This window comes from Mycobacterium asiaticum (genome assembly GCF_001668675.1).
Taxonomy (GTDB): Bacteria; Actinomycetota; Actinomycetes; order Mycobacteriales; family Mycobacteriaceae; genus Mycobacterium; species Mycobacterium asiaticum_D.
The window spans coordinates 1-56433 of sequence record NZ_LZKQ01000127.1 but is presented as its reverse complement, the minus strand read 5'-3'; the positions used below and the strand labels follow the sequence as shown (position 1 = coordinate 56433).

Below are 56433 nucleotides of genomic sequence, written 5' to 3'. Positions count from 1 at the left end.
GTCAGAAAGTCGTTGGCCGTCGCGGTGATGTCTTCGACGGGTCGGCCGAACCACATTCCTTCGAAGGTAATGTCCGTGCTCTCCCACAACGACCAATCCGCGCGTTCCTGAAGTGTGAACCGGTCGATGGTGCGGCTCATGCCGGAGAGCGCGAGCGGCAACACACCCGACAAGTTACCGGGATTCAGTCCGCTGGCGTGAATGGTGCTGTTGCCCTTCTGGCAGGCGGCAAGGAGTCGCTCACGGTCGGCATTGGGAAGACGTTGCGGGTGAAAAAGGAACGAGACGGTGGCAACGTTCTTTCCGCTCGCCAGCAGCGCGCAGACGTCGTCGAGATTGCTGAACGACGGTGCATACAGCACCAGGTCGGCGTCCAGGGCAAGTATGTGCGCAACATCTGTCGTCGCGGTCACTCCGATCGGCTCGCGGCCTACCAAGGTTCCGATGTCAACACCGTGCTTATCGTCCGAATAGACGCGGGCGCCGACCAATTCGATGTCGGGACGATGGTCGAGGATCGTGGTGACCATCTCGGTTCCCACCGCGCCAGTCGCCCACTGGATCACCCGAAGTCGGGGCTCATCAGCCATTGGGATAACGTTAGTTCTCGCCAACTGAAATCGCTATTCTCCGTGAAATCCGGTGTTTCTTTCCTCGGTTCAGTGTCGGGGCGCAAGGTGGACGATGTCGCTCACGACCGTGGGGTTGGCACGCGAGATGGCGATCAACGAGAGCATTGTGTTGGCTACATCGTCGAGCGCAGACATTCGGGAAGGAATTTGGCCTTCCTGTAGCCAGGCCCGATACAGGTCTGCTAGGAGATCACGATCAGCGCCGCGCAGGATCTCGGTGTCTTCTGTGGGACCCACGCTGACGCGAATAACGGCAAGATCTGGGTGCTCGGCTCGCCACGAGCGCAGGATCTCATCAAGTGCGGCCTTGCTCGCGTGGTAAGCCGCCACACCGGCGCGCGGGCGTCCCACATCATGGCTTGACGCGACGAGCGCGACCGCGTTCTCGGCCAGGTGCGGCAGCACGGCGCGCAGCACGTGCGATGCGCCGACGGCGTTGACGGCGTAGGTGTGCATCCAGGTTGCTACGTCGGTGTCTTCGATCAAGGAGAACGGAACGGCGGCACTGGTGAACACGACCGCATCGAGTTCACCGAAAGCCGTGGCCACCTCCCGAACGACGGATTCGATTGCGCGCGGGTCGGATACATCGAGCTCATGTGCGGACCCGTCGAGTTGCTCGGCCAGTGCCGACAGCAGGTCCACTCGCCGAGCGGCGAGGGCGACTCTGGCGCCCCTCGCATGCGCTGCCTCGGCTAATGCCCGCCCAATGCCGGAGGATGCCCCGACGATGAGCATCTTTGTGTCTGCAATGTTCGAATGCCGGTCGGCCATTACCTGGTTTTCCTATCTGCCGCAGTCGTCGATTGCACGGTATCGCGCCGAAGGTTCAGCCGCGGCATTGCGACCCACATTCCGTGATGTGAGAACATCTATTCTCGGAGTGCAGGGAGGCGATGTGTTCCATTTCAACGACCAGATTCTGGTCACCGGTGCTGTCGCGCTCTTTGGATGCACCCCGGCGGGCCGTTGGGCAACGCGGGCCGGTAATCAAACATGACGGAGACCGTCAAGCCCGGCACGGATTCCGAACTCGCGACAGCCGCCAGCCCGGGTAGATCTCCGTGGCCGGCCAGAGTGGGCTGGGGGATTTTCGCCGTCGCGTATCTGCTGTTCGCGTTCATTACCGTCGCGGCAATCGAATCCGGCAATCGTGGCGATGTCCGCACCGCCAATCCGAGCCCAGGCCCAGCGCCGTACCCGCCGTTCCTGGGCTATGACAACTGGCCGCTGGTTATCGCGTTCAGCTCCATCCCAATGGCGATCGGTTTGGTCGCGGCGTTGGTATGGCTTTCGGTACGCCGGCGCAAAGTTCATTGGGCGGTCGTGATCGCTTTCGCCGGCCTGATCACCGGTGCGCTTGATCCGCTCGCCAACTGGGCGACATTCGCGATTTTCGATCCACGCATGTTGCATTTTCCGTTTTCCTGGCCATATGTGAACATCTCGCCGAATCTCGAGCCGGCGTTGGCATTCCTCGGTGGTTACGCGGCCTACTATCTGCTCAACGGCTTGGGCATATTGCAACTGCACGACCGCTTGGTCGCCCCGGTCTTTCGCTATTCGAGTTGGCTTGCCAGGCATCGGCTCGTAGCAGTTTTCATGGGCGCCTTTCTTGTCGCCATACCGATCAACGGACTGGTCCAGTTCACCTGGATGAGGTTCGGTATCTTCTTCTACACCGAAGCCGTCGGTCCCGTGTTGCGGGTCGGGCACATACATTTCCCGCTCATCATGGCGGTGTACGACTCGGTGATCTTCGCGATGGTCGCGGTGATGTGCGTCCGTGATGAAGAGGGCGATCTGGTGCTCATCAACCGGATTGCCCACCGGCTTCCGGCTCGCCGGGGGCGGAGCAAGGTGACGCTGACCCGCCAATTGCTGATCTCGGTTTCGCTGGGCCTGGTGTCCTTTGCTGCGCCGTTGGCTGTCCTGGCAGGGTTGCGCACTGCGGGCCTGTCGCGGCCGGCCTACGACCAGAATCCCTATCCCGATGTCAAGGTGTACGACCCGTACGGTCATCTCGAGCAGGCTGGTAAGCCGGGGCCGTTCTACCGGTGAGTGAGAGGTAGCACTAAGCCTGCGCGACCCCCACATCCACCGAAATCGCGGTCGCTGTGACGTATTTGGATTGGTCGGACGCCAACCATGCGACCGCGTCTGCGACATCTTCCGGCATGGTGACCACGTTGGGTAGAAGTTGTTTACCGAAACCGAATTGGAGGTGCGGATACGACTCCGCAGCCTGCTGCATAGCGTCGATCATCCGGCCCGTCCCCATCGGTGTCGCAACAGAACCCGGGTGAAGGCTGTTGACGCGGATGTTGTAGCGGCCCAGCTCGGCAGCGAACGAGCGGGTGAGCCCGGTGATCGCGTGCTTGCTCGCGGTGTACGCCACCATGAAGGGCTCCCATTTCACGCCCGCCGCCGAGCCGATGAGAATGATCGATCCGCCGCGTTCACCCGCGATGATGTGCTTGGCGCCGGCCATGATGGTGTTCCACGTGCCGACCAGATTGATGTCGACGGTGTCCTGAAAAGCGCGGTGGGACACCTGGTCCCAGGGCGCGGGGCAACAAATGCCAGCGTTGGCGACGATCACGTCTAGCCGTCCGAGTTCGGCGACCCCTTGTTCGACAGCCGCGCAGAGACCGTCGTGGTCGCGGGTATCGACGATCGCCGTGACGGCACGCCGACCGTTCGCGGTGACCAAACCCGCAGTCTCTGCCAGATCTTCGGGAGTGGCCGAATCATAAGGAACACTCGGCGGCAGCGGACCTGCGATATCGACGAGGATGATGTCGGCACCCTCGGCGCTCAATCTCACGGCGTGAGCCCGGCCCTGGCCGCGGGCGGCCCCGGTTATGAGTGCAACTTTGCCGGTCATACTTGACACAGGCGTACGCTACACCATCCAACCAAGGGCGAGAATGAGCCCTTTCGTTATATGAGAATATGCGTTTTACCAGTGGTAGCGTCTTTGTGTGTGGGCGTTCTTGACGGGCAAACCGCGTTCATCCTCGGAGCGTCCGCCGGCATTGCTCAGGCGAGCGCACGGCTACTGGCGGCGGACGGGGCGTCGCTCTACCTGCTCGGCCGATCAATGCGGCGACTGGAGGCGACGCGAGACAGCATCTTGGCTGTGGCTCCGGATGCCGAAATCGTGGTTCAGAAGGGCGATCCGGAGGACGAAGGGACCGTCGCAGCTGCTGCACAGGCGGCTTATGACGTCCATCAACGGCTCAATATCGTGGTGGGGACTGTCGCCGCCGGAGGCACCGGTCCACTAATTGAACAGGACCTTGCCACATTCACCGATTTCGTCATGGGAAATCTGCGATCGAACTTTCTGGCTCTGCGCTACTCTGCGCCGCTGATGAACAACGGAGGCGCCATCGTATTCATCTCGTCGACATCCGCGAAGATTCCGATGGAGGGCTTGGGTCATTACTCAGCGGGCAAGGCGGCACTCGAGATGTTCATCCGGGTGGCAGCGTCTGAACTCGGCTCGCGCGGCATCCGCGTCAACGCGGTCCGCCCGGGACTCACCGCAGCAGCGACCACTCAGGGCTACATCCACTTGGAGGAATTGACAAGTAGCTTCTTGGAACGGGTGCCGCTGGGCCGGCTGGGCGTATCGGACGACATCGCTCCCGGAGTGCGGTATTTGGCCGGCCCCGAATCAAGCTGGGTCACCGGGCAGAGCTTCGCGATCGACGGGGGCAACGAGGTCCGGGGCGCTCCGCGTGGTCCGATGTTTACCGTTTAGTCGAACGCAATCGCGTTGCGGGGGGCGGTGATCGGCAAGTCGAGCGATGTGGCGATGCCTGGCGCCGCATCCACCACATAAGGAATGGCATTCACGACCCGCATCGCCGTCGCCTCCATCGCATTGTCATTGGCCGACGCAGGCGTGTCATCGGTACCGAGGCGCAGGTCGCACGCAATGTGCGGAGTTCCCTCAATGACGATGCGGTAGGTCCCATTCGGTGCCGACGCCCACTCCGGCGCAAGATCTGGAGCCATGCGGTTGATGTGTTCGATGGTGATCACTGGGTGGCCGTTGACGACTCCGGTGGTCTCGGCCCGCACTGCTCCGCAGGTACCCGCCGGAATCAGTCCGCAGGCAACGTGCAGGTCGCGCGGTGTCATCACACGTTCATAGCTTTCGGTGACCTTCTCGAGCTCAACACCCAGTGCCCGTGCAACGAGCCCGATAGGCGGTCCCCATGCGAACTGCTGCGCGCCTTCCAATTCAAGCAGCGGTGTGAAATCGAGGGGACGGCCGAATCCCATCGCTTCGAACATCAGGTACTCGTTCGGATAGGCCGAGTAGTCGAAGATCTCCTGAGCGCGTACCGAGCGAATGGTGTTGGACAACGTCGACAGCAGCACGGCGAATTGGTCACCTGCGAAGCCCGGCTCGATGCCTGAGGTGTAAATGGTGACGTCGCCGGCCAGTGCCGCAGCACGGACCTGGTCGGCGAGAGGAGGGATCCATCTGTCGGGGAACATCATTCCCGGTGTATTGGTCGTGACTACGTTGATGCCGGCTGCCAGTAATCGGACATAATCACCAACCGCGGCCGCGTCCATCTCGGGACTGGCCGCGGCGTACACCACACAGTCGGGCTTGAGCGCGATGATGTCGTTCAGATCGGCGGTGGTCGTCACGCCAATGGGGCCGAGCCCGACAATCTCCCCGACATCCCGGCCCGTCTTCTCGGCGCTGTGCACCCACACGCCGATGAGTTTCAGGTGCCGGCGCCGGACTATTGCACGCACCGCGAGGCTGCCCACACCGCCGGTGGAAACCACCGCCACTCGCAGCACTTTGTCCTCCATCGTGTTCGCTCCTCCTAGCGTTGTGCCAACAGTCGACTCAGTAGTTGTGCCAGTTCTGACTTCTTGACCTTCCCGCTCGCCGTGAATGGAAGATCCTGCTTCGCCGTGACCCAGATGAACTTCGGCACCTTGTAGGCGGACAGCCGAGCGCGCAATTGCGATCGCAGCGCTTCCCCGTCAAGCGAAGCCCCGCCCCGTGGCACCACCGCCGCGGCGACGACCGTTGCATGGGCAGCGTCCTCGGTACCGACGACGTATGCCTCCAGCACGCCATCGCAATCAGCCAGTGCGAGTTCGACTTCGCCGGGTGTGACGTTGGTGCCGCCCCCGGTTTTGATCAGCTCACCTAGCCGGCCGGTGAATGTTATCCAGCCGTCGTCGTGGCGTACGCCGCAATCGCCTGTGCGGTAGTAACCGTCAGGAGTGAAAACTTCTTCGCGTTCCCGCTTGTGCAGACGCTGCATCAACGAGAAACCTCGAACCCAGATCTCACCCGGCGTGCCGCTAGGCACCCGCTGTCCGGTAATGGGATCAACGAGGATATGGCTGAGTCCCTCAACGGAGAACCCGCCGGTTTGCGCCCGTTCGGGTGGTTGCGGTGGGTACGGATCCACACCAATGTGATTGCCGCACAACTCGCTCATGCCCAGCGCGTTGGGGCCCTGCGGGCGCCGCTCGGGCGGAACCATTGCGGGCATGCTGGTGCGGCGTACCGATGTCAGGTCGCGCCGGGCGAATTCGGGGTGTTCGGCGAGTGTCTTGCCTTGCTGCGGCCAACCCAGCGTGATGGTCGCGCGATAGCCCTCGATGAGTTGCAGGGCCTCGGTTGCGTCGAATGCCGGTTGGGTAACGAGGGTCGCGCCGTGGTGAATGACCGCATGCAGGCCTGTGATCAAGCCGCCCACCCAAAAAAACGGCATGGCGGTGAACATCACGTCCTCGCGGGTGACGTCGTATGTAAAAGTGAGGTTGTAGGTATGGCGTACCAACGCTCCGTGGGTGTGCACCGGAGCTTTCGGATCCCCGGTACTGCCCGAGGTGTAGATGATTGCCACCTCGTCAGCCGGTGTCACACATGATTCGACCTCGAGAAGGAATCTCGCTTCGCTATCCGACGGTGTGCCGCCTGTCGCCAGTGTCGTCGTCCATGCCCGGTCGGACGGTCCCCACACGGCGACGGTGCGCAGGTAAGGAGCTTGGGACACCGCGATACGGCCCGGGCGGTGCTGACCGGCCAATCCCGGCAGTGCCTCTTCGAGCCTGGACAGGAAGTCGTGGTTGCGGAACTTCGACCACGCAAGGACGGCTCGCAGGTCGGCATGCCGGACCGTCCAGGCCAACTCGGGCGCTTGGTGAAAGGTGTTGAGCGGCACGGCGACCGCGCCGATGCGGGTGACAGCAAACCAGACCAGCGCCCAGTCGACGCTGTTGGGCATCAGGATTCCGATGTGGTCACCCTTACCGATGCCTTCGTTCAGCAGCGCGGTCGCCAGTCTGGCGGACCGCCGGTCGAGATCGGTATAGGTCAATTCCTGCCCGCCCGCGATGAGGAAAGGTAAGTCCCCGAAGCGTGCCGCGCTGGACCTCACCAACTCGGGAATGGTGGGCACCATCTGCGGGAAGGGCATACGCGCAGGATAGTAGCCTTGTCCCAATACGAGAACTCCGGTTCTCGCTCTGCGACGCCGGGCTACACTGATCCCGGTGTCGACCCAATCAGGCAATCCCGCGGCCGTCGACCGAGTCGACCGGGTCGAGTCAAGCCTGGCTATCAGTCAGCTGCCCAGCCGATACGCGATGGCTTTGGACGCACGTGATCTGGATGCCTTGGTGGCGTTATTTGTCGATGACGTCGAGGCGGGCGCGCAAGGACGAGGCAGGGATGCGCTCAAACGCTGGTACGACGGCATCCTGAGGCGTTTCTATCGCAGCATCCACCTCGTCTGCGGTCACCAATTCGCTTTCGACAGTGCCGATCGCGCCACCGGATCAGTCTACTGCCGAGCCGAACACGAGGACGGCGACGGATGGTATGTCATCACGATGCGCTACGACGATGTCTACGAACGGCGCGACGAGCAGTGGTGTTTCGTCAGGCGGCGAGAGCATCCCTGGTATTCGGTCGACGTCACCGAGCGCCCTGGGCCAGAGTTCATCCGGTGGCCGGCCGATGTTCAGCTGCGCGCGGCTATGCCCGACCGGATGCCGACTTGGCGTGCGTTCTGGGCCGCCGGAGACCCCGCCCAGCCTCAGCGGCTATCACGGCGGCCCTGAGTGGTAACCCGATACGATCAACGTAGAATTGCCATTCTCATTAGTGGAGGTCGACATTTCCGGCGACAAAGTACTCAGCGGGGTCCGGGTCTTGGAAGTTGCCGCTTGGACCTTCGTGCCCTCGGCCGGTGCGGTGCTGGCGGAGTGGGGCGCCGAGGTCATCAAGGTGGAGCCACGCACCGGCGGTGATCCACAACGTGGTCTGGTGACCATGGGCATCGTGGATGCGGGCACGCGTGCGGTGAACTACATGATCGAAATCCCCAACCGGGGCAAGAAATCCATTGGCGTCGACCTGGGTACGCCGGGCGGTCAGGAGGTCATCCGGCGCCTCGCCGCAACCTGCGACGTGTTTCTGACCAGCTATCTGCCCAGCCGCCGCAAGAAGCTGGGCATCGATGTCGACGACATCCGGGCTGCCAACCCCGACATCGTCTACGTGCGCGGTTCGGGGCACGGTCCGAAGGGGCCCGATGCCGACACGCCCGGCTATGACGGCGTCTCGTACTGGGCGCGTGGTGGTATCGCGACCGTCCTGACCGAGGACGCCGAGGATCTGGTGCGCTCGCGTCCCGCCTTCGGTGATCTGCTGGGAGGGATGACGATCGCCGGCGGGATCGCCGCCGCGTTGTACAGGAAGGCGACCACTGGTCGAGGATCGATCGTTGACGTCTCTCTTCTCGGCCTGGCTGCCTGGAACCTCAGCCCCGATGTCGCGGTGAGCCAGCTGCACGGGGGCAGCTCGATCCCGAAGTTCGGCCACGCCGATGCGCCGAACCCGCTCGTTGGCACCTATCGCACCAGTGACGGCCGCTGCGTGCAGTTGATGATGCTGCAACTCGACAAGTTCTATCCAGAGGCAATGCGTGCCATCGGCCTGCCCGAGTTGATCGACGACCCCAGATTCGCCGATCCCGCTTCGCGATTCGCGAACCGCGGTGAGCTCATTTCGCTGATGGACGAGGCCTTTGCGCGTCATACTCTTGCCGAGTGGCGTACGCGACTGGCTGACCTGTCCGGCGCCTGGGGTGTCGTCCAGACGCCGGGGGAGCTGTGCCGGGACCCCGCGGTGACCGCCAACGGTTACATTGCGCACACAACCACAATGAGCGGCGCGCCCTTTTCCCTGCCATGCAACCCGGTCCAGTTCGACGAACAGTCCGTCGTCGCTCCCGGCGCGCCCGAACACGGCCAGCACACCGAGGAGGTGTTGATGGAGGCCGGCTTGGATTGGGACACCATCGTGAACTACAAAGAGTCCGGAGCAATCCTGTGAGCGCGCCGAGGCCGACGACCGTTTCCGATGAACGCCTGGTGTTCGATCCTTTTTCTGATGACTTCTTCAACGGAGCGTTCGAAACCTATCGGCGCCTCCGGGATGAAGCACCCGTGTACTACAACGACAAATGGGATTTCTGGGCCCTGACGCGGTACGACGACGTGGCGCCGGCCACCAAGGATCACCAAACCTATTCCTCTGCCAAGGGCGCCACGCTCGACATGGTCAAGGCCCATGACAACGCGATCCCGGTACCGAAGGTGATCATCTCGATGGACCCGCCGGAGCATCAGAAGATGCGCAGGCTGGTGAGCAACGTTTTCACGCCCCGTGCCATCGCTGCGCTGGAAGACATGGTGCGGGAGAAGGTTTACGAACGCATCGAGGCGATCGATCCCCGTTCCTTCGACGTGGTGGCCGAGTTCTCGGCGCTGTTCCCGAACGAGGTCATCACCACGATGCTCGGCGTGCCCAAACAGGACCGCGAGCAGATACGCCTCTGGCTGGATCTCCTGCTCGAACGACGCCCCGGTGAAATCGCCATTCCAGCAACGGGTTACGAGGCATCGGTGCAGACCGGTATCTACTATTACAACCTCGTTCAGCAACGTCGCGCCGCACCGCAGGACGATATGATCAGTCGGCTCATCGAGACCGAGATCGAACGCGATGGTCACATTGAGAAGCTCACGGATGTGGATATCACCGGCTTTGCCACCATGCTCGGCGGAGCTGGGGCCGAAACGGTGACCAAGCTGGTGGGCAACGCCATGGTCGCGTTCGCCGACTTTCCCGACCAGTGGCAGAAGTTGCGAGCGGACCGCAGCAGGATTCCCGCGGCAATCGAGGAGTTGCTGCGCTACGAGGCGCCCTCTCAGTACCAAATCCGAACCGCCACGCGCGATGTAACGTTGCACGACACCACGATCCCGGAAGGTGCCGCCGTGCTACTGGTCACCGGTTCAGCAACGCGTGACGAGCGGATGTTTCCCGATCCCGACCGGCTGGACATCGACCGTGACCGAAGAATGGGGTTCAATCTGGCGTTCGGTTACGGAGTGCACAGCTGTCTGGGTGCCGCGCTGGCGCGAATGGAAAGCCGCATCGCACTGGAGGCGTTGCTGGATCTGGTCCCTGACTACGAAGTCGACCGCAGCGGTTTGCGACGCGTCGCGATGTCGAACGTGTGTGGTTGGGCGAACGTGCCGATTCGCAGGCGGGGCTGACTCGGATGAATCAGCCGCTCACGGGCTTGCGCGTGGTAGAGATAGCCACCGAGATCGCCGGTCCGTACTGCACGAAACTGCTCGTCGACCTCGGTGCCGATGTGTGCAAAATCGAACCGGCGCCAGGCGACCCGCTGCGACAGTGGGGACCGTTCCCATCCGGCACGCCGGATCCCGAACGCAGCGGGCTCTTCGAGTACCTCAATGCCGGCAAGCGCGGGTGCACCGTGGATGCCGCATTGCAGAGCGAGGCCGCCGCGGTTCGGGAGATCATCGCGGGGGCGGACATGCTGGTCGAGAACCTGCCGCCGAATGCACCCGCGCGGGCAAGCTTCGGCCTGGACCGGAACTCGTTGCTGCGCAGCAACCCGGGCTTGGTTGTGGTCCGAATCTCGAACTTCGGGCAGGACGGCCCGCTACGGGACCGGGAGATGACTTCGCTGACCCTGCAGGCCGCGTCCGGCTGGGTCAACGTCCGTGAGCCGGACCGGCCGCCCGTGCAGGCAGGTGCCCGGATCCCGGAATACATCGCCGGAGCATATGCGGCACTCGGCGGATTGACGGCGTTGCGGACCGCCGCCGCGACCCAGCGCCGCATGGTCGAGGTCGATGTCTCGATGTTCGAGTCACTGCTGTCGACGCTGCCATATCCCATGCTGATGGCCGCCCGGTTGAAAAGCCTTGGCCTGCCGACCAATTCCAAGGCGGCACCGATGCTGGGCATCGTGCGTGCCGCTGATGGCTGGATCGGGATCAACTGCCTCACCGGACAGCATTGGCTCGACGTGTGCGCAATGGTCGGCTTGCCGGAGTTCGGTGAGCTGCAGCTCGCGATCATGCTCGGGGGCCCCGAGCGCGACGAATTCTTCGCCAAAGCCCAACCGTTTTTCGATGCGATGACGGTCGCGGATCTGGTGGAGCTCAGCCAGGCAATGCGGATCCCCGCGGCGCCGGTCTCCGCGGGAGACACCATCATGGCGTGTCCGCAGTACGCGGAGCGGGGATTTTTCGTCGAGGCGGGTGGTGAAACGTGGCGATTCGCCCGTCCGGGACCGGCGTTCCGCCTATCCAAAACGCCTGTCGCGCCGCCGCTTCCAGCGCCCGCCCGGACGCTGGGCAAGCCGCAGGATTGGCCGCAGCGCGATGTCCGGCCGGAACCTGCCGACGATGCCCGCGATTCCCTGCCGTTCGCGGGTCTGAAAGTCTTCGACCTGAGCACGTTCTGGGCGGGCGCGTACTTGACGTGCTACCTGGGTGCCTTCGGGGCGGATGTGGTCAAGGTCGAGTCCATCCAGCGCCCGGACGGACACCGCTTTTCGGGCGCGCTGTTGCGCCAAGGGGATGACTGGTACGAGCGGGGGCCGCTCTGGCAGGGCACCAACCTGAACAAGCGTGATATCACTCTGGATCTTGCCTCGGCCACCGGCCGCGAATTGGCACTGCGCCTTGCGGCCGAAGCTGATGTGGTGGTGGAGAACTTCTCGCCGCGAGTGGTCGAGCAGTTCGGCCTGGATTACGAATCCCTCACTCAGGTGAATCCGGACGTGATCATGGTGCGCATGCCCGGTTTCGGATTGGCCGGGCCGTGGCGCGATTACGTGGGCTGGGCGCTGAACATCGAACAGGTGTCCGGCATGTCGGCCGCCACCGGCTATCCGGACGGCCCGCCGTGCAATCTGCAGGGCCCCGCGGATCCCATCGCGGGTGTGCACGCGGCGGTCGCGCTGCTCGCCGCGCTCGAGCACCGGAAGCGTACCGGCGAAGGCCAGCTCATCGAGGTCGCGCAGGTGGAAACCGGCGCGGCGGTGACGGCTGAGCCGGTTATCGAGTACTCGCTGACCGGGAAGGTCCGCCCGCGCGAGGGGAATCGGCACCGCAGCTACGCCCAGGGTGTCTATCCGACCAGCATCGAGGACGAGTGGGTCGCCGTGTCGGTACGCGACGACGCCGACTGGCACGCGGTCCTGGATGCCATGGGACAGGATGCGCTGCAGAACGACCCGCGCTTCGCCACGCCAACGGCGCGGCTGAGTAACCACGACGCGTTTGACGAGACGGTCGCCCAGTGGACCCGAACGCAACGCCCTGACGAGTTGGAAGCGGCGCTCGTGCGGCGAGGCGTGCCGGCGGCACGACTGCTCACGTCTGGCCGCATGTACGACGTCGATCAGCTCGAAGCGCGCGGTTATTACCAGGACCTGGAGCATCCGATAACCGGGCAACATCGCTTCCCGGGCTGGCCTTTTCGAATCTCGCCGGGTACCGGTGGACATCACCGCTCGGCGGCGCCAACCCTCGGCCAGCACAACGCGCAGGTCTTGGCGGCGCTGGGCCTTTCCGCTGAACAGATTGAGGCGTTGCGCCGGCAACAGGTGATCGGTGAGCGCGTACTGAACGCCTAACTCACCATCGCGGCGATGGTGTCGACGACACAGGCCGGGCGGTCGGAGCCTTCCACCTCGACGGTGACCCGCACGGTGGCGCGGCCGCCCTTGTCATTGCGCTCCACCTTGAGCAGCTCCGCGCCTGCCCTGATGCGCGAGTCGACCGGCACGGGAGCCGGAAACCGTAGCTTGTCGGATCCGTAGTTCACCTGCATCGACAGTCCCGACACACGATAGATCTGTTGCACCAGAACCGGAACCAACGACAGGGTCAGGTAGCCGTGCGCGATCGTCTTGCCGTAGGGCCCGGTTGCCGCCTTCTCCGGATCGACATGGATCCATTGGCGGTCACCGGTCGCTTCGGCGAACAGATCGATCTCCTGTTGGGTGACTCGACGCCAGTCGCTGTAGCCCAGGTGTTCGCCGACGTGCGCTTCGAAGGCGTCGATCCCGTCGTAAACCTTCGCAACGCCCAAGCTCATACCGAGACCTTCAGCCCCAGCTGCTCAATCGCGTTGCCCCCCATGATCTTCGCCTTGACCGACTCGGACAGGCCGTCGAGCCTGTCCACGAAGCTCAGCGGGTCACCGATGCCCTCCGGATGCGGGAAGTCGGAACCGAACATCACGTGGTCCTCGCCCATGATGTCGATGATTCCCTTGAGGTCGTCTTCCAGGAATGGGTGGATGTAGATGTTGCGCTTGAACACCTCGACGGGATGCTCGTCGAACTCTTTGGGCATGATTCGGTAGGCGGTGTTGAGCTGATCGAGCAGATTGCGCACCCAGCCGCTGCCGTTCTCGACGCACAGGATCTTCAAGTCCGGGAACCGCGTGAGCGCGCCATGGCAGATCATCGCGGCCAGGGTGTCCTCGATCGCCCGATGCCCCATCACCACCTCACGCAGCGCGCTGGGCTTGAAGGACAGGTACTCGTCGCCGCCCTCCCACTCCATCAGGTGCTTTTGGTAGCCGCTGTCGGAGGCATGCATGGTCACGGGCAGACCTGCGTTGACGACCTCCTCCCAGAACGGATCGAACTCGGGCAGGCCCATCGAACGTGAACCGCCGAAGCGACTCGGTACCGGTGCGGGGCGGACCAGGAAAGTCTTCATGCCGCGTTCCAGACCCCAATGGAATTCCCGGATCGCCTCGTCCACCAGCGGCAGGCAGATGACCGGGGTGGCGAAGATCCGGTCGTGGTAATTGAACGTCCAGTGCTCGTGCATCCACTCGTTGAGGGCATGGATGATGGCGTGGGTCAGGATGACATCGTCGGTGGTGCGCTCCTCGATAAGACTGGCGAGCGTGGGATACATGACGCACTGGTCGATGCCCAACTCGTCCATCAGTTCGAGCCGGGGTGCCGGAAACTGGTAGGCAGGAATGACATCCATTGCCTCACCGATGAATTCGCGGAAGGTGAGGCCTTCCGGATTGTTGCCCAGGAAGTAATCCTCGGCGCTGCCGGGCCTGGCGACCCGCGCGAACGTCGGGTTGGGGATCATGTGGCTGATGTGATCCTTGACGACGAGCTTGGGACGCCCGTTGAGCTCGACATAGCCGACCTTGCCGCGGTGCTCCCTCGGCAGATATTTGGTGAGCGCGTCCGTGGTCTCGTACATGTGGTTGTCGATGTCGAAAACCGGGTACGGCAGGGAACGGGCAGGCATGGCACTTCCTCCGGGCAGCGAATATAGCTATTTACGCTTAGTGGAAACCAACGTTATCATTTGCGGTTCCAAGCGTCGATCACGGCATCCGTGGTGGTGACGGTAGCCAGCAGTGCCAGACTGTTGTCGATGATCGACTCCGCGTATTCCCGCGGATACCCGCTGACCGCGTCCCGTGGCAGCACGAATTGATACCCGCGATTGACCGCATCCATCACCAGGTTCGGGATCGCGATGTTGACGGAAACCCCAACGCCAACAATGGTCTTGATATTCAAATTACGCAGTACCGAGTCGAGGTCGGTGCCGCACATGGGTCCGACACCGTGCGTGCGGGTGAGGACCAGGTCGCTGGGCTCGGGACCCAGCTCCGGCAGCAGTGACGCGCCCGGGCTGCCCGGGGTGAGGTCCACCGTGAACGATTTGCCGGCCGCGAACAGCCGGGCATTGGTGTTGGACCCTCGGCCGTCGGCGCGCCGCTGAACGAGGCAGTGCACAACCGTCACCTGTACCGACCTCGCGGCGGCAAGTAGCTTGGCGATATTCGGAATGGCCTCGCGTTGCGCTTCTTCCGCGAGTAGCGGCAGACCGGCTTGGGGGCCGACAACACCGCCCTGACATTCCTGTGTCACGAGCGCGGTGGTGGCAGGATCGAGAAGTTCTTGCAGGCTCGGTTGGGGCATGAGAATTGACGTTATCGTGTCGCGATGAACTCTTTGGCGAAGCCCTGCGCCCGTTCAATGACCTCGGCGCGGTCCGCTCCCGGCGGCGCGATGGTCAGCCAGGTGACCCCGGCCCGGGCCAGTCTGTCAATGGTGTCATGGCGTTCGTCGCTCGACTTGCTGTCGTCGAGCAGATTTCCTGCCGAGAAGCAGATGTCCAGCGGGGCGGTGCGGCCGATCTCGGCCGCATACTCCCGGGCCCAGCCGATCGCAGCGTCCAGCTCTTCGATGGTTGAGATCTCCGCGGTCCGGGAGGCCGTGGCGTAGCCGAACGTGTTGAATGGAGCCCACCCTTGCGCGCGTGAAACGGCACGCCGGATGGCCGGCTTGCTGTTTCCGCCCACCCATACCGGCGGAAGCGTTTGTGGTAGCGGGCGCAACCGGACACCGCGGGCGGCGAATGACGTGCCCTGGTAAGCGATGTCCTCGCCGGTGAGGACCTTGCCCAGCACATCCAGCGCCTCGTCGAGCAGAGCGCCACGATTGTCGAAATCGACACCCAATGCCCGGAATTCAGGCTTCAGGTAGCCCGCGGCGGTGCCCAGGATGAGGCGCCCACCGGACAGCACGGCAAGGCTTTGAATCGACTTCGCGCCCAGGAAGGGGTTGCGGTACGCCGCGATGTAGACGTTCGTCAGCAGCTTGACGTCGGTGGTGGCGGCGGCGGCGAAAGCCAGCGCGACGAACGGGTCCAGGGCGTGATGCCCACCGTGATCCAGCCACTTCGCGTCCGGCGCCGGATGGTCGGTGACATGGACCGCGGCGAATCCGCTTGCCTCGGCCGCCTTGGCGATGTCGGTGATGGCCTCCGCGCAAACGAACTCATCCACTGCCTCGACGCGCTGGGTGGGCAATTCGAGGGAGTACGAGATGGTCACGTGAGTCCTTTCAGGAGAGGAGCGATGCCAGTCGTTGCGCGTGGTGATCCGGTGTCCCGAAGATCAGCTGACTGGCCTTGGCGCGGCGTATGTACAGATGGGCATCGTGTTCCCAGGTGAAGCCGATGCCGCCGTGGATTCGCATGTTGTCCAGGCTGACCTGTAAGAACGCCTCGGAACACACCATCTTCGCTACCGACGCCGCGGTCGCCAGTTCGTCGGTGCCGACCACTTCCGCGGCGTGCATCGCCGCCGAGCGAGCGCCTTCGACCAGCACCAGCATGTCCGCGCACCGGTGCTTGACGGCTTGAAAGCTGCCGATGGCCCGGCCGAACTGAATGCGTTGTTTGGCGTAGTCGACGGCCATGTCCAGGCACCGTTGTGCAGCACCGACTTGTTCGGCGGCCAATGCGACGACGGCTTGATTCGCGGTGCGCCCCAGAAACCCTGCGGCATCGCCGTCGGTTCCGATCAACTCGGCTGGGACGCCGTCGAATTCCAGCCGGGCGACCTTGCGGGTTCGGTCGAGCGTGTTAAGTCTGCTGCGGCGCAGGCCATCCGGCCGGCCCTGCACGGCGAACAGTGAGATACCGGCCGCGGTTTGCGCGGCCACCAGGATGACCTGGGCCGTGTGACCGTCGAGCACGAGCGGTGCCTGGCCGTGAATACGGTGTACGGCGCCGTCACGGTGGGCCCGCAGCGTGACGGCGGCCGGATCCCACGCATCGAGCCGGTCGTTGAGGACCAGCGTGGCAGTGCTTGAACCGTCCAGGAACCGCGGTACGAACCGCTCAATCGCATGCTGATCACCACTGCCCAGGACCGCCTGGGTTGCCAGCGCGATCGTGGCGAAGAAGGGTGAGCACAGCAACGCTGCCCCCATCTCTTCCAGTACCACCGCCAGTTCCGTCATTCCGGCACCAGCGCCGCCCCATTTCTCGGGAACCGCGATGCCCGTCAAGCCGAGCTCGCCGGCGATTTGTCGCCAAGCTGTCTCGTCGAACCCGCTGTCTGTTTCCATCAGCCTGCGCACGGTCTCGCTGGACGACGTCGCGGACAAATAGTCCCGCACGACGCGGCGGAGGTCGTCGACCTCGGTTGCCGGCACAGATGACCTCCTGCCCACCGATCACGTTGTCTTCCAGTGGCGTTGCAGAAGCACGTGCTCCGGGGCAGCTCGTTCAGAACAGGCCCGGGATAAGCGTTGCCGGACCAGGATAGTATGTTTTCTGAAAATAGAGAATAATCATTCTCGGTAGAAGGGGCGGCGGAGTGACGAAACTCGACTACGGGATCTTTGACTGCGACACTCACTGCTACGAGACACGCGACGCGTTCACCCGCTACCTGCCCAAGAAATTTCACGACCGCGCCATCGCACCCGTCGTCGCCGCCGACGGAAAAGAAGTCATCCTTGCCGGCCACCGGATTGCGACGTTCAACAGCGAGGCCGGACTGGGCTTCGACCTCGCGTATCGACCGGGCTCGCTCAAGGAAATGCTCAAGCAGATGGGATCGGGCAACCCGGACGAGACCTACGAGCCGCAGCCGATGCAGCCCGAGTACCTGCAGCGCGAGCCGAGGCTCGACGTAATGGCCCACCAGAACGTCGAACGCGCGGTGATTTTCCCGGCCGGCATGGCACTGGCCGCCGAGCACTACGTTGACGACACGGAAGCTCTGTACGCCAACCTGCGCTCGTTCAATCGATGGTTCGATGAGACATGGGGGTTCAACTACCAGGACCGTCTCTACGCCACCGCTTTGCTGTCGCTGCGTGACCTCGAGTCGGCCATCAAAGAGACCGAAGCGATCATCGAGCAGGGCGCGCGCCTGGTGCTGCTGCCGACCGGGCCCGCTTACGGGCGTTCCCCGGGCGACCCGTATTTCGACCCGATCTACGCCCGGCTGCAGGAAGCCGGCTGCACCTTGACCTTCCACATCCAGCCGTACTGGTACTTCGACGCCATCTCGCCCGCCTGGGGGCACAACCCCGATCCCGCCGCGTGGCACATGTCGGCCTGGCAGTGGATGAACATCTACGGGCAACGTCCAATCGAGGACACCCTGTCCGCGCTCATCTTCGACAACCTTTTCGGGCGCTTTCCCGGCCTGAACGTTCTGGTCGCCGAGCACGGCGCGGAATGGGTGCCCCAGTTCGTCGTCCACATGGACAAGAGCCGGGGAATGGGACGCAATGGGCCGTGGATCGGCGGCAAGCTCACCGAGCGCCCGTCGCAGATCTTCCGCCGCCACGTCGGTGTGGTTCCCTACCCCGAGGACGACATTCCGGCCATCGTCGGCCGGCTGGGCTACGACGAATGCCTGCTGATGGGTTCGGACTACCCGCACGCCGAGGGACTGGCCGAACCAGCCGACTTCGTCAAACTGCTCGACCCGCTCGACGACGCCGCCAAGAAGCGGATCATGCGCGACAACGCCGACCAACTGCTCAGTCGGGGCTGAGCCGCGGAATGGACCCTGCGGACTCGGCCGACATCGACCTCGACCTACTACGGGCGTCGGCACGGGACTACCTGTCCGAACGAGGCGAAAAGGATTCCGTCGACGACCTGGCCGCGCTGGACTGGACCGGGCTGCTCGTCGACGAGACGATGGGTGGTGCGGGCTGGCGCCCGGTCGAATCGTGCGTCGTCGCCGAGGAACTCGGCCGAGCCCAGGACCGGTCAGCGTGGCTGGGGACCGTCGTGGCCGCCGCGGCGGTCGCCTCGGCGCCGGATGAGATCAGACGGCGCTGGCTACCCGCCCTGCTCACCGGTGCTGCCGCAGCGGGACTCGTGACCGACGAGACCGCACTGGTCGTGCGACCGGAGGCGCTGGACTTGATAATCACGTTGAGCACCAAGGGAATTGAGCTGATCGACGCGAGGGCGACGCGCAGTCATCCCGACCCTGCTCTCCTTGACGTCTGCCGCCCGGTCGAGCGCGTCGACATCACCGGGGCGGCGACGGTGCCGATCGGATCACCCGAGCGAGCCGACCAGCTGATGGCCGTCGCGCAGCTACTGGTGGCGGCCGACTCGGTCGGCGCTGTTTCCATGACCCTCGCCCGGCTGGTCTGCTATCTGAAGGAGCGCAAAGCCTTCGGCGCGCCCATCGCAAGTTTTCAGGCAATACAACACCGCCTGGTGGAACGGTTCGTGTTCGAAGTCAAGGCCCGCGCTGTGGTCATGAAGGCCGCGCGTGCCCTGGCCGCCGGGGACGACCGGGGCACCGTGTTGGCGACCGTAGCCCACGCCTTCGTTGCCGCGGAGGCGACCGCGGCCGTGGACGAGTGCATGCAACTATCCGGCGGGATCGGTTTCACGTGGGAGTACCCCCTACATCACGAACTGCGACGGGTCTTCACCAATGGCCACCTGATCGGCACGGCCCGCACAAGCCGGGTGCGGCTCGCCGAGGTGTTGGGCTGGTGAGCGATTTCGCCGGCCGGCCCAGCGCGGAAGAGCTGGCGGCCTTCAGGAATCGGGTCAGGACACACATCGCCAAGCACGCGCCACCCTTCGAAGCGCGCGAAGGGAATCGGGCACCGGAGAATGCCGAGCAGGAGGCTCACCTGCGCACCTGGTTCGCCGGGCTGTTCGACGCGGGCTTCGTCGGCGCGGACTGGCCCGTCGAGCATGGCGGCCGCCCGGATCACCATCCCCTGCACGACCGCATCGTCAGTGAGGAGATCCTGCGAGCCCGTGCGCCGCGCCCGGTCGAGCAGGTGAATCTCGCCGCTCATGTATTGCTGCACTTCGGCTCCCAGGAACAGCAGCGCACGCTGCTGCCGAAGATCAGACGGGGTGAGCACGTGTGGTGCCAGCTGTTGAGCGAGCCCGACGCCGGCAGCGACATCGCCGGAGTCCGCAGTCGCGGCGTCCGCCGGGAGGACGGCAGTTGGGTACTGGATGGGCAGAAGACGTGGATCACCGATGGACACTGGGCGGACATGGGCCTGGCGCTGATTCGCACAGATCCGGCCTCGTCCCGCCACCACGGTCTGTCAATCTTCGCCGTGCCGCTGTCCACGCCGGGAGTCGAAGTCCGGCCGATCCGTACCGTCGGCGGTGCGATCGAGGTCAACGAGGTCTTTTTGACCGGCGTGGTGCTGGAAGCGAACAGCCTCATCGGTGAAATCGGGCAGGGCTGGTCGATCATCATGTCCGGTCTGGATTTCGAGCGATTCGGCATCGGCGGCAACGTCATCCTGCTCGAGCTGTTGATCGACGACCTGGTGACGGTGGCGAGCAATGCGAAGCTCGACGGCGTACCCGCGCTGCAGCACACCGACATCCGGCAAGCCGTCGCCGGGCTGGTTGTCGAGGTCGAGGTGGCCAAGGCGTTCATCGACGACCACGTGGAACGGCTCATTGTGGGTGCGGATCAGCCTGGTGACGGCTCGATCGCGAAGCTGAGCTTCGCCGAGACGTATCACCGCGTCGCGGCGTATGGTGCCGAACTGGCCGCCACCGCAGGGGATTCGGGCTCCGACGACGCGCGCGTCCAGCAAGCCAAAGAACGTCTGCGAGAATGCTGGTTGTGGTCACGGGCTTATACGATCTCGGGCGGGAGCTCGGAGATGATGCGTAATATCCTGGCGAAGCGCCGGCTGCTGTTACCGAGCGGGTGAGCATGCCAGAAGGCGCCGAGACGTTTTGGGGTCTCGTCAATGCGGTAGCCGAAACACATCCGCACCGGGTGGTGCTCTCTGATGATTACGGTCGCAGTCTCACCTGCGTCCAACTCCGGGACGAGGCGTTGCGGACCGCCGCGGCGCTGGTGCAGTCCGGGGTGAGGGCAGGCACCGTGGTGTCCTGGCAGCTACCGACCACGCTGGAAACCATGGTGGTGATGGTGGCGCTCGCGCGATTGGGTGCGGTGCAGAACCCCATCCTCCCGATCTGGCGTGAGAGCGAAGTCCGTTTCGTCACCGAACAACTCGCGACCGAAGTGTTGATCGTCCCCGGCCGCTGGCGCGGGTTCGACCACACCGCGCTCGCGCATGCGGTAGCGAGCGAACGCACAATGTCGGTAGTCGTCATCGACCACGACGCACCTGCCACCGGCCGGCTTCGGTTACCCGACGGCGACTCCGCCGCGCTACCGGACCCTCCTACCTCCGCGGAAGACCCACGCTGGATCTACTACTCCTCGGGGACCACGGCCGCACCGAAAGGTGCTCGCCACTGCGATCGTTCGGTGATCGCCGGTTCTGCCGGCGTGGTCGGCATCGTGGGGGCGTCCAGCAGCGACGTCAACCCGATTCCCTTTCCCATTTCGCATATCGGCGGTGCCGCCATGTTGGCGGCCAGCCTGCGTACCGGAATGCGGTTGGTGCTGTTCGACTTCTTCGACCCCGCGACCACGCCGCAGGCGGTGGCTGCGCACCACCCCACGCTGTTGGGCACGGCGACACCCTTTTTCGTCGCTTACATGGCGGCGCAACGGACGCACGGGACCGAACCGCTCTATCCCCATCTGCGCGGCTGCGTAGGCGGAGGCGCGCCGATCACCGCGGAGCTGGGCAGGCAGGTGCGTGAAACGTTCTCCGTAAACGGCGTCGCCAACTCCTGGGGCCTGACCGAGTTCCCGGTCGCGACTTCGCAAACACCCGAGGCCGCCCCCGACCTGCTCGACCGCACGGTAGGGCGGCCCGTTGCCGGCGTCTCGGTACGGGTCGTCGATGACAGCGGGAGTGAGGTCGCCGTCGGCGCTGAGGGTGAACTCCGCCTCAAGGGACCCCAGTGTTTCCTCGGATATGTCGACGGCTCGCTGGACGCCGCGGCATTCGATGCCGACGGGTGGTTCCGCAGCGGAGACCGCGGCCGTATCGACGCCGACGGCAACGTCATCATCACCGGCCGGATCAAGGACGCGATAATCCGCAACGCGGAGAACATCTCGGCCCTCGAAATCGAGGGTGCGTTGGCCACCCATCCCGGGGTCGCCGACGTTGCGGTGATCGGTGTGCCGGATCCTCGCACCGGAGAACGGGTTTGCGCCATCGTGGTCGCGCAACCCGGCAGCGAACTCACGCTCGGCGCGCTGGCCGAACATTGTCAGGCTCAGGGGTTGAGTCGCCACAAGTTCCCGGAACGACTTGAGGTCGTGCCGGCCTTACCGCGCAACTTGACCGGCAAGGTCTTGAAGAACGAATTGCGTTCGCGCTTCTCGTAGCCGAGCCGACGTCTCGTCAGACGCCGACGAGTTCCTTCAGGTTGCCTCCCATGACCCGTGCCGTGGTATCGGGCGGAAGATCCTCGAGTTCCCACACGAATTCCGCGGGCTCGGCGAGACCTTCCGGGTGGGGGTAGTCGGACCCGAACATCACTCGATCTGCACCGAGTATGTCGATGAGGTGGGAGATGTCCTCTTCGTGGAACGGATTGACCCAAACATGCCTGCGGAACACGTCGCACGGATGCTCACTGAAATCGCGGGGTTTCTTGCGGTACACCCGGTCGAAGACCTCCATCAACCGCTGCGCCCAGGAACCGCCGTTCTCGACGACGCCGATACGCAACCCGGGAAAGCGCTCGAACACACCGTGCGCGATGAAGGCCGCGAGGGTGTCGAAGATATGGCGGCTCTCTTCGTAGATGAAGCCGCGGAACTTCGTCAATTGAAAGCCCTGAAATTCATCGCCGCCTTCCCAGTCGTTCAGGTAGCGGTCGTAACCGGCGTCGGAATTGTGCATCTGCACCGCGATACCCGAGGCCTCGACAAGACGCCAGAAATCGTCAAACTCGGGAAGTGCGGGCGAGCGCGAGGTGCCGTCTTCACGCGGTACCGGCGCAGGCCTGATCAACACCGTCTTGGCGCCGTTGTCCAGACACCATTCGAGCTCCCTGACGCCCTTGGCCGGATCGTTGAGAGAGATTGCGGGAACGGCGAATATCCGGTTTTGGTAGTTGAATGTCCAGTCATCGAGCAGCCAGCGGTTGAAGGCGTGGGTGATGGCGTGCGTCAGTTCGGTGTCCGATTTCGTCCGTTCCTCGAGCATGCCCGCTGTCGTAGGGAACATCACCGCACCGTCGACGCCTTGGCGGTCCATCAACGCCAGTCGGAGGTCAGGGCGCCGGAACTCGTCGGGGCAACGGATCGGGTCAGCAAGTTCCCGCAACGTCTTGCCTTCCGGGTTGATCCCCCGGTAGTAGTCCGCCCACGCGCCGGGGGTGGGAATGACCTCGTAGGTCGGGTTCGGAATGCACTCGGTCACCACGCCGAGGATTTGTAGCTTCGTGCGCCCCTTGACCTCAACGAACTGCAGCGCCTCGGAGTACTGCTCCGGGAGGTAGCGGGTGTAGGCGTCGATGGTCTCGTACATGTGGTTGTCGGCATCCCAGACCTCGAGTGCTTGTTTATCCGCCACGGTCGACTCCTCCGGTCAGTGCAACGGGCATAACTATATCCGAAATCGAGAACCAGCATTTCCAGGCGGTGGTTCAGAGGCTGGTGTAGTGACCGCCGTCGACACCCAGCGTCTGACCGGTGATGTACCGTGCTGCGGGGCCAATCAGAAAGGCGACTGCCGGTCCGATGTCATGTTCCGGATCTCCGACTCGCCCCAGCGGGATTCGGCGCGAAAGCCGTTCCTCCATGGCGGGTTCGGCTCTGATCGCCGCCGTCAGCGCGGGTGAATACGCCAGGGGAGAGACGGCGTTCACGGTGATGAGGTGCGGAGCCCATTCCCGCGCGAGACTTTTGGCGAAGCCACGCAGCGCACCCTTCATCGTGGCGTAAAGGGGAAGCGTCGCGCTGCCCTCGATGCCCGCCGGCGAGGTCATGACCAGAAAGGTTCCGCCCTGCTTGCGGAGGGCCTCGAACGCGGATGTCGCGCAGTGCTGCGCGCCGCGGAGCGACACGGCGAAGTGGTGTTCCCAAAGAGTTCGATCGACCTCCTCCAGCTGATGCGGTTGGCTGGACAGATTGCTGGTGGCGTTGTGCACCACGGCGTCGAGGCGGCCGGTCGTGGTGACCGCAGCAGCTACCGCATCGGTGACCGCCGCACCATCGGTGACGTCGCAGCGGACCCATGTCGCAATGTGTCCGCGGGCCGTAATCTGCTCAACCGTGGCGAGTCCCGTCTCAGACCGGGTCGCGACGATCACGTGGGCGCCTTCCGAGGCCAAGGCCAGCGCGATGCCACGGCCGACACCTCCGCCCGATCCGGTCACCAGGGCTGTCAGGCCGGAGAGAGTCACGGCAGCATCATCGATCCGCCATCGACGATGATCGTTTCTCCGACGAGGTGGTCGAGGTGTGGCTGGAGCAGGAACTTCACCGCCTCCCCAACTGAACGCAGAACGGAGTCGTCCCGGACGGCGGGAGCGGACAAGTGGCTCGCGGCGCCGGCCAGTTCGGGGGCGAACAGGCGCAGGGGTGCCGCGACGGCGTTGACGGCAACACCCTGCGAGGCCCATTGGCGTGCCGCCGATTTCGCCATCGCGCGGATGCCCTCGATGGCGGTCGTGTAAGCAACCAGTTGGGCACCGCCGGCAATGCCGATCGTCGGTAACACCAAGACGATGCGTCCGCGGGTGTGCCGCACCGACAGCCGAGCCTGTTGCAGCGTAGTGAGCGTCTGCCACATTGTTGCATCGACGATGTGATCCCAGCCGTCCGTTCCGAGTGTGGTGAGAAGCCCGGCCTTGGGATCCGCATCGACGACTATGACAATTCCGTCGGCCTGGGGCAGATCCTGTTGGTTGGAGTCTGCGACGGTCCCCTGCAGGCTGGCGGCCAGTGCCGCGGAGAGTTCGCCTGGCGGTGTTACGACGACCGTTGCAGCGGACATGTCAGGGGCGCGGAACTGCTGACTGCTTTGCGACACGCTCGTCGTGGATTCGCACCAACTCCCGAAAACCGATGCGTTGATAACGCGGTTTGGGCTGTATGCCCCACTCATCGCGGGCCGTTCGTTGGCCGGCGGCTTCCGGTGGGCCGCCGAACGGGGGCCCACCCATCGGGTATGGCTGGTGGCATTCGAGCGTGTCGTCGGAAAAGCGTACCTTCAGCAACTCACTGCAGATTTCGGTCAGGGACAGCGTGGGCCAGCCGTACCAGACAGCCATCACCGGAACGGTCATCGAGCCTTCGATGACCAATCCGAAGAGACAGATATACAAACCTCGCCTCAGCCACTTGTGCATCCGTGCCCAGGTGGATGTCGTGCCGATCGGCAGCGTTGCGGCCGGTGCCGTTGATTCCAAGGTGTTTTCAGGCACAGCGGCCCTTCCTTGTCGGTCGGAGGCTAGTCGGTGAAGATTTCCCGGTTGACGGTGTGCAGGTACGGGATGGCCAGGAACGGTGTGATGTAGAAGATGTTGAACGCCCACCAGCCGAACACCGGCAGGCCGACGCCCGCATACCTGACGTCCGCGTACATCGTCATGTTGAAGATGTAGCCGGTCCACAAGACGATCCCGAACCAGCAAGTCACGATCAGCCACTGGTGTCCCCAGCGCTTCATCTGCAGAAACGCGATGGCGGCGGCAATCCGCATCGGGAATGCGATCAGGACGCAGACCATGACCCAGGCCTTCTCGCCGGGTGCGCTGGCGCCTCCGATCCAAAGTTCGTTGTAGTGCCAGAAATATCCGGCATCGATCAGATTGCCCCAGGCGGTGAACACGGTTCGGGTGATCAGGGCATGGTTGGCGAAAAGGTCCAGCGCCCATCCGATGCTGTTCAGGGCTGCGTCCAGAATGACGACGTACCCGATGAGGGTGACCATGGTCGGGCGAACGGAGAGTCCGTCGCGCTGCGCCTTCCGCAACAAGAAAAGTCCGCGGCAGAACACGACCAGGCCGATGGCGCCGAGGACCAGTGTGCCCATCAGAGCGGTACCCGCGATCAACCATCGGTCGGCACGGCGTTGCGTCTGCCGGGTCTGATCCTCGTGTTGATCAATGGCCTCCGGACTCGGCGTCATGATCGACTACCAATCCCTGGTCAGGTACATCTGGACTTGGATGGCGAACATTGCGATGAGCATGCCGTAGATGAAGATCTGGAAGGCGATGAGGCCGCGCCTGCGCCGTCGATCTTGCTCGTCCATGTGCCTGGCCTCATTGTCAGTGAAAGAGATTGTCTAGCAGGTAGTTCAAAACGTGCCTATGTTCCCCAGCATCCAATAGAAGAAGGCGACCAGTCCGCACATGACCACCCATGTCACCGCCATACGGGCCAGCTCCTGCCACATGGTCGACACCTCCTGCGTGGAAAGCCCGATTGTCATGTGAGAATAACATCACTCTCGATAATGAGAGTAATTATTCTCAAGCCAGAGGGCGCGGTGGGTGAGTGGTGAAGGTTCTGGTGACCGGTGCGTTCGGGTTGGTAGGCACCGAGACGGTAGCGCGACTGCACGAGCGGGGTGTTGCCGTAGTTGCCACCGATCTGTGCACGCCCGGCAATCAGAAGGCTGCGCGCCGCCTACCGGGGAACGTCGAAGTGCGCTGGGCGGATCTCGCCGACTGCGACCAGGTCGCGGCCCTGCTCACAGCGGTAGCGCCGCAAGTGATCGTGCATCTTGCCGCTGTCATTCCCACCGCAAGCTATTTGAACTCTGCACTGGCCCAGCGGGTCAACGTCGATGCCACGCGATCCCTGCTGACGGCCGCCGAACAACTGCCGCAGCGACCGCGCTTCGTCTACGCGTCCAGCGTCGCGGTCCATGGTTCGCGCAATCCGCACCGGAACGAATTTCTCCGCGCCGACTCGCCGCTTCAGCCGGTCGAGTCTTACGGCGCCCAAAAGCTCGAGGCGGAGCGGTTGGTGCGCGCCTCGCAACTGGACTGGGTGGTACTGCGTCTCGGTGCGGTCGTCAGTACCCGGTTGCAGTCCCTGCCGATCAACGGCGACGTGCTGTTCCTGGAGTGGTCGGCACCCTCTGATGGCCGCATTCACTCCGTCGATGCGCGTGATGCGGCCAGCGCGTTCGCGGCTGCCGCAACCTTGGAAATCAGCGGGGAGATATTCATGATCGGTGGCGATGCAAGCCACCGGCACTTGCAAGGCGAGATGGGGCCGGCGATGGCGGCCGCTATCGGACTGGCCAACTGCTATCCGGCGGGCCGGCCGGGCGATCCGGAAGACGACCGCGCGTGGTTTGTCTGCGACTGGATGGACACCGCGCCGGCACAGGAGGTGCTTGGCTTTCAAAACCATTCCTGGCCGAGCGCGCTGCAGGAGATCCGTGCGCGCGTCGGCAAGTGGCGGTTCGTGTTGGCGGCGCTGCGGCCGATAGTCCGGCCGATATTGAAGCGTCGGATGCCTTACCGCGGCCTACCCGGTGTCTACGCCGACCCTTGGACGCTGGCCTTCCGGCGGTGGCCCGGTGCGCAGCTCAAAATTGCGCCATGACTCACGGAGTTGCCAGCACCGCCAACTCGCGCTTGACCACCTTGCCGACATCGTTGCGCGGCAATCGCGCCACGAACACGATGCGCACCGGGACGCGGTAGGGCGTCAATCGTTCGCGGCACCACGCCACGAGTTCGGATTCGGTGAGCGCGGGGTCGGTACGCACCACAAACGCCCAGGGCACCTCGCCGAGTCGTTCGTCGGGAACCCCGACCACCGCCGCCTCGCGCACCTCGACGGCGCCGGCCAGCACGTCTTCTACCGCGCCGGGAAAGACCTTCAGCCCACCACGATTGATCATGTCCGACACCCGGCCGTCCAGCCACAGGAAGCCGTCGTCGTCAAACCAGCCAAGGTCGCCGGTGTGGAACCAACCATCGTCGGTCAACCGGTCGAGGAAGCCAGGATCGATCTTGCGCGCCGCGGTGGTCGGCGTGCGTACCAGCACCTCGTCGTCGGCGATCGTCACGTCGATGCCGGGCAGCGGGCGCCCGACGGAACCCAGCTTGATTTCGCCCCATTCGCGCGCATCCGCCGCCGACCAGCCGACGACTTCGCCGCCCAGTTCGGTTTGACCGTAGGAGTTGAGCACCGTCACGCCGAATTTGTCACGGAAGCGGCGGGCGTGCGCTGGTGATAATGGGGCGGTGATCGACCGGACGATCCTCAGTGGCGACAGGTCGGTGACCTGGTCGTCATGTAGCACCATCGTCAATGCTGCCGGCGGCAACACGGTGGAGCGCAACTGATAGCGCTTAACCATTGCGGCGAAATCCGTTGCGGCGAAACGTTCCATCAGCACCACACCCGAACCCGCTCGGAATGCGAACAGCACCTGGTAGATCCCGGCCCACAGAGACAGTGACAGCGGTACCAGGTTCGGCATCGGCGGCCGCTTCTCGCGGTCCGGCAGCGATCTGGGGCCGCGGAGTTTCTCCAGTAGGCGGTCGATCAGGTCGAGTACGGTGCCGTGCCGCAGTGGCACCGGCTTCGGTGCACCGGTGGTTCCCGAGGTGAACTGCAGCAGCGCGACGTCGGAGTCGTATTGGCGCAGACCGGTCGCGTGCTGGCCGGCGCAGGTCACCGACCAGTCCAAAGCTGCACCGGTGAGCAGCGTCAGCCCGGACCCCGAGAAGCGTTGCGTGAGTTCGGGTGTCGCGATGACGGCGCGCGGCCGTAAGGTGCGCAGCTGGGCAGTCAGCTCCTCATCGGCGGCCCGCGGGTTCAGCGGGGTGTACACCCCGCCGGCCCGCCAGGTGCCGAACAGGGCGGCGACGGTGATCGCGTCGTTGGGCAGCATGGCCGCAACCACCTGACCGGGCGCCAAACCGCAATCCGCCAACAGTGCACCGAGCCGTGCGGCGCCAGCGGCCAGTTCGGCGCTGGACACGTCGGTGGTCAACGTGTGCACCGCCACGGGGGGCAGGCCGTCGAGCAGGTCCGCCAGGCTCACGAATCACCCACCAGCGGTCGCCATTCCGGTGGCCGCTTGTCCGCGAACGCCAGTGGGCCCTCGCTCTGGTCCGGGTGCCCCCACATCGACGTCAGATGCTTGGCGCCGGCCCGGCAGGCATCCGTCAGGCCGTACTCCAGCGCACCCCACAACGCCCGCTTGGTGGCCCGCATTGCCGCCGGTGAATTCCGGGCGATCTTCTCGGCGAGGGCCTGCGCCGCGTCGGGCAGCCGCTCGGGCGGATCGACGACCTCGCTGATCATGCCGAGTTGGTAAGCACGCGCAGCGCTCAGCCGTTCATGACTGCCGACCAGTGCCATCCGCAACACGGCCTCGGCCGGCATCTTGCGCATCAGGGCAATCGTCTCCAGTGCGGAGACCTGACCGATGGACACGTGCGGGTCGACGAACGTGGCATCCGCCGCGGCGATCACCACATCGGCGTCGGCCACCCAGTGCAGGCCGCCACCCGCACAGACGCCGTTGACCGCCGTGATCACGGGCTTGCCGACGTTGCAGTGCCAGGCGGTGAGCTTGAGATCGAGTGTGCGCATGGTCTCCTGGAATTGCTGCACCGCTTCGCCGTCGAGGTCCTCGACATCCGCGCCGACCTGGAAGGCGCGGCCGTTGCCGGTGTGGACGATGACGCGGACCTCGGGATCGGCGTCCAATTGTCGCCACGCTCTGGGGAATTCGTCGCGCATCACGGTGTCGTACGCGTTGAGTCGGTCGGGTCGGTTGTTGATGATCCAGCCAACGGGTCCGCGCCGCTCGACGATCAGCCGTTGAAATGTCATGGGACCTCCAGCGCATCCGGGGACGGTTGCCATTGCGGAATCCGTTTGTCGCGAAACGCCCGGACGCCCTCGGCGTGGTCGGGATGGTTGCGCAACCGCCAGATCTCCTCGGCGGCTTCACCGCGTGCTTGCGTGAGGCCGACTTCCAGGGACCGCCAGAGCGCTTTCTTGGTGGCGCGCATGGCCGTCGGTGAGTTCAGCGCGACGGCCCCAGCCAGGCGCGCGGCTGCCTCCCGCAGCCGATCGGCGGGTACCACCTCGGACAGGATTCCCAACTCGTAGGCGCGCTGGGCCGAGATGCGCTCGCCGGTGCCGCTGAGTGTCATTCGCGTGATCGCCTCCATCGGCGACTTTCGTAACAAGGTGATCGCCTCGTAGGCCACCGCCTGACCCACCGAAACATGGGGGTCGACGAAAGACGCTGACTCGGCGGCGATCACGATGTCGGCGTCGGCGACGAGGTGCAATCCGCCCCCGGCGCATACACCGTTGACCGCCGCGATCACCGGCTTCCACACCTGGCAGTGCCAGGACGAGATCCTCAGCGTCGCATCTCGGGTCCGCCGCGAATGCCGGCGCATGGCTGCTTTGTCCCGGGCGACCTGGACGACGTCCATGCCCGTGCAGAACGCTTTGCCGTTTGCGGTATTGACGATCACCCGCACCGCGGAATCGGCGTCGAGGTCGGCCCATGCCGCCTCGAGTTCATCAAGCATCAGCGCATCGAAGGCATTGCCGGCCTCGGGCCGATCCAAGATCAACCATCCGATGCCGTGTGACTTTTCCACGATCAGCCGCTGATACGTGCTCACGAACGTGGAACATCCTTCCACGGCTTGCCCTTCCACGGGTCCGGCTCCCTGGGCAGCCCGAGAACGCGTTCCCCGAGGATGTTCTTGTTGATATCGGTGGTGCCTCCTTCGGTCGCGTTGGCGAGGCTGCGCAACATGCCGTGCACCTCGGGCGGCAACGCATCCGGATCGTCGGTAACCCGCCATGCGACGGCATCCGTGCCCAATAGGTCGACCATCACGTCCTGGATCTGCTGGTTGAGAGTGGCTTGGTGCACCTTGCCGATCGAGGACGCGGCCCCGGGGGACTGCCCGGCCGAAAGTGCAGCACGCACGCGGGCATTGGTCCAGCCGCGAACCTGCTCTTGAGCCCACAGGCGCACAATCTTGGCCCGGATGACGGGGTCCTCCCACCGGCCCGTCTCTTTGGCCAGAGTGATCAGACGTTCGGCGCTGAAACCGCCGAGTCGTCCCATGCCGCCCGAGCCCGAACCCGACACCATCTGCCGCTCGCTGGACAGGGTCGACGCGCTGACCCGCCAGCCGTCGTTGAGGTCGCCCACGCGGTGCGCATCCGGAACGCGTGCGCCGTCCAGGAAGACCTCGTTGAACTCGCTCTCACCGGTGATCTGCCGCAACGGCCGTACCTGGACACCGGGTTGGCGCATGTCGAGCAGAAAGTACGTCAAGCCCTTGTGCTTTGGCTGCTGCGGGTCGGTGCGGGCAAGCAGGATCGCGAAGTCGGCTTCATCGGCCCAGGTGGTCCAGACCTTCTGTCCGGTGATCACCCAATCGGCCCCGTCGGACACGGCTCGGGTGGCCAGCGAGGCGAGATCGGAGCCGGCGCCGGGTTCACTGAACAGCTGGCACCACTTCTCCTCGTTGCGGACTATCGGCGGTAGGAACCGACGGCGCTGCTCTTCGGTGCCGTGGCTGAAGAGCGCGGCGGCGGTGTTGTTCAGGCCCAGCGGGTTGAGCCGGTTGAGGCGCAGCGGCCGTAACACGTCTTCGATGGCCCGAGCCGCCTCCGCGCCGATCCCCAGTCCGCCGTATTCCGGTGACCAGGTGGGAACAACCAGGCCAGAAAGCGCGAAAGTCGGGTACCACTGCCGATATTCCGCAGCGCTGCGGACCGACCGCAGCGCGCTGGGTCCCGCGGCGGCCGCAGTTCGCCACGCCTCGGGCACTTCGTTTGCAACCCATTGCTCGACGGCCGCGACCACTTCGGCGACGGTGTTGGCGTCGGTCACCGGTAGCCGCGTCATCGTCCCTGAAACTTTGCGTCGCGTTTGTCTCGGAAGGCGGCCAAGCCCTCGCGGAAGTCCTCGCTGCGACTGGATAATTCGAGCGCCATCGCTTCGTTCTGCAGATGGCGGTCCAGGTCGAGCCCGTTGCCGCTCTGCAGGAGCCATTTGGTCAGTCCCAGTGCAACCGTGGGCGCGTCGCCCAGCTGTGAGACAAGTTCGTCGGCGGCGCATTCCAACTGGTTTTCCGGGACTGCCCGGTGAATGATGCCCCAGTCCGCCGCGGTCGCGCCGGAGATCTCCTGCCCCAGCATGAGCAATTGGCGGGTGCGGACCATTCCGATCAACCGGGGCAGCAGCCACGCTGCACCGCTGTCCGGCGTAAACCCGCGCGCCATGAAAGGCTCCCAGAAGCGCGCATCCGCGGCGGCGACGCAGAAGTCGGCCGCCAGGGCGATGTGAAATCCGAGGCCGGCCGCCCAGCCGCGCACCACGGCGACAATCGGCACCTGGGTTTCCAGCATCAGCGGGATCAGCCGGTTGGCTTTGTTCGGCAGTCGGCGCTGGGTGCTCCCCACCCGGGGCTTACGGTCGGATTTCGCGTTGTTGGCGATCAGGTCGGAGCCGGCGCAGAAATCGGGGCCCGCGGCATCGACGCGAATGACGCGCACCGACTCATCGGTCCCAGCTGCCGCAAGGTGATCGATCATCGCGTCAAGCATGGTGTCATCGACGGCGTTTCGGCGATCGGCACGATCCAGCGTCAGGCGCAGCAGCGGTCCGTGTTGTGCGGCTTGAAGTCCGGGGACGCTCTGGTATTTCATGCGGTCATCGCCCGCCGAATTGCGCTGATACCGCGGTCAACAGGTCAGCCAGGTCGGTCGCGCCGCCGGGTGGGTCGGGCAGGCGGACCGGTCCGCGCCGGCGACTCGGCAGCAGGATGGTGGCGTGTCCGGGCGTAGTGACCTGGTTGCGGTGGTTGGTGGCGGCGAGGTCGAGATCGACCGCGGGGCGCTCGCCTTCGGCGAGATACTTGCGCACGACCTTTCCGGTGATGGTGTGCAGGTCGCCCACGTAGTTGAACAGACGGAATTCGCAGTCCAGTTTCCACAGCCACGCGTCGTCACCCATCCAGTCGGTGCAGAGGTGGATCAGCCAGGTTTCCCGCATGCGTCCGTAATCAAAGGTATTGGGATTGCCTGCGTTTCGAGCCGCGCCCGGTTCCCAGTGCACTCGCTGCTGAACGTCCGGCACGCCCTGTTCGTCCAGGGTGTAGAAGCGGGGGATGCGCTGGCGATTGCGCCACGCCAGGCGCAGGGGCCGAACACCGTACAGTCCCATACCCATACCGACGTGCCAGCAGACCATGTCGGTGACCGTCAGCGGCCCTTTGGTCAGCGGGCCGACCTCGTCGCCCTCCTCAACGTCCTCCCACCAGCGCGGGTCCGCGCCACGCACCGTTTCGCGCGCATACCGGTCGTCAAGCTCGGCGATCTCCTCGGCGGCCCACGTCTTGGGCTCGACCGCGTCGTACTTGCGGCGCCCGCGCGCCTTGCTCCGCTCGGTGCGGATCATGTTGCGATATTGGCCGCCTAGGATGATGCCCTCGTCGTCCCGGAACACCTGCGCCGACCACTCATGGATGGCGCGGTCGGCGAACTCACTGGACTTGTCCAGCGCTGCCACCAATGCGTTGCGCCGAAACACCCGGTGGTTGGCGCGCAACGGGGCCCACCACTCCCGCGCCGATGACGCATAGAACGCATGCACGCCACGTAGCGGGTCCCCCTTGGTCAGGGCGCGGTCCTCGGCTGACAGGGTGGTGACCTCGTCTTCGCCGATCAACGTATCGCCACCGACCAGGGCCGGCGGTGCGATCGACTCGCCCCAAACGGACTTGGCCGCGTATTCCGGATCGCACCACAGCGGATTGGCGTCGCCATAGCTTTCGGCGACATGACGAAACGCGTCCTCATTGGGACGAAAGTAGTGGGGCGGCTGCGGGTGTGGAACGGCAATACCGATGGTGGCCCGCAATCTGGCCAATCCCTCGTCGCTGATCTGGCCGGTCTCGGCCATCGGATTGCCTCCTCGTGGTGGTGGCCCATGTGGTAGCCGGACTCGCAGCCAGACCGAGTGGAAATTAAGATACCCGAAAAACGGAAACGCCGTTAACGCAGGGTTGAGGCAGATGACTGAACAAGACTCCGGCATCGAGTTCACGATCGGAGACGATGCCGTCGCGCGCGTGAACATCAACCGTGCCGAGCTCGCAAACTCGTTGTCTCCGTTGGCGCGCGATGCCCTCACCGAGGCCTTCCTGCGAGCAAGCGACGATTCAGCGGTGCGGGCCGTGTTGCTCACCGCTGCCGGCACCCGGCATTTCTGCGCCGGGGCGGGATTGGCGGGTTCAGATTCGCCCGCGCGAGAAAAGCGTCCCGGCGACGTGGCCCGGATGCTGGCGCAGGGCTGGCAACGTCTGGTGGCCGCCGTGCTGGACTGTGAGAAACCCGTGGTGGCCGCGGTCAAGGGGGTGGCCGCCGGGGCGGGCGCGAGCCTGCTGCTCGCCTGTGATCTGGTCGTCATGTCCACCGAAGCAACTCTTGTCGAGGCTTTCGTCCATCGCGGCATCCTGCCGGACTCCGGGGCGGTGCACCTGCTGACCAGAATTGTGGGTTTGCGCAAGGCAACCGAGCTGTTGATGCTGGGCGAGCCGGTGGACGCGGCCACCTGCCAGCGGCTCGGCCTGGTCAACCGAGTGGTCGGACTCGATGAAACCGACTCTGCCGCTGAGGAATTGGCCTTGCGGCTGGCGGCGGGCCCGACTGTGATGCTGGGTCTGACCAAGCGGCTGCTGGCCGTGTCGTCGGAGTCCGCTCGTGACCGGGCCTTCGAGCAAGAGGCCTGGGCACAGGAGGCGGTTTCCTATACCGCGGATCTGCAGGAGGGCCTTTCCTCGTTCGCCGAACGCCGCAAACCCCGCTTCCGCGGGCACTGACTCGGGCCTTACCCGGGACCGCCGCGGATGGTGAAGGTTGCGGCGTCGTCGATGTCGTCGATCGCCTCGGCGACCTTCTCCGCGGACAGCGCGGTGTCCTCGATTCCCTTGGTGACACCGATGAACACCCGCGACACCTTGCCGGCACCGACCGAGTAGATGTGTGCGGTGCGGTCGCAACTGGGGTGCGCCAGGTAGACCACCACCGGATTGACGAGTTCGGGATCCATGGCCCTGCCGGCCTCGCCCATGATCTTCTCCGTCATGCGGGTTCGGGCGATGGGCGCGATGGCATTGATCGCGATGCCGTTACGGGCGCCCTCGATGGCCAGCACGTGCATCATGCCGACCAGGCCCATCTTGGCGGCACCGTAGTTCGCCTGGCCGAAATTGCCGAAGAGCCCGGTGCCCGAGGTGGTTTGTACGATGCGGCCGTAGTTCTGCTCCCGCATGATCGGCCACACCGCTCGGGTCACGTTGAAGGCACCGGTGAGATGGACGGCGATGACGGCATCGACCTGTTCTGCGGTCATGTTCTTGAAGGCCGCGTCGCGCAGGATCCCGGCATTGTTCACCAGCACATCGACCCGGCCGAACGCGTCCATCGCGGCGTCGACGACGGCGGCACCGCCCGCCTCGGTGGCCACCGAATCGACGTTGGCGATCGCGGTGCCGCCGGCGGCGGTGATCTCGTCCACCACCGCTTGCGCCGCCGAGGTGGAAGCGCCCGTGCCGTCCACCGCGCTGCCCAGGTCGTTGACCACGACACGGGCGCCTCGCCGGGCCAGTTCCAGGGCGTGGCAACGGCCCAGTCCGCCGCCGGCGCCGGTGACGATGGCGACCTGATTGTCGAAAGTCATTGATGACATGGGTGAGAGGTTACATTTACTCAATCGAGAACCAGCATTTGCATCGGAGGGGCACATGAGCGGCTCGGCAGAGATATTGCGGCGGGCTCGCCGCCGTGCCGAGTTGTTGCGCCCCCGCTACCGGGCAGCGGGGTATTGGTCGGCCGAGCCCTTCGACGCGGTGCGGTCGGCCGCGGAGCGGCATCCCGGCCGGTTCGCGGTGCGGGTTCGCGGTGCCGATCTGACCTACGCCGAACTCGATGCGCGCATCGACGCAACGGGCCAGGCAATGCTCGACGCGGGTGTGGTGCCGGACAGCCCGATTGTGCTGGTGGTCGGCAACGACGCGGATTCGGTGGTGGCTGTGCACGCCGCGTTGCGGATCGACGCGGTGGTGTTACTCGTGCCGCGTAGCGCAGGGCCGGCCCAGGTGGCGGAGATCATCTCGGGCACCGGCATTCGGTACGGGTCGGCGCCGAACTGGCCGATTGCCGGGAACGGGCTCTCGGATCGTTGTCGGTGGATCGAGGTGGGCGATGGCGAATCAGCGGCGGTTCCGCGGCTTCGACCCGCGCGTGCGGCTGACGAGCCCTGCCTGGTCCTCTACACCTCAGGCACGACGTCACGGCCCAAGGGTGTGATCCACTCCCTCGGCACGCTGGCGAAGGCGTCTGCCAATTATGCTGCGGCGGCTGGACTTACGGGTGACGATTGCATCTTTTTGATCAGTCCGCTGGCCTCGGTGACCGGAGTCGTGCAGGCGCTGTTCGTCGCGCCCATGCTCGCGGTACCCGTTGTGCTGGAGGATCGCTTCAATCCCGCCTCGACATGTGACTTGCTGCTGTCTTCGGGGGCGACCTGGTACGGCGGGCCGGACCGGCTGTTGGACCGGGTCCTCGACGAGGTGGTGGCCCGGGGAGCCGCCGTACCGCTGCGTGCGGTCTATCTCGGCGGCACCATGCTGGACCGGGGAATCGTGGCACGCATCGAGGACGACTTCGGCGTGGTGGTCATGCGCGCCTACGGCTCGTCGGAGGTGCCGGTGAGCACGTCCGGCTTGCGGGACGAGCCCAGGGCGGTGCGGCACCTCGACGACGGGGTGACACTCGACGGTGTCGAGCTGCGGATCGGCTCGGCGGCGGAACCGACCGAGTGTTGCATCCGGGGGCCGCACGCGTTCCTGGGATACACCGACGCCGACGGCGATGCCACGGGCCTGGACGGTGAGTGGTTCCGTACCGGTGACGTCGCTGAACTCCGGCAAGGCCGGGTGCGGATCGTCGGCCGGATCAAGGACATCGTGATCCGTAACGGGATGAAGATACCGGCCGGCGAGGTGGAAAATGCGGTGGCGCGCATCGACGGGGTGCGCCAGTGTGCCGCCTACCCGGTCGACGATCCCGTCACCGGCGAGCGACTGGCGGTGGCCGTCGTCGCCGATGTGGCAGCCGAGATATCGCTCGACGGCGTCGCCGCGGCATTGGTCTCGCAGGGGTTGCCCAAATACAAATTGCCCGAGGAGCTGGTGCTGTGGGACGAGCCGCTGCCGGTCAATGCCAACGGCAAGATCGAGCGCAACAAACTCGACGCGGCCGCGTCGGGCCGGACCCGGCTGGTCGCCGACCGGATTTCCGCTAATCCGTGACCGGGTGGAAGACGGGGACGACGAATCCGTCCTCGTCGGTGCGGAATGCAAGTGCCAGTGACAGGTCCGCGCGCAGGTCCTCGAAGCGGCAGTCCTGGACCACGGTCATCAGGCGGGGTCCCTCCTCGAGGTCCACCATCGCCAGCACATAGGGCGTGCGCGTGTCGAAGGGTGCCGCATTTTGGTACACCACGCTCCACGTATAGAGGCGCGCGCGGCCAGTGGCCGGCGACAAGTCGACATCCTCGCTCCAGCACTGCGGACAGAACGGGCGGACGTACAGCGACGCCTGACCGCAGGACCGGCAGGTGTTCAGCATCAGCTCGCCGTGCTGTACCGCGGACCACCAGGCTTGGCTGTCGAGGTCGATGGTCGGGCGATCGGCGGCCGTCATCACTGTCTCCCGAGAATCATTGTGGCGCTGTGGGTGAAGAAACCGCCCATCGCATGGACGCATGCCAGCCTGGCACCGGGTACCTGGCGTGCCGCGCACTCGCCCCGCAACTGCCGGACCGCCTCCACCATCAAAAACATGCCCCGCATACCGGGGTGGCAGCTGGCCAGGCCTCCACCGTCGGTGTTGGTGGGCAGCGCCCCACCGGGGCGCAGCGCACCCGAGGCGATGAACGGTCCTCCCTCGCCCTTCGCGCAGAAACCGAGGTCCTCCACGGTCAGCAGGACGGTGGAGGTGAACGAGTCGTAAAGCTGGCACACGTCGATCTCGGCCGGGCTGACACCGGCTTGCGCGAACGCCCGCGGCCCCGACCGCGCGGCGGGCGACGTGGTGAAGTCCGGCCACTGGCTCATGCTGACGTGTGACGTGGCATCGGCGGCACCCAAGATCCAAACCGGTTCGCGGGCAACATCTTTGGCAACCCGCTCACTGGCCAGCACCACGGCGCCGCCCCCGTCGGTGCGCAGGCAGACGTGTTTGGTGGTGAACGGATCGGCCAGCATCGGGGCGGCCGCGACGTCGTCCAGGGTGATGCGGTCGCGCTCGAATGCGTCCGCATTCATCGCTGCCCAGTCATGCGCCGCGACGGCGACTTCGGCCAGTTGCTCGGTGGTGGTGCCAAATTCGATCATGTGCCGCCGGGCCGCCATGGCGTACTTGGCGATGAGCGTCGCTCCGTAGGGCGCCTCGTACTGCAGTGGGCCTCCGGTGCCCAGTGCAGCCGCCGACGCGCGGGTTCGACGCTTGACATCCGAACGCGCGGTCGATCCGTAGGTCAACAGGGCGGTGTCGATCTCACCGTTCGCGATAGCCGTTGCCGCGTGCCCCGCCATCACCTCCCACGAAGATCCGCCGACGTTGGTCGCGTCGACCCAGGAGGGTTGCAACCCGAGGTACTCGCTGACTTCCACCGGGGGGAGCAGCGTTCCGTGCCCGCCGAAACCGTCGATGTCGTCCTTGCTCAGGCCCGCATCGGTGACCGCCCGACGAGCGGCCTGGGCCATCAGAGCCAGGGCGGTCTTGTCCGGGACCCGGCCGCAGTCGGAAAGGCCGACACCGACAATGGCGACGCGGTTGGGCGGCATAGCTAATGGTTATCACACCGCGGCCGGCATGATAACGACCGTTAGCGGAGAACATGGAAGCAAGATTCTCAGTGGGCTACGGTGAGCCAATGACGGGAACACTGCGGGAGGCGCTGCGGGGAGAAGCGCTGGTGCTGTGTCTGGCCCTGCAGAACTCGCGCACTCCCGATGTCCCTGCAGTCGCCGCGGCGTGCGGATACGACGCCGTCTACGTCGACCTCGAGCACACATCGACGTCGCTAGAGACCGCGCAACTGCTCTGTGTCAGCGCGCTGGGTGCCGGCATCTCCGGTTTGGTGCGGGTACCGTCGGCCGATGCCAGCCTCATTGCCCGTGCGCTCGACATCGGCGCGGTAGGAATCATTGTGCCCCATATTGATTCAGGGGAAAAAGCCCAAGCCGTGGTTCGCGCCGCACGTTTCCCCCCGGTTGGCCACAGATCGATTTCCGGGCCGAGTGCGGTCAGCGGATATGCGTCGAGTACTCCTGCGCAGCTGGTCGAGGTGCTCGAGCGGCATACGGTCGTGGCCGTGATGATCGAAACGCCCGAGGGGGTGGCGGCTTGTGAATCGATTGCCTCGGTCGACGGCATCGACATGATCCTGATCGGACCCAGTGACCTGACCGCGGAAATGGGCATCCATGGGCAGTATGAGAATGAGCATTTCCACCGTGCAGTAGAATCGGTCGCGGCGGCTTGTCGTAGGCACGGCGTGGCGCTCGGAGTGGCTGGAATTAAGTCCCTTGACCTGCTGAAACGCTTTGTAGGACTGGGACTGCGCTTCATCTCGGCGGGGACGGACGTCGGAATGATGGCCGAAGCGGCCAGCACCCGTGCGCAGGCGCTTCGCGCACTCGATGCGCCGCGGTAGCCAGCAACGTCACAGGAGGATCGGATGCCGACCGCCATCTACACCGAGCAAGTCACCGACCCGATGGCTTGGACCGGCGCCGATGTGAGCAAGGAAGACTTCGTCTTCGACCTCTCGTCCCGCAATGTGGCTGCGCTGGAATCGATCCTGGCCAAGACCGCGGCCAAGGACCGCGACGACATCACCCCCGAGGACGCTCGGCATCCGGACCTCGACGACGACCTTGCCCGGCTCTACCGGGAATTGATGTTCGGCAGGGGTCTGGCCTGCGTTCGCGGCTTCCCCGTCGAGCAGCACTCAATCGAAGAGCTCGAGCGCATCTATTGGGCGTTCTGCACCCATCTGGGATATCTGGTGTCCAACAACTCCTTCGGGCACCGCATGGTGCGGGTGCAGGAGGAGGTGCTGCCTGGGGGAGTGCAGCCGGCGCGCGGGACCAAGTCACGTGCCGAACTGGCCATGCACAACGATGCCGCCGACATTCTGTCGCTGCTGTGCGTATATCCGGCCGCCACCGGCGGCGAAAGCCAGTTCGCCAGCGGCCCGGCCGCACACAATCGGATACTCGCCGAGCGTCCGGATCTGCTGGGCGTGCTCTACCAGGGCTTTCCCCATCATCGCCGCAGCGAGCAACCGGATGATCAGCCGGACGTGACCCCCTACGACGTGCCGGTGTTCTCACAGATCGACGGCCGGATCTGTATTAATTTCACCTACAGCAGCATCCTGCCGGCGATGAAGACACTCGGTCGAGACTTCACTCCGGAACAGGCCGAGGCAGTGGAGCTGCTGCGTAGCGTGCTCGTCGAACAACAGGTCGAGTTTCGACTCGAATCCGGAGAAGCAGCCGTGGCCAACAACTTCGCGATGTGCCATTCCCGGTCCGACTTCGTCAGCAGCACCGACCCGAAGAAGACGCGGTGCTTCTTGCGCGCCTGGATGGAGGTGCCTCGCAAGGACCGCCGGCTGCCGATCGGGCGCGAGTACTTCCACATGGAGAACAAAGACCTGCGGCTGGGCTACGACGTGGTCGCCGGCCGCGACGGCGCTATCGCGCGCAACGACTACAAGAACGTCGACGCCGCATTGGCCGACATGTTCAAGGCCGCGCAGGCTAAACCCAACGTCAAACGATGACCGTTCGTCCGCGACTGGTCTTCGAACGCTGGACCGATCCGGTCGCCGGCGAGATCCTCGACCGGGCAGACGTCGACCTCGTCAAGCTCGAGCTTGACGCATCCGACGAGCAAGGCTGGGCCGCACTGGAATCCGCGCACGGCTACCAGGTGGCCACGCGTTCCGACGTGACCCCGTACCCGCGGGGTGTGCAATGGCTGGCGGGCGCAAGCCTGCTCGGGCGGTGCGAGCAACTGCTGGCGGTGTGCTCGGCCGGGGCGGGTTACGACGTGATCGATGTCGAGGCGTGCACGCACGCCGGGGTCGCGGTGTGCAACAACTCCGGTCCCGGTGCGGAGGCGGTCGCGGAACACGCGCTCGGATTCATGCTCGACCTGGCGAAGCGGATCACGGCGGCCGATCGCACGCTGCGGGCCGGGTCACCGGTGAACCGGATGGCGTTGCGGGGCACGCAATTACTCGGCAAGACGCTCGGCGTGGTCGGCCTCGGCGCCATCGGCGGTCGTCTGGTGGAGCTGTGTGCGCCGTTCGGTATGGAAGTTCTGGTCTGCGATCCTTACCTCGATGAGGTCACCGCCCGGAGTCGCGGGGTGCAGCCGGTCGCCCTCGGCGAATTGCTGGCGCGCTCCGACTTCATCCAGGTGACCTGCCCGCTGACCACCGAGACCACCGGGTTGTTCGGCGCGGAGCAGTTTGCCGCGATGAAACCCACGGCCTTTTTCATCACCACCGCGCGAGGTCCCGTGCACGACGAGGCGGCGCTGCTGGAAGCGCTGCGCGACGGCGGGATCGCGGGCGCGGGCCTCGACGTGTTCCACGACGAACCACCCCGGCCGGACAACCCGCTCCTGCACCTCGACAATGTGATCGCGACACCGCATGTCGCCGGCATCACGGTGGAGGCGTCCCACGACCTCGCCGTCGCGACGGCTACCCAGTGGCAGACCATCTTCGGCGGCGGCATGCCACCGCGGCTCCTGAATCCCGACGTCTGGCCGCGGTACTGCGAACGATTCCGCGACGCCTTCGGTTTCCGCCCGGAAGCCGCATCGATGCCGAGGAACAGGGGTCACGCCGGGTGACGCACTACGACACCATCGAATTCGAGGTCAGGGGTCACACGGCCTGTGTGACCCTCAACCGTCCCGAGGTGCTCAATGCGATCAATGACGAGATGATCGCTGAGCTCGCGGTGGCCTACGCGGAAATAGAACGCTCGCAGGATATCTGGACCATGATCGTCACCGGTGCGGGTCGGGCGCTGTGCGTGGGGGCCGATGTGAACAAGGCCGCCGACCACGACATGGAGAATGCGGCCGGCATCGACAATCAGGGCGAGGAGATCCTGAGTTCGATGCGGCAGTGGGATGCGCCCCAGGAGGCGACGCCGCCGTGGCTGCAGATGACGAAACCCATCATTTGCGCGGTCAACGGGATCGCCTGCGGCGCAGGCATGGACCTGGTGACGACCGCCGACATCACGGTTGCGTCCGAGCGTGCGACGCTGATGGACCCGCACGTCAGCATCGGCGTGACGTCCGGGCGGGAAGGGGTCCGGCTCGCCCGGATACTGCCGCTGCCGGTGGCGATGCGGTTGATCTTGATGGGCCGCCACGAGCAACTCGACGCCCAGCGCGCCTACGACCTGGGTGTCTTCACCGAGGTGGTGGCCCACGATCGGCTGATCGACCGGGCGTGGGAAATCGCCGATGTGGTCAATTCGAATGCCCCGCTGGCGGTTCGGGGATCGCGCATGGCGGTGCGTAAAGGTTTGACACTGCCCATTTACGAGGCCGAGTTGCTGGCCGAGAACTATCGCATGAAGGTCGCCCTGACCAAGGACGCCATCGAGGGACCGCGTGCCTTCTTGGAGAAACGCAAGCCGGACTGGCAAGCCCGGTAAGCGGAAAACCCGGGCTACACCAGGCCGAAGAAACGCTTCGCGTTGGTGGACAACACCTTACGTTTGGTCTCTTCGTCCAGGCCCTCGGTCGCCTTGTTCGCAACTTCCATGCTTCTCGGCCAGTTGGTGTCGTTGTGGGGGTAATCGGTCTCGAACATCAGTTGGTCGGGTCCGACCAGATCGAGGATCCGGAACGCAACCGGGTCGCCGAAGGTGGAGAAGTAGACGCGGCCGGGCACCTGGCTGCTCGGGGGCTCGGTGAGCAGGGGATGAATGCCGCCCCAGGCCCGGCGATCCTCCCAAACTTCGTCGACACGTTGCAGGTAGTACGGGATCCAGCCCGCTTGCGCTTCGGCGAATGCGATCTTGAGGTCGGGAAATTGAATGAGCTTGCCGGAGAACAGCCAATCGACCAGTGCGATGGTGCAATTGACCGCCATCAGTGCGCTGGTGACGACATGCGGCGAGTCCGGTGAGGACTTCGTGAGCGATGAACTCGATCCGATGTGCAGCATGATGCCCACCTGATTGCGTTCGCAGGCGGCAAAGAACGGATCCCAGTAGCCGCTGTGGATCGAGGGCAGGTCGAGGCGTGACGGCAACTCCGAGAAGCACACCGCATGCATGCCTTTGGCGGCCACCCGCTCCACTTCCCGTGCGGCCAGTTCGACATCCCAGAGCGGAATGATGCCGAGCGGGATCAACCGGCCGTTCGAGCCCGCAGCCCACTCGTCGATCTGGAAGTCGTTGTAGGCCTCGACGCACAGCTTCGCGAGTTCTTTGTCCTTGCCGTAGAGAAAACGTTGGCCGCAAAAACGGACCAGGGTGTTGGGGAAGCACGCCGAGGCCTCGATCCCGGCGATGTCCATGTCGGCCAGCCGGTCGGCCGGACGGAAGCAACCCGGACGCATCTCGTCGTAGGTGATCGGATCGGTGGAAAGCTCGTCGAGGTCGTATCCGGCGGCCGCGCTGATCAACGGGATCGGGATCCTCTTGTCCTCGTAGTGCCAGATATCCGCCGCGCGGCCCTGTTCGTCCTCGACGAAAGCGACATCGGAAGTGACGCTTGGATCCATGCGCCCGCGGGTGCGGACGATGCGCGGCCCGGCATCCCGATAGCGTTCGGGCAACCGGGAAGTCCACAAGTCGGCCGGCTCCACCAGATGGTCGTCGGGCGAAACGATGAGGATGTCTGCGCTCAACGCCGCACTCCTTGATTCTGCAAAACGAGAATGACCATTTTCACCGTACCGTATGCAGCCGGTCCCGCCGCGGCCGTAGTCAACATTCACGCGCAGGTAGCGCGCGAATGCGCGCGTCGTGCGCGTATTCTTAGCGGCATCATGGCTGCGAAAAAGAGCGCCGGCGCGGATACCAAAGCCGGCACAGAAGTTGTCGATACCGATGTCGAACCAACCACTGCTGTCGAACCAACCACCACGTGGCAAGAGCGCACCATCGAGCGGCGTCTGAGTTCGGCGAGAGCTCGCGCTCTCGCGCGCAGTTCGCGGTTCCTCGCGACAGCGCTGGAGTTGGTAGAGGAGTCGGGCAAGGCCGACTTCACGATCCAGACACTGATTGACCGGTCCAATCTCAGCTTGCGGGCGTTCTACCAGCACTTCGCCGGCAAGGAAGAGCTGATGCTGGCGTTGTATGAGAACGTCACCAGCCAGTTCACCGAGAACATCCGGCAAGAGGTTGCGGCGGCGGACGGGCCGATGGAGCAGCTGGAAGCCTTTTGCCGCGGTGTCCTGTACCGGGCCGAGTCCTCGGAATCGGTAGGCGGACGGGTGATGACGATCTACAACCTGAGTTTGGAGATCAACCGGCCGGCCGACTTCGCCAAGGTGTGGGAGCCACATCTGAAATTGCTGACCAAGATCATCACCTCGTGCGCACGAGCAGGGTTGGTGCGCAACGATCTAACCCCCCAGCAGCTGACAACCCTACTGAACACGACGCTGACCGCACTGGCTCAGATCGGTGTATTCCATCTGGGCGGTAAGGGATCGAAGCTCACCGAGGACCAGTTGTGGGCGTGGTGCAAGCAGGCGGTCAGCCCGCCCGCCGCGGACGCCCCCGCCAAGGCGCCGCGCAAGTCGACCGCGCGCGCAGCCGCGCCCCGCCGGGTGCGGAAGCTAACGGGGTAATCCGAGTCCGCGCTGGGCGATGATGCTGCGCTGTATCTCGCTGGTGCCCGCGTAGATCGTGGTACCGACGGCGAAGCGGAGCAAATGCTCGAATCGGCCCTGCTGCGGTGCCGTGGGTTCGAAATAGCTGCGCAGTCCGTCGGGGCCGACGAGCTCGACGATGTCCTGGCTGGCCCGTTCGAGAGCCTCGGTGCTGAACAACTTCGACATCGATCCTTCGGCCACCGGCATCCGGCCCTGCTCGGTCATCCAGACGCAGCGGCGTTGTAGCAGCATCGCGACTTCGTTCTCCATCGCCACCCTGGCCAGGCGGCGCCGGACGGCTGGGTCATCGATCGCTGGCGAGCCGTCCTCGGTCGGGCAGCGGGCCCAATCCTCGGCGTGCTGCAGGAGCCGGGTCAGGTGCGGTCCCCAGCCCGACGCGTGCTCGTCCTGCAAGGACAAGCCCATCACCCGCCAGCCATCGTCGACATCACCGATCCGCCACTCGTCGCCGAGGCGGACATCCGAATAGAAGGTGATGTTGGTGCGCTCACCGGAAAGAGTCCAGACGGCTTGTACGTCAAACCCTTTGCTCTCGCATGGGACGAGGAACATGGTGAGCCCCTGGTGCTTGGGGCGTTGGGTATTGGTGCGGGTCAGCAGGAAGATGTAGTCGGCGATGTGACCGTTGGTGGTGAACATCTTGCTGCCGTTGATAATCCAGTCGTCACGGTCGCGTACCGCCCTCGTTGTCGCGGCCGCGACATCCGATCCGCATTCAGGTTCGGTGAAGCCCAACGCGATCGTGATGTCACCCTTCATGGCGGCGTCGAGCACGAGATCCTTCATGGCGGGAGAGCCGACCGCGCGGATGATCGATGCCACCATGCGGGTTGTCTCGGCGAGGTACATGGGCGCGTCAAACCGCATCAGTTCCTCGTTGAGCACCTGCGCGTCCCACGCGTTGCGGTTCTGGCCGCCGAACTCGGCCGGCCAGTCCGGCGCGAAATAACCCTCGTCGACGAGTCCTTTCGTGAAGTCCTCATCGTGCGCGACGCCGCTTCGATAGATGCGTTCGGTGACTTCCGGAGTCAACACGGCACGAAGGTGGGCGCGTACCGCGTCGCGGTACGCCTCGGTATCGGGGTCGAGCTGAAAATGCATTGCAGCGAGAGTAGCAATGCCCAGGCCGGAGAAGGCGAGGTGTCAACGACCGCGAGAAGGGCTATTCTCGGAGCGCTATGAAGCGGCTCAGTGGCGTCGACGCAATGTTGCTGTACAGCGAAACAGCCGAGATCCACATGCATACGATCAAGGTGGCCGTGGTCGATCTGTCGGCCCTGCCCGGCGGGCTGCCCTTCCCCGAGCTGAAAGAGGCCGCATATCGGGTGTTACTCGGTCTCGAGCCACTTCGCTACCGGCTGGTGAGCACACCCGGTCATTACCACCATCCGATGTGGCAGGAAAACGCTCCGATCGACGCCGATTACCACATCAGGAGGGCCGCGGTGGCGCCGCCCGGCGGACGCCGGGAACTGGATCAATTGATCGGTGCCCTTGCGGCGGTTCCGTTACAGCGGGACCGTCCACTGTGGGAGCTGCATATCGCCGAAGGCCTCGCCGACAACCGCATAGCCGTCATCCTCAAGCTCCACCACGCGCTCGCAGACGGGGTAGCTTCGGCGAACCTGATCGCGAAAGCGTTACAAGAGTACGAATCTCTGTTGCTTGCTGAGACCGCAGACAGACCAGAATCGATCCCGCCGGCAGGGCGACTCGTGGGAGGTGCCACTCGCGAGCACCTGCGCCAGCTGGTGAACCTGCCGCCACTGATCTGGCGGACCGGGACGGGTGTGGGACGTGTCTGGCGCCGATCGCGTCAGCGCCGGAAAAGCCATGCGCCAAGGCGCCCGGCCCTCCCACCGCCCAGCTTCGCCAACCATGTCGTCTCGCCCGGGCGACGGTTTGCCACCGCTTCGTTGCCGCTGAGCGAGGTGGTGCTGATCAGCAGGAAGCTGGGCGTGACCATCAACGACGTGGTCCTGGCGATAGCGGCCGGAGCGCTGCGCACCCTGCAGCTGCGCTATGGCGGCCGCGCCGACAAACCACTACTCGCCGGTGTGCCGGCGAGCTTCAACAAGTCGCCGACGCGGCTCAGCGGCAACGAGTTTGGTTACATGATTCCGCCCTTGCCGATTCACATCGCCGACCCCCTGGAACGGGTGCGCCTCACGTCAGCCGCCGCCGCCGTCGCCAAGGAGAATTTCGCGCTGCGCGGTCCCACGCTGATGGCCGAATGGTTGGCCTACCTGCCGCCCCGGTTCTCCCCGGCGATGTTTCGCTGGCAGTCACGACGACTGAGTTCCGGCTCGGTGATGAATCTGACGATCTCCAACGTTCCCGGACCCCGCACCGCCCACACACTGGGCGGCGCCCGGATCAGCGAGATCCACTCGGTGGGTCCGCTGGCCGCCGGCAGCGCCCTGAACATCACCGTCTGGAGTTACGTGGACCAGTTGAATGTCTCGGTGCTCACCGACGACATCACGATGGACGACCCGCACGAGGCGACACAGGCAATGACGGAATCGTTCAACGAGATTCGAACAGCCCTGTTGGCGTCGGATAACTCGCCAGATGCGCCCCTGGCATCGGCGGCCGGCGACTGAAAAGCTGCACGGCTCGCGGATAATGTTACTCTCATCTTTGAGAGTGAGCATATCCGCTCAAGGAATGGACACAGGTGGATCTGAGCCTGTCCGGCGAACAGCGGCAGTTGGTGGATTCCTTCGCCGCGCTGTTCGCGCGCGAGTCGACCGCTGCCCGCGTGCGCGCGGCGGAGCCGCTGGGTTTCGATCTCGCCCTGTGGAAGGCGTTGGTGGACACGGGTTCCGTCGAGATGGCCGTTGCGGAGGGCGACGGCGGTGCGGGCGCATCAGTACTGGACCTGGCTCTCATCGCCGAGCAATTCGGTCGGGCGGCGGCATCGGCTCCGCTGATCGAAGCGCAGGTAGCCGCCCGGTTGCTTGCCGATTGTGGTGGAGTCGGCAACGAACTGCTCGGTCAGGTGCTGGCGGGCGCTCGGCTGGTGACGTTCGCCCCGCGCGCCGGTCGCCACCTGTGTCTGCGGCTGGTCCCGGCCGGTGCGGTCGCGGACTGGGTGATCACACTGGTGGACGAGCGACTGTTGGCGGTCCCGCTGCGGGACAACCGGACCCACGTCGGAAATCTTGGATCGTTGCCGTTGGCGGACATTACGATTGACGGCGACTACGTCGTACTTGCCGAGGACGCTTCGGCGAGCGATGTTTTCGGTACGGCACTGGATCTGTGGCTGACCTTGACGGCGGCGGCACTGACCGGTGCGGCCGCCCGAGCCGTCGAGTTCGCGGTCGACTACGCGAAACAGCGCCAGGCGTTCGGCGCCGCTATCGGCTCCTTTCAGGCGATTTCACATCCGTTGGCCGATAGCGCGACCGCCGTCGCCGGGTCACGGCTCCTCGCGCTGCGGGCGGCATGCGCCGACACCGATGAACCCGACCGCATGCGTCAACTGGCGGCCATGGCGTTCGCGTTCGCCTACGAGACTGCGCGTGACGCAACCCGACGCAGCCTGCACATCCACGGCGGCTACGGGTTCAGCATGGAGTGCGATGTCCAGTTGTACTACCGCCGAGTCCGCGGCTGGGCATTGGTTTACGGTGAATCGGCCGTCGCACTGGATCGTGTCGCCGATGCCCGCTACGGAAAGGGCGTATGTGGCCGACGGACATCGTAAACCGAAAGTGATTCTCTGGGGCCCCGGGCAGGTCGGGGTCGGTGCATTGCGTGCCCTCATCGCCCACCCGGGCCTGGAGCTTTCCGGAGTGGTCGTGTATTCCGAGGCCAAAGAGGGCAAGGACGCCGGCGAGTTGTGCGGCATGTCGGAGACCGGTGTCGTCGCCACCCGTGACATCGCAGCCACGCTGGCCGGTGACGCAGACGTGGTGGCCTACTTCGCGTCCGGCGACTATCGCTATTCCGAAGCGGCACAGGACATCGCACGCTGCCTGCGCGCCGGCAAGCATGTGGTGTGTACCTCACTGGTGCCGATGTGCTACCCGCCCGCCGCTGACCGCGAAACCGTCGATCTGTTGGCCGCGGCGTGCCGTGAGGGCAACACCAGTTTCTTCAACAGCGGGGTGGACCCCGGTTGGGCCAACGACGTCATCGCGCTGACGATGACCGGCTTCAGCAGCCGTGTCGACAAGATCACCATGCTGGAGATACTCGACTACGGCCCGATCAACCAGCCGGACATCATGTTCGACTTCATGGGATTCGCCCACCCACCTGACCACCCGGCGCCGCTCTTCGACACCGAGCGGCTCACCGCATTGTGGGGGCCGATCGTGCACCTGGTTGCCGACGGCCTCGGACTGCCGCTCGACCGCGTCGAGACCACCATCGAAAAATGGCTGGCCACAGAGCGTTACGAGGTTGCCTCCGGCTGGATCGAGCCGGGAACGATGGGCGCGATGCGGTTCAAACTCGCGGGCCTCGTCGACGGTGAGGAGCGCGTCGTGCTCGAACACTTCACTCGCATGGGCGAAGGGGCAGCTCCGCACTGGCCCCGGCACCCCTCGCCGCACGGCGGATATCGCGTCATCGTCGACGGGTTGCCCACCTACACAGTCGACATCGAAATGCACGGCCGCGGAAACAATATGCGCGGCCTGACCTACGCGACCGTGATGCGTGAACTGAACGCCATTCCCGCCGTCATTGCCGCGCCACCGGGCCTGCTGTCCACACTGGACCTGCCGCTGGTCACTGGTCCCATGCGCGGCGCGCAGTGGCGTGGGGTCCTGCCGGGACTGCGACAAGCATGACTGCGGCGTCGGGGCGGCGAACGGCTGTCGACCTGTGGGACGTCATGCGCACCGCTTCTGCCGTGCGGCGCTATCGCGACGAACCCGTGCCCGACCACGTGCTCGAGCGGTGTCTGCTGGCCGCCACCTGGGCTCCGTCCGGCGGCAACCAACAGCCGTGGAAGTTCGTCGTGCTCAAATCCGCGGCGGCCCGCGGGATCGTGACCGCCGGGGCGAACCGAACCTGGCAGGCGATGACCGATTTCTACCACCTCTCGATGCCCGACGACGGGGCCGACGACCCGAAGTCGCGCGCGCTGCGCACCATGGCCGAGCACACGCGCACCGGGGGAGCGGCGCCCGTGCTGGTGCTGTTCTGCATCCGTCCCCAGCCCGGGGCTGCCGAACTCCAACAGGGAGGTTCGATTTTCCCCGCGGTGCAGAACTTCCTGCTTGCCGCCCGCGCGCAAGGACTGGGTGCGGCGATCACCTTGTGGCACTCCTCTTGCGAGGGCGAATTGCGAACCGTCGCAGCCATTCCCGACGACTGGCAGATCGCCGCGCTGCTCACCGCGGGCTGGCCGAAAGGCGGACACCGCCCGGTCCGGCGCAAGCCGGTGTCGGAGGTAGCGGTGACCGACCGGTGGGACAACCCCTGGCCCGGCAGTTCGCCCGAGGGTTAGCTTGAGGTGAGCAACAGGGCGGTGGCGGCGACGGTTTCGACGAGGAAGTAGAACCAGTTGGGATAAAACGGGGTTCGGCCTTCGATGACGGCCGAGACCAACCGACCGACGGCCATGCCACCCAACGCCAGTCCGACGGTCAACATGATCCCACTGCGTGAGCTCGAGTCGACGGCGGCGAAGGCCAGCGCACCCGCGATCGCACAGCCGAAGCCGCCGTAGACGGCCCGCACCTCGGAGCGCGACGTGCGTTCCGGCAGCGCGATGCCGAACACCCCGATCATCCGGGCCGGCGCGGCGAGCGTGTAGACGCCCATGCCGAGGAAAAATGCCGCGGTCACGACGAGCACGGTGAGCGTCACGTGTCCTCCTACAGCTCCACGATGGTGCCGGCTGTCGGGTCCACCTTCCCGTCGAGCAGTTCCAGGTAGGCCCGCCCGATCTCGTCCTGGCTCGAGATGCGCTCCACCCGTAGCCATTTCGATGCCCAATCGGCGAACGGCCCCCATGCGTCGGCGACCTGCTCGTCGAGTTTGGCGGTGCCCCAATCGGCGCCGCGCTTCTTGATGCGATCCGGGGCGAAGAAAAAGACGGGCTTGGGTCCCGCGAGCTCGCCGCTGTCGTGCGCCATCTGCGTCCAGTGGGTCATGCCGACCGCGGAGCTGTGGGCAAGACGGTCGCCGTAATGGGAATGCACCGCGGTGCGGACCGCGCCGTCACCGGAGATGTCGATGTAGACGGCACGGTCACCCGGCAACGCAGCGATGTCGTCATACAGGACAACCGAGTCATAGATATCGAGTCCCTCGACGAAACCCCGGTTGCCCGCCGACGTCAGACCGACGACGTGGATACCCTGCCGCTTGGCGAGTAGGTAGGCCGCGATGATCGCGGTCTTCGACGAAGCGCTGGAGATGACGATGGTGTCCGCCCCGAAAAAGCCTTCGTCCGAGACGAAGTCGTCGATGAGGAACGACGTGAAAAAGAGCGGGAAGAACAGGATGTGCTCCGCCTCGCGGTCAGCCGAATAGACCGGATCGGTTCGGACGTCGCGGTATCCCTGGTAGGCCGAGGGCAACGCGGCCCGGTGCGGCGCGGCGTCGACGAAGCCCTTTTCGTTGATGCGGTCCGGCGTGACCAACAGGTGGCTGGCACACGGCAGATAGCCGTAGACCCGCATGCCGTCGGCCAGGTCGGGATGCCGCGACTGCTCGACGTGTGCGTAGCCCCAGACGTTGAGCTTGCCCCACTGCGGGTCTGAGGCGGGGAAGAAGTCCCAGTAGCGCATCGCCTCGCCGAACACGGCGTAGGTGATGTTGTTAGCGGTCAGCCCGAAGGACTCGACGCGAAGCAGCACCTGGCCGCCCTGCGGCGATGGCGCGGCGTCGGAAAGGAAGCGGGTCTGATGCAGATCGGTGCGGCTCAACTCGAAATCCATGGCCGTCAGCCTAGCCGCCCGTCCACTTAATGATGTACCATGCGGTACATGATTACGAAGAGCAGCGTGGAGATCGACGCACCCGCAACCTTGGTGTGGGACGTGTTCACCGATGTCGAACGCTGGCCGGAGTGGACCGCCTCGGTCACCCGCCTGGCCGGCCTGGACGGATCCGCGCTCGCGGTCGGCAGACGTTTCGAGATCAAGCAGCCCCGGATGCCCAAACTCGTCTGGGAGGTAAGCGAATTGGTTCCCGGCGTCTCGTGGACCTGGGTGCAGCGCTCCCCCGGCGGCACCACAACGGCCAGCCATACGGTGACACCGCTCGGCGAGGGACGAACGCTGGTAAGTCAGGAGCTCGACCAGCGAGGGCCGGTGGGCGCCCTGGTCGGCCGACTCATGCTGCGCACCACTCGGCGCTACCTGGAGCTGGAGGCACAGGGCCTCAAGGCCCGCAGCGAGCGGTCCCGGCAATCCCTTGGCCCGCACTCCTGACCTCAAGCGGCGCCAGGAGCTGCTCGACGCGCTCGTCGCGGACTTCGCCGCGGGCGGCATCGGGGACCGGTCGCTGCGCGACGTGGCGGCCGCCGTCGGCACCAGTCACCGCATGCTGCTGCACCACTTCACCTCCCGTGACGACTTGTTTATTGCGATCGTGGAGGAGGTCGAACGTCGCCAGATGGCGATCCTGGCCGACTTGCCGGGTGAGCCGGCCGACGCTTTCACCGCGATGTGGACAGTGCTGTGCCGTCCTGACCTGAGGCCGTTCGAACGGCTCTTTTTCGAGTGCTACTCTCGGGGCGCCCAGGGCGAGGAGCCCTTCGTCCGCATGGTGCCGGGCGCGGTGGATACCTGGCTGGCGGAGGCGGAAACGGCTGCCGGCGGTACGGACAACCCGGCGCTGGTGCGCCTCGGCCTGGCGGTCACGCGCGGCTTGCTGCTCGACCTGGTCGCCACCGACGACGACAGCGGGGTGGGCGCCGCCGCGCAGGCATTTGCCGATCTCTTGCGGCGACCGGGACGCAAATAGTCGCCTCCTTACGTTGGATAGGTTCGTAGCCACACGTAAGGAGATGCGCGTGAAGATTCGATTCGGGATCGGACTGGGTGCGGACACCGCTCCCGGGCAGCTCGCCGAGATCGTCGACCGGTTGGAATCCAGTGGTGTGGACTCGTTGTGGTTCTCCGAGCTTGTCTACTCCCCGGCGGTGGATCCCATGGTGGGCATGGCCTATGCGCTGGCGCGCACCAACCGGCTGAAAGTCGGCACTTCGGTCGCGGTCTTGCCGGGTCGCCATCCGGTACTGGTCGCCAAGGCGCTCGCCTCGCTGGCTGCGCTGGCGCCCAAGCGGGTGCTTCCGGCGTTCGGGTTGCGGTCGGCGATTCCCGCTGAACGTGAGGTATTCGTGGTGCCGGACGGCCAGCGGGCGGAGGTGTTCGACGAGTCACTGAAGGTGTTGCGCGCAGCCCTGATCGAGGATTCGGCCAGTTACGCCGGCAGGTTCTTCACGGTGCGTGGGGCCGAGGTCGCGCCGCGGCCGGTGCCGCCCCTGGACATTTGGCTGGGTGGGTCCTCGGCGGCGGCGTTCCGCCGCATCGGCGCCCTGGCCGACGGTTGGCTGGGCAGCTTCCTCACCCCCGAAGAAGCAGGGCGGGGGCGTGCGGCGATCGAACGTGCCGCGGCGGACGCGGGTCGGCATATCGACGCGGATCACTTCGGCATCTCGTTGGCGGTCGCCGATGGAGACCTACCCGAGGAACTGGTCGCGGCGGTGCGTCGGCGTCGCCCCGACGTGGAACCCGGTCAGTTGGTGGCGGCCGGGTGGGACGCGCTGCATCGGCAGCTCGACGCCTACCTGGATGCTGGACTGACGAAGTTCGTCATCCGACCGGTTGGCAAGTCCCCGCTGGACGGGTTCATCGACCGGTTCGCCGACGAGTTGATCAGTCGCCAGAATTGAGCAGCGCGAAGAACCGATAGGACGGATCGTTGTCGTCGAGCGCACCATGGAGTGTGTCTCTGGTGATCGGATGGCTGGAGTCCATCGCGGAGGGATCGCTCACCCGCGCCCAATCCGTCACGATCGTCCGCTCGATGAATTTCCATGCGCCACTGCGCTTCTCGTACTTGTCCAGGTAGCGGCCGCCGATGATGAGATCGATGTCCCGGCTACGCCCGGCCAGGGTGTGCACCGCGAGTGAATAGATCTCGCCTTCGGCCCGCTGCCCGGCGACCGCGAAGTTCATCGTGGTGATGTGGTGCTGCATCATCCGGATGTGGGGACGCGAGGCGCTGAGTTGTCGCAGGAATTGGTCCGCGGTGCCCGTCGAGAATGCTCCGTGGCTGTCGAGCGCGTCGTGGTGATAGAGACTCCGGAGTCCGTCGATGTCGCCGCGGTCGACGGCGCGGCAATAGGCATGAACGAGCTTTCGGAGGTGATACTCGTCGATCATCTCCTGCGGTATGGGATCGGTCGTCGTCATCGCTTTTCAGAATTTCGCGACGGCACCGGCATCGACGGGCAGTGCCGCCCCGGTGATGTACTGCGCCTCATCGGAGGCCAGGAACAGTACGGCGTTGCTGACAGCGCGTGCCTCGATCAGTGGCTTGGGCAGCAGGTGGAATTGGCCGATGATCTCGGCCGCATCGTGCACGGTCGGATCGGAGAGGTCCGGCCGCATGGTGCGGCAGAACCACTCGTTGTCCAGCATCGGCGTCTCAATGTTGCCCGGGTGAATGGAGTTCACCCGGATCCACTGCGGCGCAAGTTCATTGGCCAAAGAATTCATCAGACCCACGACGGCGTGTTTCGCCGACGCATAGTGGGCCATGTAGCCGCCGCCGCGAATACCCAGCATCGAGCTGACCAGGATGATCGATCCGCCCCCGTTGGTCATGTGCGGTAACGCCGCCTTCACGGTCTGCCAGACGCCGGTCAAGTTGATGTCCAGCATCGTCTGCCACGCGGATTTCTCGATCAGGGCCGCCGGCGCCGGGGTGCCGCTGATTCCGGCGTTGGCCACGACGATGTCGATCGCGCCCACCGCGGCCACCCCCTGTTCGAGCGCGACGCGGAGACTTCCCAGGTCGCGGACATCGGCCTTGGCGGTGACGACGCGCCGTCCCGACTTCTCCACCAGGGCGGCGGTGTCCGCGAGGTCGTCCTCGGTGGCCCCCGGGTAGGCCACGCCGTCGATGTCCGCGCAGACATCCACCGCGATGATGTCCGCGCCCTCCTCGGCCAGCCGGACCGCGTGTTCGCGACCCTGGCCGCGTGCCGCGCCGGTGATGAATGCGACCTTGCCGGCGACTCTGCCGACCGAATTGCCTGCCATCGCTACCTTTCGCCAGGATGATCCGCACCAAGTCAAACACGGGTGCGCACGGGTCGTTGCGTGGCCACCGGCAGCGGGGTAGACACACGAGTATGCGCTCCCTGATCCGCCGGACTGGTTGAGCGCCGGCGTGGGCGACGACCGAGTGTTGATTCCCGGCCAGACGTGCTGGCGAGTGGCACGGGCCGATCAGTTCGCGGGCATCATCGACGCCGCCGACTATTTCCGTCACGTCAAGGCGGCGATGCTGCGGGCTCGACACCGAATCATGTTGATCGCCTGGGACTTAGACGCCAGGATGGCGTTCGAGCGCGGGACCAAAACACTGCCCGGGCCCAACCAGCTGGGCGCCTTCCTGTACTGGATGCTCTGGAAGCGGCCAACTTTGGAGGTCTACCTGCTGAAATCCAATCTTCGCCTGCTGCCGGCCTTCGACGGTATCTGGTACGGGCTGACCCCGGTGACGCTGGTGAATCGTCTCAGCAGCAAGCGAATACGGTTCGCCGTAGACGGCGCGCACCCGATCGGCGCGGTACACCACCAGAAGATCGCCGTGATCGACGAGGCGGTGGCATTCTGCGGTGGACTCGACCTCACCATCGAACGGTGGGACACCCGCGAGCATGCGCACACCAACCGGGGCAGGCGGACGTTGGGCCGCGGCTATGGACCCCGCCACGAGGTGGCCCTGGCCGTCGACGGCGCCGCCGCCGTCGCGCTCGGTGAGCAGGCGCGCGAGCGGTGGCAGACCGCGACCGGTCAGACGCTGGAGCCGGTCGAAGCCAAGCACGTCGCCTGGCCGAGCGGGCTGGCGCCGTCCCTGCGCGACGTCGACGTCGCAATCGCGCGCACGCTGCCCGAGCTCGAGGATCGCACCGAGGTCCGCGAAGTGGAGGCGCTCAACTTCACCGCGATCGCGGCGGCGCGAGACGTGATCTATCTGGAGAACCAGTACCTGGCCTCTCGCGACCTCGCCGAGGCGCTTGCCGGCCGTCTTCGCGAAGACGACGGTCCCGAGGTCGTGATAGTGCTGCCCCGGAGTTCGGAAAGTCCGCTCGAGCAGCAAGCCATGGACAGCGCCCGGCATCTGCTGATCCAGGAGCTGTGGGCCGCCGACGAGCATGATCGGCTGGGCATCTATTACCCCGTCACCGACGGCGGGCTGCCGATCTATGTCCATTCCAAGGTGCTGGTCGTCGACGATCGGCTGTTGCGCATCGGGTCGTCGAATCTCAACAACCGGTCGATGGGATTCGACAGCGAGTGCGACGTCGCTATCGAAGCCCTCGGAAGGACAGATGGCGCGCAGGAGATCCGGCGAGAAATCACCGCCATGCGACACGAACTGATCTCCGAGCATTTAGGCGTGTCGGTTGGCGCGTTCGAGGACGCCCTGGATCGGTGCCTGTCCTTCCTGAAGACGGTCGAACAGTTGCGCGGGCACGGTAAAACGTTGCAGCCCTTTACCGAAGAAACGATCGC

57 protein-coding genes (1 of these 57 only partly in view) are annotated in these 56433 nt (G+C 65.0%); 26 read left to right on the top strand and 31 right to left on the bottom strand.

The window, feature by feature from the left end:
• Together A9X01_RS11195 and A9X01_RS11190 are read right to left on the bottom strand one after the other, a co-directional pair.
• On the bottom strand, window positions 1-590 hold the 5' portion of the coding sequence (locus tag A9X01_RS11195; RefSeq protein WP_065120816.1) for an NAD(P)H-dependent amine dehydrogenase family protein. It extends 499 nt beyond the left edge of the window; 590 of the gene's 1089 nt are visible here — the first part of the coding sequence; its start codon is at window positions 588-590; its stop codon lies off the left edge, out of view.
• A gap of 69 nt (window positions 591-659) precedes the next feature.
• Window positions 660-1406, bottom strand: a complete 747-nt coding sequence (locus A9X01_RS11190) for an SDR family oxidoreductase (RefSeq protein WP_065120815.1) — start codon at window positions 1404-1406, stop codon at window positions 660-662.
• Window positions 1407-1628: 222 nt separating this feature from the next.
• Between A9X01_RS11190 and A9X01_RS11185 the strand changes: the two genes are divergently transcribed.
• Window positions 1629-2693: a spirocyclase AveC family protein gene (locus A9X01_RS11185; RefSeq protein ID WP_081282324.1), complete on the top strand. Its 1065-nt coding sequence runs from the start codon at window positions 1629-1631 to the stop codon at window positions 2691-2693.
• A 13-nt stretch (window positions 2694-2706) separates the two neighbouring features.
• Here the strand turns inward: A9X01_RS11185 and A9X01_RS11180 are convergent, their stop codons facing one another.
• Window positions 2707-3519, bottom strand: coding sequence for a mycofactocin-coupled SDR family oxidoreductase (locus A9X01_RS11180; RefSeq protein WP_065120814.1), 813 nt, complete (start codon window positions 3517-3519; stop codon window positions 2707-2709).
• A 99-nt stretch (window positions 3520-3618) separates the two neighbouring features.
• On the opposite strand from A9X01_RS11180, the gene A9X01_RS11175 reads away from it, so the two are divergent.
• Complete coding sequence (locus A9X01_RS11175) at window positions 3619-4401, top strand: SDR family NAD(P)-dependent oxidoreductase (RefSeq protein WP_172832488.1); 783 nt, start codon at window positions 3619-3621, stop codon at window positions 4399-4401.
• Here A9X01_RS11175 and A9X01_RS11170 read toward each other — a convergent pair.
• Together A9X01_RS11170 and A9X01_RS11165 are read right to left on the bottom strand one after the other, a co-directional pair.
• Window positions 4398-5477, bottom strand: coding sequence for an NAD(P)H-dependent amine dehydrogenase family protein (locus A9X01_RS11170; protein WP_065120812.1), 1080 nt, complete (start codon window positions 5475-5477; stop codon window positions 4398-4400). The two genes, A9X01_RS11175 and A9X01_RS11170, sit on opposite strands and share 4 nt — an antisense overlap.
• 14 nt (window positions 5478-5491) lie before the next feature.
• Entirely contained in the window at window positions 5492-7105 is a 1614-nt protein-coding gene (locus tag A9X01_RS11165; protein ID WP_065120811.1) for a class I adenylate-forming enzyme family protein, read from the bottom strand.
• A 76-nt stretch (window positions 7106-7181) separates the two neighbouring features.
• Between A9X01_RS11165 and A9X01_RS11160 the strand changes: the two genes are divergently transcribed.
• Genes A9X01_RS11160 through A9X01_RS11145 form a run of 4 tightly spaced genes read left to right on the top strand, consistent with a single transcriptional unit; the run spans window position 7182 to window position 12658 of the window.
• Entirely contained in the window at window positions 7182-7751 is a 570-nt protein-coding gene (locus A9X01_RS11160; RefSeq protein WP_081282323.1) for a nuclear transport factor 2 family protein, read from the top strand.
• A 43-nt stretch (window positions 7752-7794) separates the two neighbouring features.
• Complete coding sequence (locus tag A9X01_RS11155; RefSeq protein ID WP_065120810.1) at window positions 7795-9027, top strand: CaiB/BaiF CoA transferase family protein; 1233 nt, start codon at window positions 7795-7797, stop codon at window positions 9025-9027.
• Complete coding sequence (locus A9X01_RS11150) at window positions 9024-10256, top strand: cytochrome P450 (RefSeq protein WP_065120809.1); 1233 nt, start codon at window positions 9024-9026, stop codon at window positions 10254-10256. Before A9X01_RS11155 ends, A9X01_RS11150 begins: the two co-directional genes overlap by 4 nt.
• 5 nt (window positions 10257-10261) lie before the next feature.
• A complete protein-coding gene (locus A9X01_RS11145) occupies window positions 10262-12658 on the top strand; it encodes a CaiB/BaiF CoA transferase family protein (RefSeq protein ID WP_065120844.1) in 2397 nt (798 codons plus the stop codon).
• On the opposite strand, the gene A9X01_RS11140 is transcribed toward A9X01_RS11145, so the two are convergent.
• From A9X01_RS11140 to A9X01_RS11120, 5 genes are read right to left on the bottom strand one after another with little or no spacing between them, the layout of a single operon-like run.
• Window positions 12655-13122 carry a MaoC family dehydratase gene (locus A9X01_RS11140; protein ID WP_065120808.1) on the bottom strand — a complete coding sequence of 156 codons (468 nt, stop codon included), beginning with the start codon at window positions 13120-13122 and terminating at the stop codon, window positions 12655-12657. The two genes, A9X01_RS11145 and A9X01_RS11140, sit on opposite strands and share 4 nt — an antisense overlap.
• Window positions 13119-14312: an amidohydrolase family protein gene (locus A9X01_RS11135; protein ID WP_065120807.1), complete on the bottom strand. Its 1194-nt coding sequence runs from the start codon at window positions 14310-14312 to the stop codon at window positions 13119-13121. The genes A9X01_RS11140 and A9X01_RS11135 overlap by 4 nt, the downstream gene beginning before the upstream one ends.
• A gap of 56 nt (window positions 14313-14368) precedes the next feature.
• A complete protein-coding gene (locus tag A9X01_RS11130; RefSeq protein ID WP_065120806.1) occupies window positions 14369-14995 on the bottom strand; it encodes a cysteine hydrolase family protein in 627 nt (208 codons plus the stop codon).
• A gap of 11 nt (window positions 14996-15006) precedes the next feature.
• The gene (locus A9X01_RS11125; RefSeq protein WP_065120805.1) at window positions 15007-15912 is read right to left on the bottom strand and encodes a TIGR03619 family F420-dependent LLM class oxidoreductase; all 906 of its coding nucleotides are present in this window, start codon (window positions 15910-15912) and stop codon (window positions 15007-15009) included.
• A 10-nt stretch (window positions 15913-15922) separates the two neighbouring features.
• A complete protein-coding gene (locus A9X01_RS11120; protein WP_065120804.1) occupies window positions 15923-17020 on the bottom strand; it encodes an acyl-CoA dehydrogenase family protein in 1098 nt (365 codons plus the stop codon).
• 164 nt (window positions 17021-17184) lie between these two features.
• On the opposite strand from A9X01_RS11120, the gene A9X01_RS11115 reads away from it, so the two are divergent.
• Genes A9X01_RS11115 through A9X01_RS11100 form a run of 4 tightly spaced genes read left to right on the top strand, consistent with a single transcriptional unit; the run spans window position 17185 to window position 22095 of the window.
• Window positions 17185-18378 (top strand): amidohydrolase family protein, encoded by a 1194-nt coding sequence (locus tag A9X01_RS11115; RefSeq protein ID WP_065120803.1) that lies wholly within the window; start codon window positions 17185-17187, stop codon window positions 18376-18378.
• An 8-nt stretch (window positions 18379-18386) separates the two neighbouring features.
• Complete coding sequence (locus tag A9X01_RS11110; RefSeq protein ID WP_065120802.1) at window positions 18387-19349, top strand: acyl-CoA dehydrogenase family protein; 963 nt, start codon at window positions 18387-18389, stop codon at window positions 19347-19349.
• Entirely contained in the window at window positions 19346-20548 is a 1203-nt protein-coding gene (locus tag A9X01_RS11105) for an acyl-CoA dehydrogenase family protein (protein ID WP_065120801.1), read from the top strand. Before A9X01_RS11110 ends, A9X01_RS11105 begins: the two co-directional genes overlap by 4 nt.
• A 2-nt stretch (window positions 20549-20550) precedes the next feature.
• A complete protein-coding gene (locus A9X01_RS11100; protein ID WP_065120800.1) occupies window positions 20551-22095 on the top strand; it encodes a class I adenylate-forming enzyme family protein in 1545 nt (514 codons plus the stop codon).
• Between the two features lie 16 nt (window positions 22096-22111).
• On the opposite strand, the gene A9X01_RS11095 is transcribed toward A9X01_RS11100, so the two are convergent.
• From A9X01_RS11095 to A9X01_RS31855, 6 genes are all read right to left on the bottom strand, one after another.
• Window positions 22112-23245 carry an amidohydrolase family protein gene (locus A9X01_RS11095; protein WP_065120842.1) on the bottom strand — a complete coding sequence of 378 codons (1134 nt, stop codon included), beginning with the start codon at window positions 23243-23245 and terminating at the stop codon, window positions 22112-22114.
• Window positions 23246-23363: 118 nt separating this feature from the next.
• On the bottom strand, window positions 23364-24122 hold the full coding sequence (locus A9X01_RS11090; RefSeq protein ID WP_065120799.1) for an SDR family NAD(P)-dependent oxidoreductase: 759 nt from the start codon (window positions 24120-24122) through the stop codon (window positions 23364-23366).
• Window positions 24119-24715, bottom strand: coding sequence for an SDR family oxidoreductase (locus A9X01_RS11085; RefSeq protein ID WP_065120798.1), 597 nt, complete (start codon window positions 24713-24715; stop codon window positions 24119-24121). The genes A9X01_RS11090 and A9X01_RS11085 overlap by 4 nt, the downstream gene beginning before the upstream one ends.
• 1 nt (window position 24716) lies before the next feature.
• Complete coding sequence (locus tag A9X01_RS11080) at window positions 24717-25070, bottom strand: hypothetical protein (protein ID WP_155772029.1); 354 nt, start codon at window positions 25068-25070, stop codon at window positions 24717-24719.
• A gap of 101 nt (window positions 25071-25171) precedes the next feature.
• Window positions 25172-25852 (bottom strand): hypothetical protein, encoded by a 681-nt coding sequence (locus A9X01_RS11075; RefSeq protein ID WP_253849071.1) that lies wholly within the window; start codon window positions 25850-25852, stop codon window positions 25172-25174.
• Between the two features lie 171 nt (window positions 25853-26023).
• On the bottom strand, window positions 26024-26158 hold the full coding sequence (locus tag A9X01_RS31855; RefSeq protein ID WP_301336930.1) for a hypothetical protein: 135 nt from the start codon (window positions 26156-26158) through the stop codon (window positions 26024-26026).
• Between the two features lie 68 nt (window positions 26159-26226).
• Here A9X01_RS31855 and A9X01_RS11070 point away from each other — a divergent pair, with 68 nt between their 5' ends.
• On the top strand, window positions 26227-27285 hold the full coding sequence (locus A9X01_RS11070; protein ID WP_253849069.1) for an NAD-dependent epimerase/dehydratase family protein: 1059 nt from the start codon (window positions 26227-26229) through the stop codon (window positions 27283-27285).
• A gap of 1 nt (window position 27286) precedes the next feature.
• Here the strand turns inward: A9X01_RS11070 and A9X01_RS11065 are convergent, their stop codons facing one another.
• The 6 genes from A9X01_RS11065 to A9X01_RS11040 are packed head-to-tail and all read right to left on the bottom strand — an operon-like array spanning window position 27287 to window position 33649.
• Entirely contained in the window at window positions 27287-28738 is a 1452-nt protein-coding gene (locus A9X01_RS11065; protein WP_065120795.1) for a class I adenylate-forming enzyme family protein, read from the bottom strand.
• Window positions 28735-29535 (bottom strand): enoyl-CoA hydratase/isomerase family protein, encoded by an 801-nt coding sequence (locus A9X01_RS11060; protein ID WP_065120794.1) that lies wholly within the window; start codon window positions 29533-29535, stop codon window positions 28735-28737. Before A9X01_RS11060 ends, A9X01_RS11065 begins: the two co-directional genes overlap by 4 nt.
• Window positions 29532-30347 (bottom strand): enoyl-CoA hydratase/isomerase family protein, encoded by an 816-nt coding sequence (locus tag A9X01_RS11055; RefSeq protein WP_065120793.1) that lies wholly within the window; start codon window positions 30345-30347, stop codon window positions 29532-29534. Before A9X01_RS11055 ends, A9X01_RS11060 begins: the two co-directional genes overlap by 4 nt.
• Entirely contained in the window at window positions 30344-31591 is a 1248-nt protein-coding gene (locus A9X01_RS11050; RefSeq protein WP_065120792.1) for an acyl-CoA dehydrogenase family protein, read from the bottom strand. Before A9X01_RS11050 ends, A9X01_RS11055 begins: the two co-directional genes overlap by 4 nt.
• Window positions 31588-32394 carry an enoyl-CoA hydratase/isomerase family protein gene (locus tag A9X01_RS11045; RefSeq protein ID WP_065120791.1) on the bottom strand — a complete coding sequence of 269 codons (807 nt, stop codon included), beginning with the start codon at window positions 32392-32394 and terminating at the stop codon, window positions 31588-31590. The genes A9X01_RS11050 and A9X01_RS11045 overlap by 4 nt, the downstream gene beginning before the upstream one ends.
• Before the next feature lie 4 nt (window positions 32395-32398).
• Window positions 32399-33649, bottom strand: coding sequence for a hotdog family protein (locus A9X01_RS11040; RefSeq protein ID WP_065120790.1), 1251 nt, complete (start codon window positions 33647-33649; stop codon window positions 32399-32401).
• 112 nt (window positions 33650-33761) lie between these two features.
• Here A9X01_RS11040 and A9X01_RS11035 point away from each other — a divergent pair, with 112 nt between their 5' ends.
• Window positions 33762-34568: an enoyl-CoA hydratase/isomerase family protein gene (locus A9X01_RS11035; RefSeq protein ID WP_065120789.1), complete on the top strand. Its 807-nt coding sequence runs from the start codon at window positions 33762-33764 to the stop codon at window positions 34566-34568.
• 8 nt (window positions 34569-34576) lie between these two features.
• On the opposite strand, the gene A9X01_RS11030 is transcribed toward A9X01_RS11035, so the two are convergent.
• On the bottom strand, window positions 34577-35437 hold the full coding sequence (locus tag A9X01_RS11030; protein WP_065120788.1) for an SDR family NAD(P)-dependent oxidoreductase: 861 nt from the start codon (window positions 35435-35437) through the stop codon (window positions 34577-34579).
• 55 nt (window positions 35438-35492) lie between these two features.
• Here A9X01_RS11030 and A9X01_RS11025 point away from each other — a divergent pair, with 55 nt between their 5' ends.
• Window positions 35493-37061, top strand: a complete 1569-nt coding sequence (locus A9X01_RS11025) for a class I adenylate-forming enzyme family protein (protein WP_065120787.1) — start codon at window positions 35493-35495, stop codon at window positions 37059-37061.
• Here the strand turns inward: A9X01_RS11025 and A9X01_RS11020 are convergent.
• Window positions 37051-37455, bottom strand: a complete 405-nt coding sequence (locus tag A9X01_RS11020) for a Zn-ribbon domain-containing OB-fold protein (protein ID WP_065120786.1) — start codon at window positions 37453-37455, stop codon at window positions 37051-37053. The genes A9X01_RS11025 and A9X01_RS11020 overlap by 11 nt on opposite strands.
• A complete protein-coding gene (locus A9X01_RS11015) occupies window positions 37455-38600 on the bottom strand; it encodes an acetyl-CoA acetyltransferase (protein ID WP_065120785.1) in 1146 nt (381 codons plus the stop codon). Before A9X01_RS11015 ends, A9X01_RS11020 begins: the two co-directional genes overlap by 1 nt.
• A gap of 53 nt (window positions 38601-38653) precedes the next feature.
• On the opposite strand from A9X01_RS11015, the gene A9X01_RS11010 reads away from it, so the two are divergent.
• The 4 genes from A9X01_RS11010 to A9X01_RS10995 are packed head-to-tail and all read left to right on the top strand — an operon-like array spanning window position 38654 to window position 42512.
• On the top strand, window positions 38654-39472 hold the full coding sequence (locus A9X01_RS11010; RefSeq protein WP_065120784.1) for an HpcH/HpaI aldolase family protein: 819 nt from the start codon (window positions 38654-38656) through the stop codon (window positions 39470-39472).
• 24 nt (window positions 39473-39496) lie between these two features.
• The gene (locus tag A9X01_RS11005) at window positions 39497-40609 is read left to right on the top strand and encodes a TauD/TfdA family dioxygenase (RefSeq protein ID WP_065120783.1); all 1113 of its coding nucleotides are present in this window, start codon (window positions 39497-39499) and stop codon (window positions 40607-40609) included.
• On the top strand, window positions 40606-41691 hold the full coding sequence (locus tag A9X01_RS11000; RefSeq protein ID WP_065120782.1) for a hydroxyacid dehydrogenase: 1086 nt from the start codon (window positions 40606-40608) through the stop codon (window positions 41689-41691). Before A9X01_RS11005 ends, A9X01_RS11000 begins: the two co-directional genes overlap by 4 nt.
• On the top strand, window positions 41688-42512 hold the full coding sequence (locus A9X01_RS10995) for an enoyl-CoA hydratase/isomerase family protein (protein WP_065120781.1): 825 nt from the start codon (window positions 41688-41690) through the stop codon (window positions 42510-42512). The genes A9X01_RS11000 and A9X01_RS10995 overlap by 4 nt, the downstream gene beginning before the upstream one ends.
• A gap of 14 nt (window positions 42513-42526) precedes the next feature.
• Here A9X01_RS10995 and A9X01_RS10990 read toward each other — a convergent pair whose 3' ends face one another.
• Entirely contained in the window at window positions 42527-43714 is a 1188-nt protein-coding gene (locus A9X01_RS10990; protein WP_065120780.1) for an amidohydrolase family protein, read from the bottom strand.
• A gap of 141 nt (window positions 43715-43855) precedes the next feature.
• Here A9X01_RS10990 and A9X01_RS10985 point away from each other — a divergent pair, with 141 nt between their 5' ends.
• On the top strand, window positions 43856-44662 hold the full coding sequence (locus tag A9X01_RS10985) for a TetR/AcrR family transcriptional regulator (RefSeq protein WP_065120839.1): 807 nt from the start codon (window positions 43856-43858) through the stop codon (window positions 44660-44662).
• On the opposite strand, the gene A9X01_RS10980 is transcribed toward A9X01_RS10985, so the two are convergent.
• A complete protein-coding gene (locus tag A9X01_RS10980) occupies window positions 44651-45808 on the bottom strand; it encodes an acyl-CoA dehydrogenase family protein (RefSeq protein WP_065120779.1) in 1158 nt (385 codons plus the stop codon). The two genes, A9X01_RS10985 and A9X01_RS10980, sit on opposite strands and share 12 nt — an antisense overlap.
• Before the next feature lie 77 nt (window positions 45809-45885).
• Between A9X01_RS10980 and A9X01_RS10975 the strand changes: the two genes are divergently transcribed.
• The 4 genes from A9X01_RS10975 to A9X01_RS10960 all read left to right on the top strand — a co-directional run bounded on the left by A9X01_RS10975 (window position 45886) and on the right by A9X01_RS10960 (window position 50177).
• The gene (locus A9X01_RS10975; protein ID WP_081282321.1) at window positions 45886-47313 is read left to right on the top strand and encodes a wax ester/triacylglycerol synthase family O-acyltransferase; all 1428 of its coding nucleotides are present in this window, start codon (window positions 45886-45888) and stop codon (window positions 47311-47313) included.
• A 74-nt stretch (window positions 47314-47387) separates the two neighbouring features.
• Complete coding sequence (locus A9X01_RS10970; RefSeq protein ID WP_065120778.1) at window positions 47388-48422, top strand: acyl-CoA dehydrogenase family protein; 1035 nt, start codon at window positions 47388-47390, stop codon at window positions 48420-48422.
• 7 nt (window positions 48423-48429) lie between these two features.
• The gene (locus A9X01_RS10965) at window positions 48430-49515 is read left to right on the top strand and encodes an NAD(P)H-dependent amine dehydrogenase family protein (RefSeq protein ID WP_065120836.1); all 1086 of its coding nucleotides are present in this window, start codon (window positions 48430-48432) and stop codon (window positions 49513-49515) included.
• A gap of 44 nt (window positions 49516-49559) precedes the next feature.
• On the top strand, window positions 49560-50177 hold the full coding sequence (locus A9X01_RS10960; protein WP_065120777.1) for a nitroreductase family protein: 618 nt from the start codon (window positions 49560-49562) through the stop codon (window positions 50175-50177).
• Here A9X01_RS10960 and A9X01_RS10955 read toward each other — a convergent pair.
• Window positions 50174-50539, bottom strand: a complete 366-nt coding sequence (locus A9X01_RS10955; protein WP_253849065.1) for a DUF4345 domain-containing protein — start codon at window positions 50537-50539, stop codon at window positions 50174-50176. The genes A9X01_RS10960 and A9X01_RS10955 overlap by 4 nt on opposite strands.
• A gap of 8 nt (window positions 50540-50547) precedes the next feature.
• Window positions 50548-51615, bottom strand: coding sequence for a DUF2855 family protein (locus tag A9X01_RS10950; protein ID WP_065120776.1), 1068 nt, complete (start codon window positions 51613-51615; stop codon window positions 50548-50550).
• A gap of 48 nt (window positions 51616-51663) precedes the next feature.
• Here A9X01_RS10950 and A9X01_RS10945 point away from each other — a divergent pair, with 48 nt between their 5' ends.
• The 3 genes from A9X01_RS10945 to A9X01_RS10935 are packed head-to-tail and all read left to right on the top strand — an operon-like array spanning window position 51664 to window position 53576.
• Window positions 51664-52110, top strand: a complete 447-nt coding sequence (locus A9X01_RS10945; protein WP_065120834.1) for an SRPBCC family protein — start codon at window positions 51664-51666, stop codon at window positions 52108-52110.
• A complete protein-coding gene (locus A9X01_RS10940) occupies window positions 52094-52645 on the top strand; it encodes a TetR/AcrR family transcriptional regulator (RefSeq protein WP_065120775.1) in 552 nt (183 codons plus the stop codon). Before A9X01_RS10945 ends, A9X01_RS10940 begins: the two co-directional genes overlap by 17 nt.
• 49 nt (window positions 52646-52694) lie before the next feature.
• A complete protein-coding gene (locus tag A9X01_RS10935) occupies window positions 52695-53576 on the top strand; it encodes a TIGR03854 family LLM class F420-dependent oxidoreductase (protein WP_065120832.1) in 882 nt (293 codons plus the stop codon).
• On the opposite strand, the gene A9X01_RS10930 is transcribed toward A9X01_RS10935, so the two are convergent.
• Together A9X01_RS10930 and A9X01_RS10925 are read right to left on the bottom strand one after the other, a co-directional pair.
• Window positions 53560-54099 (bottom strand): nuclear transport factor 2 family protein, encoded by a 540-nt coding sequence (locus A9X01_RS10930; RefSeq protein ID WP_065120774.1) that lies wholly within the window; start codon window positions 54097-54099, stop codon window positions 53560-53562. The two genes, A9X01_RS10935 and A9X01_RS10930, sit on opposite strands and share 17 nt — an antisense overlap.
• 6 nt (window positions 54100-54105) lie before the next feature.
• Entirely contained in the window at window positions 54106-54951 is an 846-nt protein-coding gene (locus A9X01_RS10925) for a mycofactocin-coupled SDR family oxidoreductase (RefSeq protein ID WP_065120773.1), read from the bottom strand.
• Between the two features lie 130 nt (window positions 54952-55081).
• Here A9X01_RS10925 and A9X01_RS10920 point away from each other — a divergent pair.
• Window positions 55082-56433: phospholipase D-like domain-containing protein (locus A9X01_RS10920; protein ID WP_065120831.1), on the top strand; the 1352-nt coding region annotated here is incomplete at its 3' end.

Bases quoted from the DNA above. Each gene is read 5' to 3' on its own strand.
- A9X01_RS11165 (WP_065120811.1), bottom strand. From the start codon at position 7,105: ATGCCCTTCCCGCAGATGGTGCCCACCATTCCCGAGTTGGTGAGGTCC.
- A9X01_RS11010 (WP_065120784.1), top strand. From the start codon at position 38,654: ATGGAAGCAAGATTCTCAGTGGGCTACGGTGAGCCAATGACGGGAACA.
- A9X01_RS10950 (WP_065120776.1), bottom strand. From the start codon at position 51,615: ATGGATTTCGAGTTGAGCCGCACCGATCTGCATCAGACCCGCTTCCTT.
- A9X01_RS11000 (WP_065120782.1), top strand. From the start codon at position 40,606: ATGACCGTTCGTCCGCGACTGGTCTTCGAACGCTGGACCGATCCGGTC.
- A9X01_RS11030 (WP_065120788.1), bottom strand. From the start codon at position 35,437: ATGTCATCAATGACTTTCGACAATCAGGTCGCCATCGTCACCGGCGCC.
- A9X01_RS11135 (WP_065120807.1), bottom strand. From the start codon at position 14,312: ATGCCTGCCCGTTCCCTGCCGTACCCGGTTTTCGACATCGACAACCAC.
- A9X01_RS11170 (WP_065120812.1), bottom strand. From the start codon at position 5,477: ATGGAGGACAAAGTGCTGCGAGTGGCGGTGGTTTCCACCGGCGGTGTG.
- A9X01_RS11185 (WP_081282324.1), top strand. From the start codon at position 1,629: ATGACGGAGACCGTCAAGCCCGGCACGGATTCCGAACTCGCGACAGCC.
- A9X01_RS11130 (WP_065120806.1), bottom strand. From the start codon at position 14,995: ATGCCCCAACCGAGCCTGCAAGAACTTCTCGATCCTGCCACCACCGCG.
- A9X01_RS11180 (WP_065120814.1), bottom strand. From the start codon at position 3,519: ATGACCGGCAAAGTTGCACTCATAACCGGGGCCGCCCGCGGCCAGGGC.
- A9X01_RS11190 (WP_065120815.1), bottom strand. From the start codon at position 1,406: ATGGCCGACCGGCATTCGAACATTGCAGACACAAAGATGCTCATCGTC.
- A9X01_RS11140 (WP_065120808.1), bottom strand. From the start codon at position 13,122: ATGAGCTTGGGCGTTGCGAAGGTTTACGACGGGATCGACGCCTTCGAA.
- A9X01_RS11145 (WP_065120844.1), top strand. From the start codon at position 10,262: ATGAATCAGCCGCTCACGGGCTTGCGCGTGGTAGAGATAGCCACCGAG.
- A9X01_RS11085 (WP_065120798.1), bottom strand. From the start codon at position 24,715: ATGTCCGCTGCAACGGTCGTCGTAACACCGCCAGGCGAACTCTCCGCG.
- A9X01_RS11080 (WP_155772029.1), bottom strand. From the start codon at position 25,070: ATGCACAAGTGGCTGAGGCGAGGTTTGTATATCTGTCTCTTCGGATTG.
- A9X01_RS11110 (WP_065120802.1), top strand. From the start codon at position 18,387: ATGGACCCTGCGGACTCGGCCGACATCGACCTCGACCTACTACGGGCG.
- A9X01_RS10945 (WP_065120834.1), top strand. From the start codon at position 51,664: ATGATTACGAAGAGCAGCGTGGAGATCGACGCACCCGCAACCTTGGTG.
- A9X01_RS11050 (WP_065120792.1), bottom strand. From the start codon at position 31,591: ATGACGCGGCTACCGGTGACCGACGCCAACACCGTCGCCGAAGTGGTC.
- A9X01_RS11020 (WP_065120786.1), bottom strand. From the start codon at position 37,455: ATGACGGCCGCCGATCGCCCGACCATCGACCTCGACAGCCAAGCCTGG.
- A9X01_RS11100 (WP_065120800.1), top strand. From the start codon at position 20,551: ATGCCAGAAGGCGCCGAGACGTTTTGGGGTCTCGTCAATGCGGTAGCC.
- A9X01_RS11075 (WP_253849071.1), bottom strand. From the start codon at position 25,852: ATGACGCCGAGTCCGGAGGCCATTGATCAACACGAGGATCAGACCCGG.
- A9X01_RS11060 (WP_065120794.1), bottom strand. From the start codon at position 29,535: ATGACATTTCAACGGCTGATCGTCGAGCGGCGCGGACCCGTTGGCTGG.
- A9X01_RS31855 (WP_301336930.1), bottom strand. From the start codon at position 26,158: ATGACAATCGGGCTTTCCACGCAGGAGGTGTCGACCATGTGGCAGGAG.
- A9X01_RS11035 (WP_065120789.1), top strand. From the start codon at position 33,762: ATGACTGAACAAGACTCCGGCATCGAGTTCACGATCGGAGACGATGCC.
- A9X01_RS11045 (WP_065120791.1), bottom strand. From the start codon at position 32,394: ATGAAATACCAGAGCGTCCCCGGACTTCAAGCCGCACAACACGGACCG.
- A9X01_RS10975 (WP_081282321.1), top strand. From the start codon at position 45,886: ATGAAGCGGCTCAGTGGCGTCGACGCAATGTTGCTGTACAGCGAAACA.
- A9X01_RS11025 (WP_065120787.1), top strand. From the start codon at position 35,493: ATGAGCGGCTCGGCAGAGATATTGCGGCGGGCTCGCCGCCGTGCCGAG.
- A9X01_RS10980 (WP_065120779.1), bottom strand. From the start codon at position 45,808: ATGCATTTTCAGCTCGACCCCGATACCGAGGCGTACCGCGACGCGGTA.
- A9X01_RS11005 (WP_065120783.1), top strand. From the start codon at position 39,497: ATGCCGACCGCCATCTACACCGAGCAAGTCACCGACCCGATGGCTTGG.
- A9X01_RS11095 (WP_065120842.1), bottom strand. From the start codon at position 23,245: ATGTACGAGACCATCGACGCCTACACCCGCTACCTCCCGGAGCAGTAC.
- A9X01_RS10930 (WP_065120774.1), bottom strand. From the start codon at position 54,099: ATGACGACGACCGATCCCATACCGCAGGAGATGATCGACGAGTATCAC.
- A9X01_RS10960 (WP_065120777.1), top strand. From the start codon at position 49,560: ATGCGCACCGCTTCTGCCGTGCGGCGCTATCGCGACGAACCCGTGCCC.
- A9X01_RS11015 (WP_065120785.1), bottom strand. From the start codon at position 38,600: ATGCCGCCCAACCGCGTCGCCATTGTCGGTGTCGGCCTTTCCGACTGC.
- A9X01_RS10985 (WP_065120839.1), top strand. From the start codon at position 43,856: ATGGCTGCGAAAAAGAGCGCCGGCGCGGATACCAAAGCCGGCACAGAA.
- A9X01_RS11040 (WP_065120790.1), bottom strand. From the start codon at position 33,649: ATGGCCGAGACCGGCCAGATCAGCGACGAGGGATTGGCCAGATTGCGG.
- A9X01_RS10925 (WP_065120773.1), bottom strand. From the start codon at position 54,951: ATGGCAGGCAATTCGGTCGGCAGAGTCGCCGGCAAGGTCGCATTCATC.